General features: G+C 67.2%; 47 protein-coding genes. 27 read left to right on the top strand and 20 right to left on the bottom strand.

Features of this window, described 5'->3' with window-relative positions:
- The 3 genes from AB7O82_RS09840 to AB7O82_RS09830 all read left to right on the top strand — a co-directional run.
- A partial coding sequence (locus AB7O82_RS09840; RefSeq protein ID WP_428619278.1) for an enoyl-CoA hydratase/isomerase family protein occupies positions 1 to 551 on the top strand: 551 nt, incomplete at its 5' end.
- Between the two features lie 6 nt (positions 552 to 557).
- The gene (locus AB7O82_RS09835) at positions 558 to 1,394 is read left to right on the top strand and encodes a TauD/TfdA dioxygenase family protein (RefSeq protein ID WP_428556381.1); all 837 of its coding nucleotides are present in this window, start codon (positions 558 to 560) and stop codon (positions 1,392 to 1,394) included.
- The gene (locus AB7O82_RS09830) at positions 1,395 to 2,042 is read left to right on the top strand and encodes a 2-hydroxychromene-2-carboxylate isomerase (protein WP_428619276.1); all 648 of its coding nucleotides are present in this window, start codon (positions 1,395 to 1,397) and stop codon (positions 2,040 to 2,042) included.
- A gap of 157 nt (positions 2,043 to 2,199) precedes the next feature.
- On the opposite strand, the gene AB7O82_RS09825 is transcribed toward AB7O82_RS09830, so the two are convergent.
- Positions 2,200 to 2,544: a hypothetical protein gene (locus AB7O82_RS09825; RefSeq protein ID WP_428555849.1), complete on the bottom strand. Its 345-nt coding sequence runs from the start codon at positions 2,542 to 2,544 to the stop codon at positions 2,200 to 2,202.
- A 367-nt stretch (positions 2,545 to 2,911) separates the two neighbouring features.
- Between AB7O82_RS09825 and AB7O82_RS09820 the strand changes: the two genes are divergently transcribed.
- Entirely contained in the window at positions 2,912 to 3,505 is a 594-nt protein-coding gene (locus tag AB7O82_RS09820) for a hypothetical protein (protein ID WP_428555848.1), read from the top strand.
- Between the two features lie 170 nt (positions 3,506 to 3,675).
- On the opposite strand, the gene metG is transcribed toward AB7O82_RS09820, so the two are convergent.
- The 3 genes from metG to AB7O82_RS09805 form a co-directional block, all read right to left on the bottom strand.
- Positions 3,676 to 5,394 (bottom strand): methionine--tRNA ligase, encoded by a 1,719-nt coding sequence (metG, locus tag AB7O82_RS09815; protein WP_428555845.1) that lies wholly within the window; start codon positions 5,392 to 5,394, stop codon positions 3,676 to 3,678.
- Between the two features lie 429 nt (positions 5,395 to 5,823).
- Entirely contained in the window at positions 5,824 to 8,367 is a 2,544-nt protein-coding gene (locus tag AB7O82_RS09810) for a N,N-dimethylformamidase beta subunit family domain-containing protein (protein WP_428619273.1), read from the bottom strand.
- Positions 8,368 to 8,490: 123 nt separating this feature from the next.
- On the bottom strand, positions 8,491 to 9,150 hold the full coding sequence (locus tag AB7O82_RS09805) for a pyridoxamine 5'-phosphate oxidase family protein (RefSeq protein ID WP_428555532.1): 660 nt from the start codon (positions 9,148 to 9,150) through the stop codon (positions 8,491 to 8,493).
- Between the two features lie 189 nt (positions 9,151 to 9,339).
- On the opposite strand from AB7O82_RS09805, the gene AB7O82_RS09800 reads away from it, so the two are divergent.
- Complete coding sequence (locus tag AB7O82_RS09800; protein WP_428619271.1) at positions 9,340 to 10,428, top strand: serine hydrolase domain-containing protein; 1,089 nt, start codon at positions 9,340 to 9,342, stop codon at positions 10,426 to 10,428.
- 192 nt (positions 10,429 to 10,620) lie between these two features.
- On the opposite strand, the gene AB7O82_RS09795 is transcribed toward AB7O82_RS09800, so the two are convergent.
- The 6 genes from AB7O82_RS09795 to AB7O82_RS09770 form a co-directional block, all read right to left on the bottom strand.
- Positions 10,621 to 13,053 (bottom strand): penicillin acylase family protein, encoded by a 2,433-nt coding sequence (locus AB7O82_RS09795; RefSeq protein ID WP_428543375.1) that lies wholly within the window; start codon positions 13,051 to 13,053, stop codon positions 10,621 to 10,623.
- Between the two features lie 11 nt (positions 13,054 to 13,064).
- Positions 13,065 to 14,237, bottom strand: coding sequence for a CaiB/BaiF CoA transferase family protein (locus tag AB7O82_RS09790; RefSeq protein ID WP_428543373.1), 1,173 nt, complete (start codon positions 14,235 to 14,237; stop codon positions 13,065 to 13,067).
- A gap of 100 nt (positions 14,238 to 14,337) precedes the next feature.
- Positions 14,338 to 15,348 carry a dienelactone hydrolase family protein gene (locus AB7O82_RS09785; RefSeq protein WP_428543371.1) on the bottom strand — a complete coding sequence of 337 codons (1,011 nt, stop codon included), beginning with the start codon at positions 15,346 to 15,348 and terminating at the stop codon, positions 14,338 to 14,340.
- 12 nt (positions 15,349 to 15,360) lie between these two features.
- The gene (locus tag AB7O82_RS09780; RefSeq protein WP_428543369.1) at positions 15,361 to 16,224 is read right to left on the bottom strand and encodes a DMT family transporter; all 864 of its coding nucleotides are present in this window, start codon (positions 16,222 to 16,224) and stop codon (positions 15,361 to 15,363) included.
- Between the two features lie 61 nt (positions 16,225 to 16,285).
- Entirely contained in the window at positions 16,286 to 16,861 is a 576-nt protein-coding gene (locus AB7O82_RS09775; RefSeq protein ID WP_428543367.1) for a type II toxin-antitoxin system VapC family toxin, read from the bottom strand.
- 1 nt (position 16,862) lies between these two features.
- Positions 16,863 to 17,237 (bottom strand): hypothetical protein, encoded by a 375-nt coding sequence (locus AB7O82_RS09770; protein WP_428543365.1) that lies wholly within the window; start codon positions 17,235 to 17,237, stop codon positions 16,863 to 16,865.
- A 213-nt stretch (positions 17,238 to 17,450) separates the two neighbouring features.
- Here AB7O82_RS09770 and AB7O82_RS09765 point away from each other — a divergent pair, with 213 nt between their 5' ends.
- The gene (locus tag AB7O82_RS09765; protein WP_428543363.1) at positions 17,451 to 18,428 is read left to right on the top strand and encodes a YheT family hydrolase; all 978 of its coding nucleotides are present in this window, start codon (positions 17,451 to 17,453) and stop codon (positions 18,426 to 18,428) included.
- The gene (locus AB7O82_RS09760) at positions 18,421 to 18,561 is read left to right on the top strand and encodes a hypothetical protein (RefSeq protein ID WP_428543361.1); all 141 of its coding nucleotides are present in this window, start codon (positions 18,421 to 18,423) and stop codon (positions 18,559 to 18,561) included. Before AB7O82_RS09765 ends, AB7O82_RS09760 begins: the two co-directional genes overlap by 8 nt.
- Here AB7O82_RS09760 and AB7O82_RS09755 read toward each other — a convergent pair.
- Positions 18,558 to 19,481, bottom strand: a complete 924-nt coding sequence (locus tag AB7O82_RS09755; protein WP_428543359.1) for a LysR family transcriptional regulator — start codon at positions 19,479 to 19,481, stop codon at positions 18,558 to 18,560. The genes AB7O82_RS09760 and AB7O82_RS09755 overlap by 4 nt on opposite strands.
- A 94-nt stretch (positions 19,482 to 19,575) precedes the next feature.
- On the opposite strand from AB7O82_RS09755, the gene AB7O82_RS09750 reads away from it, so the two are divergent.
- Entirely contained in the window at positions 19,576 to 20,403 is an 828-nt protein-coding gene (locus AB7O82_RS09750; RefSeq protein WP_428543357.1) for an isocitrate lyase/PEP mutase family protein, read from the top strand.
- A gap of 215 nt (positions 20,404 to 20,618) precedes the next feature.
- On the opposite strand, the gene AB7O82_RS09745 is transcribed toward AB7O82_RS09750, so the two are convergent.
- Positions 20,619 to 21,107, bottom strand: coding sequence for an NUDIX hydrolase (locus tag AB7O82_RS09745; RefSeq protein WP_428543355.1), 489 nt, complete (start codon positions 21,105 to 21,107; stop codon positions 20,619 to 20,621).
- Between the two features lie 36 nt (positions 21,108 to 21,143).
- On the bottom strand, positions 21,144 to 22,157 hold the full coding sequence (hemB, locus tag AB7O82_RS09740; protein WP_428543353.1) for a porphobilinogen synthase: 1,014 nt from the start codon (positions 22,155 to 22,157) through the stop codon (positions 21,144 to 21,146).
- Positions 22,158 to 22,241: 84 nt separating this feature from the next.
- Here hemB and AB7O82_RS09735 point away from each other — a divergent pair, with 84 nt between their 5' ends.
- From AB7O82_RS09735 to AB7O82_RS09690, 10 genes are all read left to right on the top strand, one after another.
- Positions 22,242 to 23,381, top strand: a complete 1,140-nt coding sequence (locus AB7O82_RS09735) for an acyl-CoA dehydrogenase family protein (RefSeq protein ID WP_428543351.1) — start codon at positions 22,242 to 22,244, stop codon at positions 23,379 to 23,381.
- Between the two features lie 178 nt (positions 23,382 to 23,559).
- Positions 23,560 to 24,627, top strand: coding sequence for an enoyl-CoA hydratase/isomerase family protein (locus AB7O82_RS09730; RefSeq protein WP_428543349.1), 1,068 nt, complete (start codon positions 23,560 to 23,562; stop codon positions 24,625 to 24,627).
- Positions 24,628 to 24,849: 222 nt separating this feature from the next.
- Positions 24,850 to 25,731 carry a 3-hydroxyisobutyrate dehydrogenase gene (mmsB, locus tag AB7O82_RS09725; RefSeq protein ID WP_428543347.1) on the top strand — a complete coding sequence of 294 codons (882 nt, stop codon included), beginning with the start codon at positions 24,850 to 24,852 and terminating at the stop codon, positions 25,729 to 25,731.
- A gap of 7 nt (positions 25,732 to 25,738) precedes the next feature.
- Complete coding sequence (locus AB7O82_RS09720; RefSeq protein ID WP_428543345.1) at positions 25,739 to 26,425, top strand: glutathione S-transferase N-terminal domain-containing protein; 687 nt, start codon at positions 25,739 to 25,741, stop codon at positions 26,423 to 26,425.
- Positions 26,422 to 27,030, top strand: coding sequence for an HAD-IA family hydrolase (locus AB7O82_RS09715; RefSeq protein WP_428543343.1), 609 nt, complete (start codon positions 26,422 to 26,424; stop codon positions 27,028 to 27,030). The genes AB7O82_RS09720 and AB7O82_RS09715 overlap by 4 nt, the downstream gene beginning before the upstream one ends.
- A gap of 177 nt (positions 27,031 to 27,207) precedes the next feature.
- The gene (locus AB7O82_RS09710) at positions 27,208 to 27,684 is read left to right on the top strand and encodes a MaoC family dehydratase (protein ID WP_428543379.1); all 477 of its coding nucleotides are present in this window, start codon (positions 27,208 to 27,210) and stop codon (positions 27,682 to 27,684) included.
- 103 nt (positions 27,685 to 27,787) lie between these two features.
- Positions 27,788 to 28,072: a putative quinol monooxygenase gene (locus AB7O82_RS09705; protein WP_428543341.1), complete on the top strand. Its 285-nt coding sequence runs from the start codon at positions 27,788 to 27,790 to the stop codon at positions 28,070 to 28,072.
- 22 nt (positions 28,073 to 28,094) lie between these two features.
- Positions 28,095 to 29,162 carry a magnesium/cobalt transporter CorA gene (gene corA, locus AB7O82_RS09700; RefSeq protein ID WP_428543339.1) on the top strand — a complete coding sequence of 356 codons (1,068 nt, stop codon included), beginning with the start codon at positions 28,095 to 28,097 and terminating at the stop codon, positions 29,160 to 29,162.
- Positions 29,163 to 29,174: 12 nt separating this feature from the next.
- Positions 29,175 to 30,173: a glutathione S-transferase family protein gene (locus AB7O82_RS09695; RefSeq protein ID WP_428543337.1), complete on the top strand. Its 999-nt coding sequence runs from the start codon at positions 29,175 to 29,177 to the stop codon at positions 30,171 to 30,173.
- The gene (locus AB7O82_RS09690; RefSeq protein ID WP_428543335.1) at positions 30,174 to 31,217 is read left to right on the top strand and encodes a methyltransferase domain-containing protein; all 1,044 of its coding nucleotides are present in this window, start codon (positions 30,174 to 30,176) and stop codon (positions 31,215 to 31,217) included.
- Positions 31,218 to 31,456: 239 nt separating this feature from the next.
- Here AB7O82_RS09690 and AB7O82_RS09685 read toward each other — a convergent pair whose 3' ends face one another.
- The 6 genes from AB7O82_RS09685 to AB7O82_RS09660 all read right to left on the bottom strand — a co-directional run bounded on the left by AB7O82_RS09685 (position 31,457) and on the right by AB7O82_RS09660 (position 36,857).
- On the bottom strand, positions 31,457 to 31,786 hold the full coding sequence (locus AB7O82_RS09685) for a c-type cytochrome (RefSeq protein ID WP_428543333.1): 330 nt from the start codon (positions 31,784 to 31,786) through the stop codon (positions 31,457 to 31,459).
- 51 nt (positions 31,787 to 31,837) lie between these two features.
- The gene (locus AB7O82_RS09680; RefSeq protein WP_428543377.1) at positions 31,838 to 32,536 is read right to left on the bottom strand and encodes a sulfite exporter TauE/SafE family protein; all 699 of its coding nucleotides are present in this window, start codon (positions 32,534 to 32,536) and stop codon (positions 31,838 to 31,840) included.
- Positions 32,537 to 32,588: 52 nt separating this feature from the next.
- The gene (locus tag AB7O82_RS09675) at positions 32,589 to 33,824 is read right to left on the bottom strand and encodes an acyl-CoA dehydrogenase (protein ID WP_428543331.1); all 1,236 of its coding nucleotides are present in this window, start codon (positions 33,822 to 33,824) and stop codon (positions 32,589 to 32,591) included.
- Positions 33,825 to 34,068: 244 nt separating this feature from the next.
- Positions 34,069 to 34,863 carry an ABC transporter ATP-binding protein gene (locus AB7O82_RS09670; RefSeq protein ID WP_428543329.1) on the bottom strand — a complete coding sequence of 265 codons (795 nt, stop codon included), beginning with the start codon at positions 34,861 to 34,863 and terminating at the stop codon, positions 34,069 to 34,071.
- Positions 34,864 to 34,875: 12 nt separating this feature from the next.
- Positions 34,876 to 35,862, bottom strand: a complete 987-nt coding sequence (locus AB7O82_RS09665) for an ABC transporter substrate-binding protein (protein ID WP_428543327.1) — start codon at positions 35,860 to 35,862, stop codon at positions 34,876 to 34,878.
- Positions 35,863 to 36,104: 242 nt separating this feature from the next.
- Positions 36,105 to 36,857 (bottom strand): ABC transporter permease, encoded by a 753-nt coding sequence (locus AB7O82_RS09660; RefSeq protein ID WP_428619269.1) that lies wholly within the window; start codon positions 36,855 to 36,857, stop codon positions 36,105 to 36,107.
- A 243-nt stretch (positions 36,858 to 37,100) separates the two neighbouring features.
- On the opposite strand from AB7O82_RS09660, the gene AB7O82_RS09655 reads away from it, so the two are divergent.
- From AB7O82_RS09655 to AB7O82_RS09640, 4 genes are all read left to right on the top strand, one after another.
- Entirely contained in the window at positions 37,101 to 37,919 is an 819-nt protein-coding gene (locus AB7O82_RS09655) for a sugar phosphate isomerase/epimerase family protein (protein WP_428543323.1), read from the top strand.
- A complete protein-coding gene (locus tag AB7O82_RS09650) occupies positions 37,916 to 39,328 on the top strand; it encodes a mandelate racemase (RefSeq protein ID WP_428543321.1) in 1,413 nt (470 codons plus the stop codon). Before AB7O82_RS09655 ends, AB7O82_RS09650 begins: the two co-directional genes overlap by 4 nt.
- 202 nt (positions 39,329 to 39,530) lie before the next feature.
- Complete coding sequence (locus tag AB7O82_RS09645; RefSeq protein WP_428543319.1) at positions 39,531 to 40,565, top strand: NAD-dependent epimerase/dehydratase family protein; 1,035 nt, start codon at positions 39,531 to 39,533, stop codon at positions 40,563 to 40,565.
- Positions 40,552 to 41,418 (top strand): GNAT family N-acetyltransferase, encoded by an 867-nt coding sequence (locus AB7O82_RS09640; RefSeq protein WP_428543317.1) that lies wholly within the window; start codon positions 40,552 to 40,554, stop codon positions 41,416 to 41,418. Before AB7O82_RS09645 ends, AB7O82_RS09640 begins: the two co-directional genes overlap by 14 nt.
- A gap of 269 nt (positions 41,419 to 41,687) precedes the next feature.
- Here AB7O82_RS09640 and AB7O82_RS09635 read toward each other — a convergent pair whose 3' ends face one another.
- A complete protein-coding gene (locus tag AB7O82_RS09635) occupies positions 41,688 to 41,888 on the bottom strand; it encodes a hypothetical protein (protein ID WP_428619266.1) in 201 nt (66 codons plus the stop codon).
- A gap of 201 nt (positions 41,889 to 42,089) precedes the next feature.
- On the opposite strand from AB7O82_RS09635, the gene AB7O82_RS09630 reads away from it, so the two are divergent.
- Genes AB7O82_RS09630 through AB7O82_RS09610 form a run of 5 tightly spaced genes read left to right on the top strand, consistent with a single transcriptional unit; the run spans position 42,090 to position 46,080 of the window.
- Entirely contained in the window at positions 42,090 to 43,163 is a 1,074-nt protein-coding gene (locus tag AB7O82_RS09630) for a dihydrodipicolinate synthase family protein (protein WP_428543313.1), read from the top strand.
- 1 nt (position 43,164) lies between these two features.
- On the top strand, positions 43,165 to 44,601 hold the full coding sequence (locus AB7O82_RS09625) for an amidase (protein ID WP_428543311.1): 1,437 nt from the start codon (positions 43,165 to 43,167) through the stop codon (positions 44,599 to 44,601).
- Positions 44,598 to 45,038: a hypothetical protein gene (locus AB7O82_RS09620; RefSeq protein ID WP_428543309.1), complete on the top strand. Its 441-nt coding sequence runs from the start codon at positions 44,598 to 44,600 to the stop codon at positions 45,036 to 45,038. The genes AB7O82_RS09625 and AB7O82_RS09620 overlap by 4 nt, the downstream gene beginning before the upstream one ends.
- A 14-nt stretch (positions 45,039 to 45,052) precedes the next feature.
- The gene (locus AB7O82_RS09615; RefSeq protein ID WP_428543307.1) at positions 45,053 to 45,889 is read left to right on the top strand and encodes an amidohydrolase family protein; all 837 of its coding nucleotides are present in this window, start codon (positions 45,053 to 45,055) and stop codon (positions 45,887 to 45,889) included.
- Positions 45,889 to 46,080 carry a hypothetical protein gene (locus AB7O82_RS09610; protein ID WP_428543305.1) on the top strand — a complete coding sequence of 64 codons (192 nt, stop codon included), beginning with the start codon at positions 45,889 to 45,891 and terminating at the stop codon, positions 46,078 to 46,080. Before AB7O82_RS09615 ends, AB7O82_RS09610 begins: the two co-directional genes overlap by 1 nt.
- The last annotated feature ends 100 nt before the right edge of the window (positions 46,081 to 46,180 follow it).

Raw genomic sequence — 46,180 nt, 5'->3', positions numbered from 1 at the left:
CGCTGGTCCCGGCCTACCGCCAGTTCGGCGACGCGCTGCTCGCGCTCAACACCCTGCCGCAGGCCACGGTCGCGATCGTCGAAGGCTCGGCGGTGGGCGGCGGCTTCGGCATGGCCTGCTGCTCGGATGTCGTGATCCTGCATGCCAGCGCGCGCTTCGGCGTACCCGAGCCGAAGGTGGGGTTCATTCCGTCGCAGATCATTCCCTTTCTGGTGCGCCGGTTGGGCGAGGGCGTGTTGCGAGATCTCGCCGTTACCGGCCGGGTGATCGACGCGGCCGAGGCCCATCGGCTGGGCGTCGGCCGCCATCTCTGCACGACGGCCGCCGAGATCGACAGCACGCTCGACGCCGTGATCGAGGACATCCTGCGGCTCGAGCCGCGGGCGCTGGCGACCGTCAAGGACCTGGTGCTGGCCTGCGCCACCCACGACGATCGCACCGTGCTCGACGACGCAGCCGAACGGCTGGTCGGGCTGCTGCGCCGGCCGCATGCCTCGCTCGGCATCAAGGCCTTCATGGCCAAGACGTCGCCGCCCTGGGTGAAAGGATAGAGGGACATGAGGAACTATCGCCATATCGAGGTGCGGCCGATCGCCGGCGCGCTGGGCGCGGAGATCCATGGCGTCGACATCGCCCGCGAGCTCGACGACGAGGTCGTGGGCGAGATCCGCCTGGCCTTCCTCGACCACCTGGTGATCTTCCTGCGCGACCAGAAGGTGACGCCGCAGCAGCAGCTGGGCTTCGCCCGCCGCTTCGGCGAGCCCGTCGAGTACCCGCAGCTCAAGGGCCTGCCCGAGGCGCCGATGATCACGCCGGTGGTCAAGCTCGAGCACGAGCGCAACAATTTCGGCGGCATCTGGCATTCCGACACGACCTACCTGCCGATCCCGCCGATGGGCAGCATGCTGCTGGCGCGCGAGGTGCCGCCCTACGGCGGCGACACCATGTTCGCCAACCAGTATCTCGCCTACGAGGCGCTGTCGGACGGCCTCAAGCAGACGCTGGACGGGCTGATCGGGGTGAGCTCGTCGGTCAAGGCCGACGTGACCAGGACCCGCGAGGACCGCCTGAAGGCGGCCGGCGTCGAGCACAAGGTGATGAGCGCCGAGCATCCGATCGTGCGCACCCATCCCGAGACCGGGCGCAAGGCGCTCTACACGTCCGATGCGCATACCGCGCACATCAAGGGCTGGACCGAGAAGGAGAGCCTGCCGCTGCTCGAGTTCCTGTGGGAGCACCAGACACGGCCGGAGTTCACCTGCCGCTTCCGCTGGGAGGTCGGCTCGCTCGCCTTCTGGGACAACCGCTGCGCCATGCACAACCCGATCAACGACTATCACGGCCATCGCCGGGTGATGCACCGCATCACGATCGCCGGCGACAAGCCGCGCTAGATGTCGGCGGCCGACATGGACGCCGCCCCGACGATCGATTTCTACCTCGGCATCGGCAGCCGATACTCCTACCTCGCGGCCACCCAGATCGCGCGCATCGAGCGCGACCGCGGCTGCCGCTTCGTCTGGAAGCCGATCGCCAGCGGTGCGCTGTTGGACCGGCGCGGCAGCAACCCGTTCCGGCAGGAGCCGGTGTCCGGCCAGTACGACGGGGCGTGGCGCGAGTACGATGCGAAATGCTGGGCGGCTCACTACGGCGTGCCCTTCGAGGAGCCCAAGCCGTTCCGCGTCGACCCGACAGTGCCGGCGCTCGCCAGCTTGGCGGCCGACGCCCAGGGCGCCCTGGTCGCCTGCTGTCGGCAGCTGATGATGATGATCTTCGTCGAACGCAGGGAGATCGACGATGCTGCCATCGCCGAGCTGCCGGCCCTCCTGGGCATCGACGCGCGGGCCTTCACCGATGCCCTCGAGGCGCCGCAGACCCACATCGCTCACGAGGCGCTGCTCGAGGAAGCGCGCGCCCGCGGCGTGTTCGGCGTGCCGACGTTCGTGGTCGACGATCGCCTGTTCTGGGGCAACGATCGGCTCGTGCTGCTCGAGGCCGCGCTCGCCGGGACTCCCATGCCGTCCGGTGCGCGGCAGGCCTGACCGCCTGTCCGGCTGCGTGCCCGGATCGGTCTCGCGGCGGTGAAGGGCGAAGCGAACCCCATGGGTGAGACACGAGGCGGCGCTGGCCAATTTCCTTGTTGTTTGGGAAAAGCCCGTCGCCTGTGGCGGGAGCGGAAGACCTGAAAGACGAGACATATCAGGCATCTGGACCGCTCGCCTGAGGGTGCGCCGATGCCATAACAGGGAATTGGATCAGGGAATTGCTCGCACCGGAGCAGGGAATTTGAGTCACCGGATCAGGGAATATGGAGCAGCCGATCAGGGAACCCGGCACCTCGGTCGGATGTCCGAACCCACCATGGCCGGCGGCGAGCGTCACGCGCCGGCCGCCGGAACAGAACGACCCCGCATTCCTGCGTTCGGTGCGTTCGGAGTCTTTCGAATCAAGGAGTTGGCCGAACGCAAGTGACCGCTCGGCAATGCCTTTTGCGTTCGGGGCGGCCATTTTGCGTTCGGGGTCATCCGACGCCCGCTCCGCCACGGTGTTGCCTCCCGCTTTCCTGGAGCGGCCGCAGAGAGTCGGTGTCGAATCTTGCGTCAGTTGTGTCCGTGCGTCAGCAGCCCTTGGGATCAAGGACTTGGCACTAACGCACCGGAAAGGCGCTGCGTCAGCGGTGGGTCGGCTTGCGTCGGTCATGGCGATCACGATGATTTCCTTCGACTCGCGCGGACTTGGCCACCCGCTACCATGAGACCGCACGAGCGGGCAGAGGGGGCGGCCGGGTTGGCTCTCTCCTGCAGCCACCATCGTCTGTGCAATCGCACCTGCTGATCGCCCCTCTATCACGACATTGCCTGAACGGGCAGGCGGCCCCGCCGAACTGGCTCGCTCCTGCAGCCAAACCCGTGTGCAATCAATTGGGCTGAAAGGACTGGGCCAAGATTCGCCGATCGACGGCGCGGCAGCCATCGCGGCCCTGCATGTTGCCCAGGACCTGCTCAGCGATGCTGCCAAGCCGCTCGACAAGGTGCTCGTCGCTTCGCTGGTGCAGAAGTGGCTGATGGACCGACTGATCACAAACAAGGTGAATGTGACATCAGGTTCACAGGCCGAGCAATTCGTCCTGCTGGCCGACGGCAGCTACAATCCGCAGCCCGGTTCCACGAGCCGCCTGAGCCTGAGCGACGGCGCCTACACTCTCAAATACAAGGACGCCACAACACTTTACTTCGACGCTGCCGGAAACATCGCGACCTGGGTCGCTCCGTCTCGCGTCACTGCCTCCTTCACTGGGCCGCACCTATGCGACCCGGCGCCACTTTCGTCGCCAACCGCTACGACACACCGGACGGCGGCCCCGAACACCCGTCTGTTACCAACACGAACAGAACTTGCTGCTTCAATTCCGGAAAATCTGGCGTCTGGCCCTCAAAGCGAACTGGAATTCAATGCAACGATGGTCTTGCGAGAGTGGCGAGCAGGGCGATTGAAGAATCCATGAACAATGTCGTGCACAAGGGTGTTGGTGGGCGAGTAGCCGAAGGAGCCGCAGGGCACCTTTATGTTGAAGTACAAGGACGCCACGACACTAACGGCAACCCGCGACCTGGATTGTGTCGTAGGGCGTCAGCCACTTTCACATGCGGACCGACATTTGCGGCTGCAGGGACGTCATGGCGCGGAAACAGGGACGGGCGAGCGCGGCGCGGCGAGGCTCGATGCGGTGATCTTGGGGAACAGCGGCGGCGGCACGAAGAGCGCGCGGCCCGAGGGCAGGGCGGAGATTGCCGTTGTCCCGTCGCTGATCCAGGTCGGCGGATCGGCGTCCTCGCCGAGACAGCGCAGCACGAGGCTGGCGGCCCGGGGAATGAACGGCCAGGCGACGGTCGCCGACAGCCGCACGAGATTGAGCGCTGTCCGCGTGATGACGGCAGCGCGATCGCGATCGTGCCTGATGACGGACCATGGCGCGGCCTCGGCGACGTAGGCGTTGGCGATTTTCCAGAGCGAGCGGACGGAGGAAGCAGCCTTGCGCAGCTCCAGCCCGTCGTGATGGCGGCGGAGTGCAGTCAGGTCCGAATCCAGCCGCTTGACGAGCGCCTGTTCGGCGGCCCCGTCTCGTCCGCCCGCGGGGACGGTGCCGTCGAACGCCGAGGCGGCGAAGGCAAGGCAGCGGTTGACCAGGTTGCCGAAGGTGTCGGCGAGGTCCTTGTTCACGCTCCCGACGAAGCGGTCGATCGTGAAGTCGCTGTCGGACCCTTCCGGCGCATTCGCCGCCAGCCACCAGCGCCAGGTGTCGGCGGGCAGCAGGTCGAGGGCGGTATCGGTGAAGATGCCGCGCTGCTGGCTCGTCGAGAACTTGCCGCCCTCGAAGGTCAGCCAGTTGAAGCCCTTGATGACGTCGGGAAGCTTCAGCGGCAGCCCCGATCCCAGCAGCGTCGCCGGGAAGCTCACGGTGTGGAAGGGGACGTTGTCCTTGGCGAGGAACTGCAGGTAGCGGACGTCGTCGCCGCCCTGCCACCAGGCGCGCCAGTCGCGTCCCGGGGCGGCTTCCGCCCATTCGACCGCCGCCGCGATGTAGCCGATTGGGGCATCGAACCAGACATAAAAGACCTTGTCGGCGAAACCCGCCTTCGGCACCGGCACACCCCACGACAGGTCGCGGGTAATACAGCGATCGCGCAGGCCCTCGTCGAGCCACTTGCCGGCAATCGAGCGGACCAGCAGCGGCCAGTCGGTTCGCCCGTCCAGCCAGGCCCGCAGCGTCGGCGCAAAGGCGGACAGCTTCAGGAACAGATGCCGGCTTTCGCGAAACTCGATGTCGGTGGCGCCCGAGATCGCCGAGCGCGGTGCGACCAGGGTCTCCGGATCGAGCAGCCGCGTGCAGGCCTCGCATTGGTCGCCGCGGGCATTGGCGTCGCCGCAATGCGGGCAGGCGCCGACGACGTAGCGATCCGGCAGGAAGCGGCCATCGGTGGCCGAGTAGGCCTGCCGGATGGTGCGCGGCTCGATGTGCCCGGCGTCATCGAGGCGGCGGAAGATCTCCTGCGTGAGCTTGCGATTGGCCGCCTGCGAGGTGCGCGAGAAGTGGTCGAACGACAGGTCGAAGCGGCGATAGATGTCGGCCTGGATGGCGTGCTGGCGCGCGCAATAGTCCGCAACCGGCAGGCCGGCGGCCTGCGCCGCCAGCTCGGCCGGCGTGCCGTGCTCGTCGGTGCCGCACAGGAACAGCACCTCGTGCCCCGTCTGCCTTCGGTAGCGGGCGTGAATGTCGGCCGGCAGGAGCGAGCCCGCGAGATTGCCGAGATGTTTTACGCCGTTGACGTAGGGCAGGGCGCTGGTGATCAGGAACTTGGCCATGGAACTCTCCTTCGTGTCGCAGCCGGACATGAAAAAGCCCTTCGCAGGGAAGGGCCGGAGAGCTCGATCGACCGGGCGTCAGCGCCCGCGCGTCATCCTTCCGTCCCGTTCCGAGGAAGGGCCGAACGCATTCGCGAAGAGACGGTGCGGATGGCGATGGACATGAGGGTTATATCGTATGCTGCAGCCTGCGCGTCAATGGGGACACCTCCGCAGCATACTGTCTCCGGAACCGGGGCAGGGCATTCGCATATGACAAATATTCCGTCATCTCGAGCGGTCCCGCCCGATTAGGCGCTGTTTACAGTGCCATTGGCGGTGCAGTCGAGGGACCTTTCTTGTTGGTCCTTCCATAAGAAAGGTCCCTTTCCACTGCGCCTCGCTACGCTCGGCTCCGGTCGGGATCACGGAATTCTTGTCATATGCGAGCGTGCTGCCAGGGCGCTTGCCCTGAGGTAGTCAAAGCGGTTTCGGATCGATGAAACGGCGCACCACGTTCTCGGTGATGCGCGAGACGTTGTTGTCGTAGCCGTGGTGCGCCAGCGCACCCGCCCAGGCGATCGAGCTTGTGGAGAACACGGCACCGCCCTGTGGCGTCTCGTAGAAGACCATGTCACAGCGCACAAGGGGGCAGGTCTCGCCGTTGATCGCCGAGTGGGTGTGCGTCAGCTCCTCCTTCATCCAGTGATAGGAAGCCGTGAAATCCGTGGCCACGGCGACGACCAGGGCATGCGGCGGCGTGCCGAGCCGAGCGTCGGCCCGGTCGATTTCCCAGCCGGCTGCGCCGCCGCCGACGAGGCCGAAATCGCCGATGCGCTCCGAAGCACCGATACCTTCGAACGCGAAGGCGACGCGGGGATCGAAGCTCGCAGGCATTCGCTCGAAGTAGGTGGAGAGGTCGAAGCCCTGTGCGGTCATGCCGGTGCCCGCCACCGACTGCGGGGCGCGACCCATCCGCCGCCACATGCCGCCCAGCTCGCCGGTAAAGCTGTGATAGTACTCGCCGCCCTCCGCGGCCCAGCTGCGAATGCCATCTTCCGCCCGCCGCATCTCGATCACCCCCGGCAGGTCGGGGTGGTAGGAGGTGCGCCAATAGAACCCGTTGCCACCGAGATAGATGAAGCGCCCGCCGCCGCTCTGGAAGGCGGCGAAGGCATCGAGCATGCGTTTCGAAGGATATTCGGGATGGGTGCCGGTCATGACGCAGCGGTAGCATCGCAACAGGGCCTCGCCCTCGGCCTCGAGGTCGTCCTCGGTAATGACGTCGAACGCTATGTCCTTCTCTTCCAACCAGTCGATGATGTGCGTGTCTGCCGGCAACTGCCAGAGCCGCTCCCTCGGGCGCATGTTCAGCACGGGACGCAGCCGCGAGACATAGCAGACACCGCTTCCGTCGCTGTGGTGGTCGTACAACGAGCAGCCATACTCGGGATGCTCGTGCAGGTAGAGCGAGGTCGCATCGACGGTCGTGAAGACGCCACGAACGTTCTCGCCTTCGCGCCACTCGAGACCAAGGTGGGTATTGCCATAGGCCCAGTAGCTGGCCGTTGGCAGCAGCAGCGCCAGTGACGCTCGTGAAGTGCCTTTTGGTGGGCGCACGACGAAGGGAACGTAGTCCTCGTCGGCACCGCAAGTCAGGTGAGCGCCGTACAGCCCGCTCGGCAGGTCCGGCGGCACCTCGAACGTGAAATCCGTTTCCCACGCGCAGTCATAGAGGTCGTCGTCGTGAAAATGAATGGCGCCGTAGTGTTCCGGCTTGTGCTTCCAGTTGTATTCGCTGCCGTCCCAGTTGTGGCCTTTCATGGCGCGGGTCGGCAGGTTCACCGTGTGGCCATGGAGGGCGCGAGATGAAACATCCGTGATGCGCGTCGTCGGTATCTCGCGGCTGAAATCCCAGGCAGCGACCAGGTGCTCGCCCATGTCTGGACGCTTCGCCTGATGGATCAGCGCGTCACGCTCGGCCAGCGACAGGGCCCGACCGGCTACCGCGGGGCAGTCGACCTTTCCGTTGTAGAGCCCCGTGACGGCGCCGCTTCCGTCAAAGCCGGCAGCGATACGGAAACCGCCGAGAGCGCCAGGCTGTGCTTCGATGAGAGCGGCCGCCGCGGCGGTCGTATCGCCTGGGGCCGGGTAGCGCAGCAGCGGCCGTTGTCCGACCCAGGCCTCTCCGGTATCGGCGTCGAAGCTGGCGGCAACGAGATACCAATGGCGTTCCAACAGCGGTCGTCCGGAGCCGAGTGCCGGGCCGCCGACATTCAGCGAAAGCATGCCGCTCTCGTCGATCTCCAGCGCATAGTCGCGTCCCCCAAGCACTACTTGGCGGCGGCGCAGCGTCGGGGTCGTTGGCCAAATACAGGCGAGTAGAGTGAAACTCCGCAGGGCAAAGGCATCGCCGCGGTCGATCTCGACATATGAACCGCAAGTGATGGTCTGGTGCCGGCCGGCGTAGTCACCGTTGACCGGCGTGTCGATCGGCGTCGCTTTCACGCCGACCCCGGTCTCGTCACCGCAGCGCAGCCACTCGATAGCGGCGTGATAGGATGTCTGCGCGCTGACCTTGAAAGCGATCCTGCCGCCGGCTTCGACGCTGAAGCGATCGGCATAGGCCACGATGGAACGGCGGCTCGCATTCGTGCGCAGACGGCCTTCAGTCGGAAGAGGCTCGTCGTCCTCCAGGCAAAGAACCTGGCCGGTATGACGTTCCCAGCGCCGGCGGAAAATTGCCCACTGCGCCTCGGCCGGCGTGGCGTATCCTGGCCCCTCGAAGATTTCGATTGGATGTCCCTTGGGACCGGTGCTTCGGGCCAGTTGCCAGATCCCGCCGCGTTGCTGCTGAACTGCGATGATGCGATCCTCGACCGGGTCCCACCGGAGAATCTTCAAAAGCTTCTGCAATTCGCTCGAATGTGGGCCGAAGGGCCTGGCCCGAAACTGCCGCGCGAGATCGAGGCGGGACGCGTCTACCTTGTGCATGAACGCCGGTCTCCTGACGTTTGCCGGCAAAGCGTTCGATCGCCAGCGCGATTGGGCAATATGCCATCGCTTCGGCGGTTCTGCATCGACGAAGCCAATCGCCCGAAAGCCGATGCGCGTCCAGACGCGGGAATGCGTGCCTGGCGCGCCCGCTCAGTAGATCGTTTCCTTGAGCCGCTGCGGGTAATCCCGGTCATAGGATTCGCCGTCGAAGCCCTTCTGCAGCGACTTCATGATCGTGCCGCTGCTGGGCAGGCTGCTGCTTTCGTCGACATGGAGACTGGGATCCCACAGTCGGGAACGAACGAGCGCCTTGGGGCACTGCGTGTAGACGCTCTCCGCGGTGACGACGATGACGCTGCGGGGCACCTTGCCTTCCATGGTGAACGATTCGCAGAGGTCGCGGTCGATGCTGATCACGGCGCGGCCATTGATGCGCAGCGTTCTGCCCACGCCAGGAATCAGGAACAGCAGCGCGATGCGCGGATCGCGGACAATGTTGCGCAGCGAGTCGATGCGGTTGTTGCCGCGTCGATCCGGCAGCATGACGGTCCGGCTGTCGACCACGCGGACGAAGCCGGCGGGATCGCCGCGCGGGGTGCAATCCAGCCCTTCCGGACCCGCAGTGGCGAGGATGACGAAAGGCGAGATCTCGATGAAGCGGCGATAATGCTCGGAGATGTGGTCGATCTCCTTGATCACGGCCGGGCCTGCCGGCAGGCCATAGATCGCCTCGAGTTGAGCCTCAGAAGTGACGAGGTCCGGCACAGTTCCCTCTCTCGAGCTGTTGGTGATGCTCATTCCAGGAACCATGGTAGCTCTCATTTGGCGCGGAAGCCAAGCACTCGGGCCTGGGGCTCGGGCGCGATCGGTCGCCCGGATTCGGCAACCATGAATGTCGCGGTTCAAACGAGCGCCACAATGTCCAGCTAGATGAAACCGGAGGCATGCATGAGGTCTCTTGCGGCAGCACTTGTTCTGGCAGCACTCATGGTTTTGGCGATGACCTCGTCCGCCGCGGCGGAAGAGGCATGGCGGCGACTTGTCCGCAAAGAGATCCATGATCTGGTGCCGGCCAACCGCGCCGGCGGAGTCGCGGTGGCGATCCTGGTCGACGGCCGGACCCTCTTCTTCTGCGACGGCTTCGCCGATCTCGCCCGGGACCGGCCGGTCACGCCCGATTCGCTGTTCAATCTCGCCTCGCTGCGCAAGGTGTTCGAGGCGATCGTGCTGGCCGAGGCGGTCGAAGCGCGACGCATGGCGTTCGACGATCCTGTTGCCAAATACATTCCCGAGCTCGGGCGCGGCCGCGACATCCGCCGCGTCACGGTTGGCCAACTGGCGATCCATACATCGGGGCTGCTGCTGCCGCCGGACCAACCGCCCTGGCCGACCGAGCATTACTCGCTGGCAAGCTTCTTCGGCGCACTGAACGAGTGGCAGGCCGACAAGGGGCACGAGCCTGGCAGGCAGCACATGTACACGCATGCCGGTTACGTTCTGCTGCAGCTTGCCCTCGAACGCGGCCTCGGTGCGCCGATCGGGGAGCTGGTGGCGCGACGCATCCTGGACCCGCTCGGCATGAAGTCGAGCCTGATCCCGATGCGCGGCAGCGACGGCCGTGGCGAGCTGCCGGCGGCGCTCAAGGAGCGCGCGGTGCAGGGTTATGCGGCCGATGGCCAGGCCATCGGCGTGCCCGGCGACCAGCAGACCTACTACGATTTTCCGGGCACCGGGCAGATGTTCTCGTCCGCCCGCGATCTCGCCGCCTTCCTATCGGCCAACATGGGTCTCTCCGCCAGCAGGGGCGAGCCTTCACCGCCGCCCGCGCTGGCCAAGGCGATGCGTGCGGCGCGGAAGCCGGCGATCGCCATCGCGAGGCATCACGCCCAGGCGCTCGCGTGGGAGGTCAACGACACCGGCTCACCGTCCATCATCGAGAAGAACGGCGGGCTCAACAACTCGTCGACCTACATGGGGCTCGTTCCGTCGCGGAAGCTCGGCGTGATCGTTCTTACCAATCGCGGCGACCAGAACGTCGCCGAGATCGGCCAGCGCATCCTGCGCGCCCTGGCCAACCGCAGGTCGTAAACGGGGGGCACATCAGTCTGCTGGGAGCGCGCCACTCATACGCGCGAACTTTGCCAAAAGAACGCGTCATGTGCTGGGAGCGCGCCACTCCGATGGCGCTCTTCCAGGTGATTACACATCCCATGAGCGCCATCGGAGTGGCGCGCTCCCAGCAAAGAGGCGATCCCGATGAGCGAAGTCAAGTTGCCGGGATCACGGCTTCGCCGGAACCGGCGACAGGTTGATGCGGCCGACGGCGGTGTGGCCGACCTCGGCGCGGGTGCCGAAGATTTCGATGTAGGACAGGCTCTGCCACCGCGTGACGAGGTTGCGCGCCCAGGGCGAGAGCATGTTGCCGGATTGGCCGAGCGGCATTGCGAATCGGCTGTTGTCGAGATCGCTGAAATCGTAGACGCCGCGATAGCCGGCGCCGTGCACCGAGTCGAACGGCCTGGCGCCGCGGAAGGAGGGCTGGGCACGGTTCAGGGTCTGCGGCCCACCGTCCGACGGAAAGCGCGCCGAGGCGATGTCGCGCAACAGCGGCACGCCGTCGAACAGGGGGTGACGATGGACGGCGACGTGCTCCTCGCCCCACTGCCAGGTAGTCATGTCCGGCCCCTGTCGCCGCGCGATCCAGTCGAGCGCGCGATCGAGGGCCAGCGCAATGGCGTCCTCGCACGTCTCGGTCTGGCGCGTGCCGCCGTCGTCGCACCAGCCGGGCTTGTCGCGCAGGATGCGTATCATCAGGGAAACATCGGGCGCCGCCAGGGCCGGGAAGAGCTCGCCCAGCTCGTCCGCCAGCAGCCCGCGCTGCAGCTCCCACAGCCACGCCGTGAAGACCAGGGGCTCGGGGCGGCTGGCGTGCATGAAATGGTTCCAGCGGCCCAGCATGTCGTGGGCGCGCGCGGCGCGCGGGTTGCGCGGCGCGCCCTTGAGCAGCATCGGCAGGATCTCGGCCGCCTCGAGCGTGAGGTTGTCGGCCTGCATGACGATCATGCCGTAGACCGGATGGCGCTCGACCTCGCGCAGCAGCTGATGGGCGCGGCGCTGCCGGTAAGGCTCCGCCCAGTCGCGGGTGATGAAATGCCGATAGTCGTCGGGCACCAGCCGCGCGTTGGCGTTGACGATGATGCCGCCCGACGGGTTGTAGACCCGCGGCAGCTCGTCGAACGGCACGAAGCCCGCCCAGTCGTACTCCGAGGTCCAGCCGGGAACCGGCATCGAGCCGTCGCCCTTGCGGCGGATCGGCACGCGCGCCGGCGCGACCAGGCCGATGTTCCCGGCCGTGTCGGCGTAGACGATGTTCTGCATGGGCGAGACGATTCGACGGGTCGCCGCCAGGAACTCCTCCCAATTGTGCGCCAGGCCGATGCGGCCAAAACCCTCGGCCGAGGTGTCGGCGCCATCGAGCGCCGTCGCCTGCAGGGCGAGCACGTGGCCCTGCGGCGAGACCTGGCTGTCGCGGCGGATGAAGTCGTCGATGACCGGGCCGTGCCGCGTCTCGCGAATGCGCAGGGTCACCGGCTCGCCCCAGGCCACCTTGATGGTCTCCTCGCGGACGGCGAAGGGGCGGGGACCGTCAGGCGTGATGTAGCGGTTGGGATCGGTCGGATCGATGCGCTCGACGAAGATGTCCTGGCTGTCGAGGTTGGTCGTCGTGAAGCCCCAGCCGATCGTGCCGTTGTGGCCCAGCACGATGGCCGGCGAGCCGGGCGAGGTGGCGCCGCGGATGTCGAAGCCCGGGCCGAGCAGGCGCGCCAGGTACCAGGTGCCGGGAAACGTCAGGCCGAGATGCGGGTCGTTGGCGAGCAGCGGCTTGCCCGACACCGAATGCGCGCCCGACAGCACCCACTCGTTCGACGCCATGCGCTTAGCGGTGGCGATGTTGTCGGTCTCGCGGTAGAGGCGATCGAGGTCGAGCGACTTAACTGCCTGGCTCACCATCGACAGCGTGGCGTCGCGATTGTCGCCCGGCGCCTCGATCAGGAATTTCACGCCGTCCTCGCCGATCCGCCGCGCCAGGCGCAGGCGCAGGAGCTCGGCCCGCCAGTTGCCGTCGAGCCCGAGCGCCATCAGCTTGGCCCACACCAGCGAATCGGCCGGCTGCCACGGCTCGGGCCGATAGCTGCCGCCCGACAGCAGCTTGAGGAGGGTCAGCTCCAGCCCGAACTGCTGGTCGTCGTCGGCCAGCCAGGCATTCACGCCGGCGGCATAGCCCTCGACGATGCCGCGCATGGCGGGGGACAGCGCATTCAGGCTCTCCGACGCCTTGCGGTAGATGCCGAGGCCGCGCATCGTGCTGTCGGTCTCGATCAACGCGGAGCCGACGAGCTCGGCCGGCACGATCTCCGAGAGGCGGCCCTGTCCGAGTCGCCGCATCAGCTCCATCTGCCAGAAGCGATCCTGGGCATGGGCATAGCCCAGGCCGAAGGCGGCGTCCTCGATCGAGCCGGCGATGATGTGGGGCACGGCGTTCTTGTCGCGCAGGATCTCGACTGGCGCCTTGAGCCCGCGCACCTCGAATTGTCCGTCGTACGACGGCAATGCGCCGCGTACCTGGAAGAAGGCGCCGACCAGGAAGATCAGGATCGCCAACACGCTGCCGGCCAGGCCCTTCGCCAGGCCGATGCCCAGGCGGGCGAGCATCGAGGAGCTCCCTAGCCGCCGATGAAGGCGAGGATCGCCGAGCGGTCGTGATCGAGGTCCGGCGCCGGACGCCGGGTCTTGGGATCCTCGAAAGCCGACATCTTCAGCGGATTGCCGGCGAGCTTCAGCGTGCCGCCGCTGCCGTCGGGTACCTCGACCAGCATGTTGCGCGCGGCCACCTGCGGATGCTCGATCGCCTGCTTGATGTTGTTGATCGGCCCGCACGGCACGCCGGCCTTGGAGACCACGGCGATCCAGTGCGCCGTCGTGTCGTGCTTCAGAATCGATTCGATCTCGCGCTCGAGCGTGCCGTGATGCTTCTGGCGCAGCGCGTTGGTCTTGTAGTTGGGGTCGGCCGCCATGTCGGGGCGGCCGAGCGCCTCGCAGGTCTTGATGAAGAGACCGTCGTTGCCGGCGGCGATGATGATGGCGCCATCCGAAGTGCGGAACGCCTGGAAGGGGGTGATCGTCGGATGCCGCGCGCCGAGCGGGCCGGGAATCTCGCCCTCGACCGTGTAGCGCATGATGGCGTTCTCGAGCAGCGCGAGCTGGCAGTCGAACATGCTGATATCGACCTTGGTTGATTCGCCAGTCTTGAGGCGGTGGACGAGGGCGGCATTGACCGCGACGGCGGTGTAGAGGCCGGCGCCGATGTCGCCGATCGACATGCCGACGCGCGACGGCGGCTGGCCCTCGTTGCCGGTGATGCTCATCATTCCGCCCATGCCCTGCATGACCATGTCGTAGGCCGGGTCCCTGGAATTGGGCCCGGTGTGCCCGAAGCCCGACGCCGAGGCGTAGATCAGCCTGGGATATTTCTTGTGGAGGCTTTCCCAGCCGTAGCCCAGCTTCTCCATCGTGCCGGGCCGGAAGTTCTCGACCACCACGTCGGCCTTCTCCAGGAGCTTCTCGAAGATCGCGCGGTCGGCGTCGGCCTTGAGGTCGAGGGCGATGCTTTCCTTGCCGCGGTTGACCGAGGCGAAGTAGGTCGACTTGCCGTTGACGAAGGGCCCGTACGCGCGGGCATCGTCGCCGCCCTTGGGCGGCTCGACCTTGATCACCCGGGCGCCCATCTCGGCCATCAGCAGGGTGCAATAGGGGCCGGCCAGGATGCGGGACAGATCGACGACGGTGATGCCGGAAAGCGGTCCGGCGTGGTGCAGGGCAGGGGCGGACTGGGTCATGCCGCGTTCTTAGCCAGCGCGTGGCCGTGAATCCAGTCGCAGCTGCATACGCGACTGGTGTGGATTTTCACGCAAGAAAGTGGTTCCGTGGAAATCCAGGCTAGGGCTCTCGAAGCGCGAACGTGCGGCGCAGGAAATCGCCGACGTCGCGCGCGGCGAGGGCCAGCGCGCGCGGATCACCGCCCATCGTCGCGCCGCGCTCCATGCAGCCGCGAAGGTAGGCCGCGATGGCCGCTGGATCGCGCAGCGCGCCGCCGCTGTCCAGGCGCTGCATGGTGCCGCTCTCGACCTCGACCTGGGCCTTGCAGCCACGGGCGCTCTGCAGCTCCGGGACGAAGCGCGGCGGCGGGGGAATATCGAAATCGTGATAGGCACCTTCATACACCGTCACGTCGACGGGAGTGCCCTTGTCGCGAAACCAGGCGGCGTAAGTATGGCAGGCCGCCGCCGGGGTGTAGTCGTCGGCGCCGCCCAGCAGCATGAGGATGGGCGAGCCGGTGACGCTGGCGGCGTGATAGGGGATGCTGCACGAGGGGTAGAGGGCGACATGGGCGGCAAATCGCAGGGCACCGTCGATCATGCCGCGCCGCAGCGGCTCGAGCGTGCTGTACAGCGCCACCTGGCCGCCCCGCGAGAAGCCCATGACGCCGATGCGCGCGGGATCGATCTGCGGATGGGTCGCGAGCAGGCGCAATGCCGCCAGCGCATCGGCCAGGTTGGCCATCGTCGACAAACGGGTTTGGTCGCGCGCCGTCGATTGCAGGTTGCGCGGGCCGAAGCTGTCGACGACGAAGGTGGCGAGGCCCAGTGCGCCGAGACGCGCGGCCCAGGCCGCCTCGCGTCCCGGCAGGATGCCGCCGCTGCCGTGGGCGATGACCATCGCCGGTACTCGACCAGCCGCCCCCTGGGGCAGAGACAGTGTTCCGCGCACGGTCGTTCCCGGCACCGGATATGTCTGCCGCACGAGCGCACTGGGTCCTGACGGCGTTGCCGAAGCGAACTCGATGAGTCCCAAGCGGCCGTCGGCCAGCGAGGTGACGGGCTCGGCACGTGCCGGCGGCTGCGCCAGCAGGCAGATGGCTGTGGCCACCATGGCCAGGGCAGGCTTCATGTCAGCTTCGTCCTAGCCAACCGGTCGCCGCGAATCCAGCCAGACGTTCGCGGCGGCCGCACCGATCACGATGATGCCGCCCAGCAGGGTCAGGTCGTCCGGCTTTTCGCCATCGAACAGCCACACCCAGACCGGCCCCAGCACCAGCTCGAGCAGGCCCAGCAGGGCGGCCCGTCCTGCCGGGATTCGCTTCAGGCTCGCCATGTAGAGCAGGAGGCCACCGACGAGCTGGCCGGGGCTGAGCAGCAGGAGCCACGGCAACTGCGCCCAGGTTACGTTGCCCGGCTGGGCGAACGGCAACGCAACCAGGCCCGAGATCACGCCGGCGAGCCAGATCGCCGGCGCCATGCCGATGTCGCGGCGGTGGCGGACGACGACGTAGTTGCCGCTCATGCACAAGACGACGATGAAGGCCACGGCCATGCCGGCGAGCGAGCCCGCCTGCAGGGAACCGGCGACGCTCAGCGCCAGTCCCAGGGTTGCCATGGCCATCGTGACGATCGTGTGACCGTGCACCGGCTCGCCGAGGACGGCGCGCGCCAGCAGGGCCGTGATGAAGGGCGTGGCGCCGAACATCAGCAGCACATTGGCGACCGGCGCCAGGCCGAGGGCGAGAATGAAGGAGACGAAGGCGCCGGCCAGCAGGACTGCGCTCATCACAAGCGCCAGCCCGGCATTGCGCACGTCGATCAGGATGCCGCGCCGCTGCCAGACGAGAAGGGGAAGCATCGTCGTCACCAGGAACGCCGAGCGCCAGAACGACACGTCCCACGCCGGCAGATCGATCCGCCGCACGATGACGCCCGCCGTGCTGAAGATGGTCGCGGCGATCACGGCGAAGGCGACGCCGACGAGAGAGCTGGTTGCCGGAGTCATGCAGGTCCTTCATTGCGGCGTGCTGGCCCGGCAATGCAACGGGGACGCTCCCGAGGAATTCTTATGGAGAGGACTTCCGACGGTAGAACAGTGCTCGTCCAGTCGGGATGAGCTGGAGGAGAATATCGTAGTCGCGGACATTCGCAGTCAGCACGACCAAGCCAAGCTTCTGCCCTTGCAGGAACAATGCGCAGTCCTGCAGCGCCCGCAGCTTGCCGTCCTTGCCGTATCCTTGGATGCGGCACAGGATTCCCGACAGCAACGTCGCTCGTCCCTGAATCTCCAGATCCGGTGCGAACAGGCGATGCGGCGGCATGGCCGCGATCTGCTTGCGGATCTCGGCGATGACACCGGCCGTCCGTCGATCCGAAGGGTCGAGGACGCCGACCGTATGCATCAACTCTTGAAGGGCGACGGCCGAATGGTTGACTTGCCGCTGCGCAATCAGATCATCCAGGAGATCGGGAGACCGATCCTGCATCTGGTCGATGTATACGCAGGTGTCCAGCAACAGGCCCTGGCCGACGATTTGGCCGGCCTGGACGAACGGAAGCTCCTCGTCGCTCCGCCGCGCCAGCGTTTTCTGCCGGTCGAACCGTGCCCAGCGTCGCGCCGCGTCGAAGTCGAACTCTGCCACCTCAAAAGCCCAGCTTCAGCTCCGGATCGACCGTGCCTCGCGACATTCGGAACGCGTCTGCAAAGTTGTCCTCCAGCGCAACCGTCGCCAGCGCGAACTCGATCAGGTCGGTGTCGGTCTGGATGCCCGTCTGCCGTTTGGCTTGCTTGACCAAGGCCGAGCTCACCCGCCCTCCGATCCGGCCGCTCTTGTCCGTCAGCAGTCCCGACTGTTCTGCCGCTCGCATGACCGCTTCAAATCGAGCCTTGCCGACAACAATACTGTCGCCCGCCGAATCTCTTCGGGCCGTCAGGGTTCGACCCGCGACCCTATCGGCTCGGCCCTTCGCCTGTCTTGCACCGGGTGACTCCGACCTGCCTGCCAACGCCTTTGCCATGGCAATCGCTCATGTTAGACAAGAATGGAATTTGTTGAACGTAGACACTGCTTGGCAGATTTTCAATGTTTCAAGCTGCCGAAGCTCCACGGATCGTCCAAACTCTCGTGGATTGGCACAATTTGAGATCGAGGGCTTGTGTCGTCGCAGCCGCCTTGTGAGCGCAGGCCCGGCAAGGGACCTTGGCTGCGGCTTGGACATGTTGACAGCGACATGACTCTCGACCTGCCGCCCTTTCGCCCGCGCTTTCCCTGGTGGGGAGCCGATCTGCAGACCATCGCCAACCGGCTGCGCCGCGTGCCGACCTCGCTGTCGCCCCACACCAGCGAGAGGCTCCATTTTCCCTTGCCGGACGGCACCGGCGATACGCTTCTGGCCAGCCTCGACCGGCCGGCCAGGTCCGAAGCGGGAAAGCCGCTGGTCATCCTGATCCATGGTCTGACCGGCGCCGAGGACAGCGTCTATCTCTTCACCCTGGCGCGCCTGTTACTCGATCGCGGCCATCGCGTGTTGCGGCTCAATCTGCGCGGCGCGGGGCCGTCGCGGGCACTGTGCGGCCAGCACTACTATGCCGGCCGCAGCCAGGATTTCCGGACGCTGCTCTCGGTGCTGCCCGATGACCTCGCGCGCGACGGGCTGATGGCCGTCGGCTACTCCCTGGGCGGCGCCATGCTGCTGAAGTACCTCGGCGAGGAGGGGAGCGGCACGCCCTTGCGCGCCGCCGCCAGCGTTTGCGCGCCAATCGATCTCGCCGATACCTGCCGCAACATGCTTCGACCGCGCAATCGCATCTATCACCGCCACATCCTCGACACGATGAAGGTCGAGGCGACCGGCGAGGGCGCGGTGGTCTCGGCGGCCGAGAGAAGCGCGATCTTCGGCGCGCGCACGGTTTGGGACTACGACCACGTCTTCATTGCCCCGCGCTACGGCTTCGCCAGTGCCGAGGACTACTACGACCGGTGCCGTCCGACGCGCTTCATGGCCGGCATCAGGATCCCCACGCTCGTCCTCGCCGCGCTCGACGATCCGTGGATTCCCGGCGCGCTCTATCGCGCGTATGATTGGGCCTGCAATCCGTCGCTCCTGCCGCTGCTGCCCAACCACGGCGGTCACGTCGGCTTCCACGGCAGGGACAGCCGGCAGCCCTGGAGCGACCTGGCCGTGGCGAGGTTCTTCGAGCATGGTTGAACTTCCATCCCTTATGCAGGTTCTCGGCGTCGCCGCCTCGCTGGTTGCGCTGATCCTGGCCTGGCGCGCCTACCGCAGCGCCTCCGAGGAGCACGAGCGGCGCAAGAGGGAGAAGGACGACCGGCGCCGCTAGGCGCGACGCCGGTTCACCCTGGTTCGCGGCGCGCGCTCGATCAGCAGCTGGAGCAGCGCCCGGGCCGCCGGGCTGAGGTAACCCTTTCGGCGGTGCAGGACGGTGATCGGGATCGCGGTGCGCATGCTGGGGATGTCGAGCGCCACCAGCACCCCCTGGCGCAGCTCGTCGCGCACGCTGGTTTCCGGCACCAGCGCCACGCCGAAGCCTGCCTGGGCCAGCCGCTTCTGGGCGGTCAGGCTGTCGATCAAGGTCAGATCGGCGCTGTCCAGCCCGGCCCGGGCGAGTTGCCGCGCCAGCACATGGCCCGAGGAATCACGATCGCCGGCCGATGGCGGAAAGCCGACCCAGCGCTCGCCCGCCAGCGCCCGGGGATCGCGCACGCGGCGGCCGGCCAGAGGATGGCCCGCGGCGGCGATCACGAGCATGGCTTCGCTGCCCACGTTCTGCTCCACCAGGTCGGGTCGGTTGCCGGTGAAATAGCGCAGCCCGAGGGTGGCATCGCCGCGGCGCACGAGATCGCTGACCTCCGCGCTCGACGCGGTGCGCAGCTCGAGACGAACGTCTTTCTGTCGTCGTGCAAAACGGCGCAGCACATCGACGATCCGGGTGTCGGCCAGGGTGCCCACCAGCGCGAGCGAGACCGCGCCGCGGGTCGCGCCAGCGAGATCGCGTACCGCATCGCGCCCATCCTCGAGCGCGGCCATGGCGGCTTCGGCGTAGGGCAGGAAGGCGCGCCCGGCCTCCGTCAGCCGCGCCCGGCCGCGTATGCGCTCGAACAGCGGAGCGCCCAGCTCCTGCTCGAGCAGGCCGAGGCGCCGGCTGATGGCGGGCTGGGAGCGGTGCAGCCGCTGGCCTGCGCGCGAAAAGCCACCGGTCTCCGCGATGGCGAGGAATGTTCGAAGCTCGTCGACTTCCATGATCCGGAAAGCTGATAGTGAGCAACGATATTATGCATTTTACAAAAGCCGGCCAGGGCGGTGAATTGGCGGGAACCCGAACAGGAGACGCGAGATGCCCGATCAAGCCGACAAAGCCGCGACGTTCCGCGCCCTGCACGAGAGGCCCGGCGCCTTCGTCATCCCCAATCCCTGGGATGCCGGCAGCGCGCGCCTGCTGGCGGGGCTCGGCTTCGAGGCGCTGGCCACCACGAGCCTCGGCCTGGCCAACATGCTGGGCCGGCCGGACAGCACGGTGACGCGCGCCGAGGTGGTCGCGAACTGCCGCGAGATTGCCGCGGCGACCGACCTGCCGGTCAATGTCGACTTGGAGAATGGCTTCGCCCACGAGCCGAAGGCGGCGGCAGAGGCCATCCGGCTTGCCAGCGAGGCGGGAGCCGTCGGCGGCTCGATCGAGGATTTCACCGGAGACGCCAGGGATCCGATCTACGATTTCGATCTCGCTGTGGCGCGCGTCGAGGCGGCAGTGGCGGTCGCCCGCAGCCTGCCGGTACCGTTCATGCTGACGGCGCGGGCCGAGAACCTGATCCGCGGCCGCGTCGACATGGCCGACACGATCCGCCGTCTCCAGGCCTATGTGGAGGCGGGCGCCGACGTCGTCTATGCGCCGGGTTTGCGCACTCTCGACGAGGTGCGCCATGTGGCCGGCGCGGTCAGTCGCCCGGTGAACGTCGTCACGGGCTGGCTCGACCCGGACATCACCGTGGCGCAACTGGCCGCGGCGGGAGCCAAGCGGATCAGCGTCGGCGGCGCACTGTCGCGGCTGGCGCTCGCCACCTTCGTGGGTGCCGGACGGGCCATGAAGGAACAGGGCTCGTTCGCCTGGATGCGCGACATGATCGGCATCAAGGAACTGCAGCGGCTGTTGGCAGTTGGCGCGTGAGGCAAGTATTCCTGTGACGTGCAAATGGCGCGGCCATGTCTGATCCGTCCGGCATGAATCTGGCGACGAGCGGCGCCTGCCATGCTGATATAGTCGCGGCGTGAACCTCTAGGACGGAATGACTATCGCTGGAGCATAGCCGCAGCCATTGCAGGGGCGGGGAGCTTTACCGAAGTTGATATTCCCTTCGACTGACGCCATGAGTCATGGCGCAATCACTTCAGAACAATCGGTTCCGACGGCGGCCCTTCGTGCAGTAGCGACCGGAGGCGGCTGCCGAGATCGATCGGCTCGAACCGCTCCGTTGATGCGGTGATGTCCTCGACGCGCCACCAGCGGTGGCCACGGGTCCAGCTGCGCTCGCGCTCGTCGAGGCCGGAGGTGTCGACCTCGGTACGGTCGGTGCGGGCCAGAAAGAAGCGCTCCCTGTGCAGCACGTCCTTGCCGCGCCAGCTCATGCGGCGTTCGCGCGCCCACACCCAACGCGGCGTGCCGATCACCGGCAGCCTGGTTTCCTCGTGCGCTTCGCGCACTGCGGCGTCGGCGAATTCCTCGCCGGGGTCGACGAAGCCGCCGATCATCACCCAGAACGGGTCGAAGTACGGGTTGGCCGGATCGTAGACGCCGGGGTCGTGGACGTTGAACAGGAAGAGGCGATCCTGCGGGTCGAGCAGGATCAGCCGCGCCGACGGTCTTTCGATCATCTTGATGGGCGTTCGATTATCGCCAAGGGCGCACGATCATTTGCGGGCGGCGAGAAGCCGGGCCGCGTCGACGGCGCCGTAGGTCAGGATGCCGTCGCAGCCGGCGCGCTTGAAGCTGGTCAGCGTCTCGATCAGCACCTTGTTCCAGTCGAGCCAGCCGCGGTCGGCGGCTCCGCGCAGCATCGCGTACTCGCCGCTCACCTGGTAGGCATAGGTCGGCACGCCGAAGGCGTCCTTCACGCGGCGCACGATGTCGAGATAGGGCAGGCCCGGCTTCACCATCACCATGTCGGCGCCTTCCTCGATGTCGAAGCCGACCTCGCGCAGGGCCTCGTCGGAGTTGGCCGGATCCATCTGGTAGGTTTTCTTGTCGCCTTTCAGCGCACCCGAGCTGCCGATGGCGTCGCGGAAGGGATTGTAGAAGGCCGACGCGTACTTGGCGGCATAGGACATGATCTGGGCGTGGATGAAACCCTTGTCGTCGAGCGCCTTGCGGATGGCGCCGATGCGGCCGTCCATCATGTCCGACGGCGCCTGGACGTCGGCGCCGGCCTCGGTCTGCACGATCGCCTGCTTCACCAGGGCGTCGAGCGATTCGTCATTCTGAACGTAGCCGTCGCGCACGATGCCGTCATGGCCGTCGCTGTTGAACGGGTCGAGCGCCACGTCGCAGACGACGCCGATGCCCGAGACCTCCTTCTTGACGGCGCGGATGGCGCGGCACACCAGGTTGTCCGGGTTGTAGGCCTCGCGGGCGTCCGGCGTCTTCGCCTGGGGATCGGTCTCGGGAAAGATCGCCAGCGCCGGGATGCCGAGGTCGCGGGCCTGCTTGGCCGCCTCGACGAAGAGATCGATCGAGAGCCGATCGACACCCGGCATGGACGAAACGGGCGTCCGGGATTTCTGCCCCTCCTGGACGAAAACCGGCCAGATCAGGTCGTCGACCGACAGCCTGGTTTCGGCGACGAGGCGGCGTGACCAGTCCTCGCGGCGATTGCGGCGCAGGCGGGTGCCGGGATAGCGACCCAGGGTGGTGAAACGGCTCGGCATGGCAGGACTTTATGGCGCGAAGCTCGAACAGCGGCAATGCGACTTGTTTGACTGCCCGAGGCCCCCCGATATGATCCGCGGCCCATGAATTTCGAGCTCTCCGAGGATCAACGCGCGTTCCGTGATACGGCGCGGCAATTTGCGACCGAGCGCATGTTGCCCGACGCCGCCAGGTGGGACGCCGAGAAGATCTTTCCCGAAGAGGCCCTGCGCGAGGCCGCGGCGCTTGGCTTCGGTGGCATCTATGTCCGCGACGACGTCGGCGGCAGCGGCCTGTCGCGCCTCGATGCGGCGCTGATCATGGAGGAGCTGGCGGCAGCGTGCCCGAGCACGGCGGCCTACATCTCGATCCACAACATGGCTGCCTGGATGATCGACGGTTTCGGCGACGACGATCAGCGCCGGCGCTTCCTGCCGAAGCTCTGCTCGATGGAGCACTTCGCCAGCTACTGCCTGACCGAGCCCGGCGCCGGCTCGGATGCCGCCGGCCTTGCTACGCGCGCCGAGCTGGCGGGCGACCACTATGTCGTGAACGGCACCAAGGCGTTCATCTCGGGCGGCGGGCGCAGCGACGTCTACGTGGTCATGCTGCGCACCGGCGGCAAAGGGGCGGGCGGCATCTCGACCCTGGTGGTCGAGAACGGCACCCCGGGCCTCTCCTTCGGCAAGCAGGAGCAGAAGCTCGGCTGGAACAGCCAGCCGACCGCGGCCGTGATCTTCGAGAACTGCAAGGTACCGGTCGCCAACCGGCTGGGCCCGGAAGGGCACGGCTTCAAGATCGCCATGGCCGGCCTGGATGGCGGCCGCATCAACATCGGCGCCTGCTCGCTGGGCGGCGCGCGCGCCTGCCTCGAGACGGCCTCGCGCTACGTCGTCGAGCGCAAGCAGTTCGGCAAGCCGATCGCCGATTTCCAGGCGACCCAGTTCAAGCTCGCCGACATGGCGACCGAGCTCGACGCGGCGCGCCTGCTGATCTGGCGGGCGGCGAGCCTGCTCGATGCCAAGTCGCCGGAGGCGACGCAGGCGGCCGCGATGGGCAAGCGTTTCGCCACCGACGTCGGCTTCCGCGTCGTCAACGAGGCGCTGCAACTGCATGGCGGATACGGCTACTTGAAGGACTTCCCCATCGAGCGCTATCTGCGCGACCTGCGCGTGCACCAGATCCTCGAGGGTACCAACGAGATCATGCGCGTGATCATTTCGCGCCGGCTGCTGATGGGCTGAAGGTTGTCATTGCGAGGTTGACGGTAGTCGTTGCGAGGTCGCGGGCCTCTTGGACCGCGGGCGTCCCGCCCGCTCATGCTCATGAACATGAGCCGGCGGGACGCCCGCGGTCCGGAAGACCAAGGTCCGGAAGAAGCCAGTGGCTTCGAGATGGCGGGCGAAGAGTGACGGAGAGTGAATGACCGAGTCGGAGATTCTGTTCGAGGTGAAGGAGGGGCTGGGCCTGATCACGCTCAACCGGCCCAAGGCCCTGAATGCGCTGACGCATGGTATGATCCTGGAACTGGAGAAGGTCCTGCCGGGCTGGGAGGCGGACCCGTCGATCAAGGCCGTGGTGCTGCGCGGCGCCGGCGATCGGGCGTTCTGCGCCGGCGGCGACGTGATCGGGCTCTATCGCGAGATGCGCGACAACCCGTCGGGCACGCTGCGCCGCGACTTCTTTCGTGACGAGTACATCGTCAACCGCCGCATTTATCGCTTCGCCAAGCCATGGATCTCCCTGATCGACGGCATCGACATGGGTGGCGGCGTCGGCCTGTCGGTGCACGGCTCGCATTCGGTGGCGAGCGAAAAGTTCCTGTTCGCCATGCCGGAAACCACCATCGGCCTGTTTCCCGATGTCGGCGGCGGCTATTTCCTGACGCGCCTGCCCGGGGCGCTGGGGACCTTCCTTGCGCTCACCAGCTACCGGCTGAAGGCAGCCGACGCGGTGTGGGCGGGTATCGTCGACGCGCACGTCCCGAGCGCCAGGATGGGCGAGCTGCTGGCCGCCCTGGGCGCGGCCGACTTGTCCGGTCCGGATGCCAACCGCAAGGTCGACAAGGTGATCGCGGGCTTTGCAGCCAATGCCGGCGTGCCGAGCCTGCCGGCGCTGATGCCCGAGATCGATCGCTGCTTCTCTGCCGAATCGGTCGGCGAGATCGAGGCCAAGCTGAAGAGGCAGCCGGGCGAGTGGGCGCAGAAGCAGCTCGCGGCGCTCCTGAAGCTGTCGCCGCTGTCCATGGCCATCACCCTCGAGCAGCTCAAGCGCTGCGCCAACCGCTCGTTCGAGGACACGATGACCATCGAGTATCGCATGGCCCAGTCCTGCATGCGGCCCGACCATGACTTCTTCGAAGGCGTGCGCGCCCTCCTGGTCGACAAGGACCAGAAACCGAAATGGACCCCTCCCACCATCGACGCCGTGACGCCGGCGATGGTGGAGGCGCATTTCCAGCCGGTCGCGAATGATTTGATGTTCGAGTGAGTCATTTCTCCTCCCCAGCTTCGCTGGGGAGGTGTCTCGGTAATCCGAGACGGAGGGGTCATGATGCGGACCGCGGGCGTCTCGCCTGCTCATCAGAAGAGCGGGCGGGACGCCCGCGGTCCGGAAGAGCGATGACCCCTCCGTCGCCGTGTGACGGCGACACCTCCCCAGCGGAGCTGGGGACGAGCTAAGATTGAGATGACCTGAAACGGGGAGGATCCCATGGCGAAGATTGCATTCATCGGGCTCGGCAACATGGGTGGTCCGATGGCCGCCAATCTGGTCAAGGCACAGCATCAGGTGACGGCCTTCGACCTGTCGGCCGCGGCCGTCGAGGCGGCGGTCGGCCACGGCGCCCGGAAGGCGGCGTCGGCGGCGGAGGCGGTCAAGGAGGCCGAGGTGGTGGTCACCATGCTGCCGGCCGGCAAGCATGTACGCGAGGTCTACGAGAAGGACGTGCTGCCCAACGCCGCCAAGGGCGCCCTGCTGATCGACTGCTCGACGATCGATGTCGACAGCGCGCGTCATGTCGGAGCGCTGGCGGAGAAGGCGGGCTTCGAGATGATCGATGCGCCAGTCTCGGGCGGCGTCGGCGGCGCGACGGCGGGCACGCTCACCTTCATGGTCGGCGGCAGCGATCAGGCTTTTGCCAAGGCCAGGCCGATCCTGGAGAAGATGGGCCGCAACATCGTCCACGCCGGCGCCAGCGGCAACGGCCAGGCGGCCAAGATCTGCAACAACATGATCCTCGGCGTCTCGATGATCGCCGTCAGCGAAGGCTTCATGCTGGCCAAGCGACTGGGCCTCGATGCCCAGAAGCTGTTCGACGTGGCCTCGACGTCGTCCGGCCAATGCTGGTCGCTCACCAACTACTGCCCGGTGCCGGGACCGGTCCCGACCTCGCCGGCCAATCGCGATTACCAGGCGGGCTTCACCGCGGCCATGATGCTGAAGGACCTGATGCTGGCGCAGCAGGCGGCGAATGCGGTGGGCGCCAGCACGCCGATGGGGGCCGAGGCGGCGCAGCTCTTCAACCTGTTCGTCAACAGCGGCAATGCGGCCAAGGATTTCTCCGGCATCATCCGCATGCTCGACGGGAAGTGAGGCAGCCATGATCACGCTGTATGACCTGGCGGTGGAGGGCGATCGCCGGCCCAGCCCGTACTGCTGGCGGACCAAGTACGTCCTGAAGCACAAGGGGCTCGCCTGGCGCGACGAGCCGGTGGGCTTCACAGAGAAGGAGAAGATCGCCTTCGCCCAGTCGCAGACCGTCCCGGTGATCCATGACGGCGCCACGGTGGTGAAGGACAGCTGGGCGATCGCCCGGCACCTCGACGAGGCCTATCCGAACAATCCGCTGTTCGCGAACGAAGCCGCCCTGTCCCATGCCCGCTTCGTGGCCGGGTGGGCGGATTCGGTCGTCCAGCCGGCGCTGTTTCCGATCATCGTCGGCGACCTCTACGAGCGCGTGCGGCCGGCCGACCAGGCCTACTTCAGGGAGACGCGGGGCAAGCGGATCGGGACGACGGATTTCGCCGGCTTCCAGAAGGCGGCACGCGATAAAGGCGTCGTCGCGTTCCGCACCGTCCTCGAGCCGGCGCGGCGCGTTCTGAAGGAGCAAGCCTTCCTCGCCGGCGCGAAGCCGGCCTATCCGGACTACGCCTTGGCCGGGTCGCTCCTGTGGGCGCACATCGCAAGCCCGCTGGTTCTGCTGGAGCCGGACGATCCGGTATATGCTTGGCGTGAGCGGATGCTGGATCTGTTCGACGGACTGGGCCGCAAGGCCAAGGCCGCGTGAGGTATGACGCCGTCGTCTTCGACCTGCTGACGGCGCTGCTCGATTCGTGGACGTTGTGGAACAGCGTCGCCGGTTCGGCCGAGGATGGCTTGCGATGGCGACGGCGGTACCTCGAGATCACCTACGGCTGCGGCGCCTACCGGCCGTATGAAACCCTGGTGCGCGAGGCGGCGCGCGACGTCGGCCTGCCGGAGGCGCTGGGCGAGCAACTCGAACGTCGCTGGCCGGGACTCGCTCCGTGGCCCGAGGCAAGGGGCGTCGTGAGCCGGATCGGCGTCCCGCTCGCGGTCGCCACCAACTGCTCGATCCGGCTCGGTCGACAGGCGGCGGCGCAGGTCGGCGTTCCGTTCGCAGTGGTAGCGACGGCGGAAAGCGTCGGCTTCTACAAGCCGCGGCCCGAGCCTTATCGTGCCGTGCTGGCGGCGCTTGGAACACCACCTGAGCGCACGCTCTTCGTCGCCGGATCGGCGTCGGATGTGCCGGGGGCCAGGGCTGTCGGCATGCCGGTCTACTGGCACAATCGCATCGGCCTGCCCCCGCGCGACGAGACGCCGCCCGACTATCTCGAGCCGACGCTCGACGCACTGGAGCGAATCCTGACGTGATGGCACCGCCCGAGGTTCCATCACGGCGGGATTTCGCGCACCTGCATGGTTGTTGGGCCGGGCTCCTTCGGTTCGGCTGATTCCGCGCCACGGGCATCTGGTCCAGGCGACTTGTTTCCTTCGTCGCAGGGACGGGGCTATGGTGCCGGGCCAGCCGAAGGAGATCGCGTGGCCGACGTGACCGAATTCAAGCCCGCCGACCACCGCTTCGGACCGACGCACTGGTTCGAGGACATCAAGGTCGGCGACAGGTACTACATCAATTCGCGCACCCAGACGGAGGCGCTGTTCGCGGCGTTCCAGCTCGCCAGCGGCGACAATCATCCGATCCACTACGATCGCGAATATTGCCGGGCGCGGGGGCATCGCGACCTGCTGGCGCACGGGCTGCAGGTCGCCGTCCAGGGGGCCGCGGGCGGCGGCATTTTCCCGCACGTCATCGGCGACGCCCTGATCGGCTTTCTCGAGCAGTCTTCGCGCTTTCTCAAGCCCGTATATTGCGGCGACACGCTCTATCCCATGCTGGAAGTGAGCGAGGTCCGGCCGGGGCGGACGACCGGCGTCGTCGTCATGAAGCTCACCATTCACAATCAGAAGGGCGAGCTGGTCAGCGATGGCGAGCACAAGTACTTGCTCAAGCGGCGGCCGGCGTGACAGAGGTGCCAGTCGACGAGATCAGAGTCGACGAAACCATCATCGACGCGGCCCATGATGAACGGTAGGCCGTAACCCGCACACGGGACGAAGTGAGGACGACATGCTGGGAGTGATCGCCAAGCTCACCATCAAGCCTGGGACCAATGCCGAGTTCGAGGCGACGATGAAGGCCCTGCAGGCCAGGGTGCACGCCGACGAGCCGGGCAACAAGCTCTATGCCCTGCACAAGACCGCCGACGCCAACGTCTACGTCATGCTGGAGCGCTACGACGACCAGGCCGCCCTCGACGCCCATCGCGCGGCGCCGCATTACAAGGAGCTGGGGCGCAAGCTCGGCGACTATCTCGCTGGCCGGCCCGACGTCCAGGTGATGACCGAAGTCTGAGGGGGCCAGGGTGCTCGGGACAATGGACGGAATCTTCCATCGGCATACCAAGCCCGGCACGTCTCCCGGCACGCTGGCCGGCCGTGCGCCCGTTCCCGACGAGGCGCTCGACTTCACCCTGGTGGAGTACACGGGCGACGACGTGCAGGTGCTGCACGGCGTCGAGGTAGACGAGTGCCGCTTTCATCTCGGCACGCCGGGGCGGACCTGGATCGATGTCGCCGGGCGGCCGAGCTCCGACATGCTGCGCGACCTCGGCATGGCCTTCAACCTGCATCCGCTGGCCCTCGAGGACGTCTTCCACGCCCATCAGAGGAGCAAGCTCGACCTCTACGAGGGGCAGGGCTTCATCGTGCTGAACGATCCGGTCTACGAGGACGGCGAGCTCCATCCGCGCCAGGTCAGCATCTTCTTCGGCGAGAACTACGTGATCTCCTTCCACGATCACAAGATGGACATCTTCAAGCCGGTGCGCGATCGCGTGCAGACCGCGGGATCGCGGCTGCGCATGTTCGGCACCGACTATCTCGTCTATGCGCTGATCGACCTCGTGGTCGACCGCAAGTTCCCGCTGATCGAGGCGATGTCGAGCCATCTCGAGGAGCTCGAGGACGAGGCGCTGGAGCATCCGACCCCCGACACGCTCAACCGCATCCACCAGGCGCGGCGGGCGCTGGTGGCATTCCATCGCATCCAGTGGGCCGAGCGCGAGACCGTGCTGGCGGTGATGCGGCCGGACGTGCCGTTCATCATGCCCGAGACGCGGACCTACATGCGCGACTGCTTCGACCACGCCCTGGCCGTGCTCGAGCTGGTCGAGAGCTACCGCGAAATGACCAACGGGCTGATGGAAGTCTACCTCATGCATGCCTCCAATCGCATGAGCGAGGTGATGAAGACGATGGCCATCATCACCGTGTTCTTCATGCCGCTGAGCTTCCTGGCCGGCATCTACGGCATGAACTTCGACCGCGACCATGGAAACATGCCGGAGCTCGGCTGGCGCTACGGCTACGTCTTCTTCTGGGGAATGGTCGTCGTGATCGTCATCTCCCTGTTCATCTGGCTGAAGCGCAAGCGCTGGATCTGAAGGAACAGTCTCATGCCGTCTGACTTCCGGATCTTCGGATCCGAGCTGTCGCCCTACTCGGTGAAGGTGCGCTCCTGGTTCCGCTACAAGGGTCTGCCGCACGAGTGGATTGCGCGCTCGCCAGCGGTCCAGGCGGAGTTCCAGAAATACGCCAAGCTGCCGCTCGTGCCCCTGGTGGTGACGCCGGATGGCGCCGGCATGCAGGATTCGACGCCGATCATCGAGCAGCTCGAGGCGCGCCATCCCGAGCCGTCGATCGTGCCGGGGGATCCGATGCTCGCCTTCCTGTCGGCCCTGCTCGAGGAGTATGGCGACGAGTGGGGCAACAAGTGGATGTTTCACTATCGCTGGTTCTATCAGCCCGACGCCTGGGCGACGGCGGAGCGCATCGCCCTGCAGATGATGGGCGCCATGGGCCCGCTCGCGGTGGCCGAGGCGCGCACCGCCGTCGCCGAGCGCATGACCGGGCGGCTGGGCTTCGTCGGCTCCAGCGACAAGACCCGAGCGACGATCGAGGCGTCGTTCCGGCAGGTGCTGGGCTTGCTCGAGACTCATCTGGCGATGCGGCCGTACCTTCTCGGCGGCCGGCCGGCGATGGCCGATTTCGGCTTGTGGGGTCAGCTCTACGAGGCCGCCACCGATCCGACGCCGGGCGCCGTCATGCGGGACTCGTCACCGAACGTGATGGCCTGGGTACGGCGCATGGTGTCGCCGGGCGCGGAAGGCCCGTTCGAGGCCTGGGACGGGCTGGCGTCGACCCTGCTGCCGCTGCTCGAGAAGGAGGTTGGCGGCCTGTTCCTGCCGTGGTCGGCGGCGAACGAGGCGGCGATCGCGCGGGACGACAAGACCTTCGACATGACGCTGGGCGGCGCGGCATGGTCGCAGACGCCGCAGAAGTACCATGCGCGGTCGCTGGCCGAGATACGTCGCAAGTACAAGGCGGCCAGCGCGGCGCCGGGCCTGGCGGAGATCCTCGACCGGACGGGCTGCCTGAAGTACCTGGCTGGATGAATGGCGTCCGGTAGCCTGTGGCGGCGCTGGTTCGGCGATCGTTCGCCCGCGCCGGCGCAATCCCCGCCGTCTGCCGCGACCTCGGTCGTCGCGGCGCCCGTCGTCGAGATGTGCTCCGCCAGGCCGCCGGAAGCACAGGAGCCCCCGGTGGCCGAGGTTCCGCCGGCCAACGCCGAGCCCAAGGTGCGGGATGTCGCGACGATCGACGAGCTCGACGCGGCGCTGAAGGAGGTGGATGCGGCCCACGCGATTTCCGACGACGCGGTGCGGGCCGCCCTGCAATCGTTCAGGTACGTCGTCGACTTCGCGAACCTGCCGTCCGATCCGTTCTCGAAAGAATACGCAGACTATCAGCTCGGCCTCTATGAACTGATCGCCGGCCGTCCCTACACGATCGAGAACGAGCGCAGCAGCTTTCTCGGCGCCGATCCGAGCGCGCTGCCATTTCCCTACTACACGCAGAGCTGGAAGACGGTCTCCACCCATTTGATGCTGACCGGGCTGATCATCAGGACCCTCGAGTTGCCGTCGAAATCTTCTGTCCTGGAATTCGGATCGGGCTGGGGGAACACGACCCTCGCACTGGCCCAGATGGGCTATCAGGTCACAGCCATCGACATCGAGCAGCGCTTCCTCGACATAGTCGAGCATCGCTGCAGGGGCCTGGCCAATCCGCCGCGCCTGCTGTGCCGCGATTTTGCCGCCGTCGCAGAGCTGGAGGACAAGTTCGATGCGATCGTGTTCGACGCCTCGTTCCATCATTGCAGCGACCATCGTGCGCTGCTGGCGTCGCTCGCGGGCAGGCTGAAGCCGGATGGCAAGGTACTGTTCGCGGCCGAGCCGATCGACGAAACCCTGCCGATGCCCTGGGGCTTGCGCCTGGACGGCGGAAGCGTGTGGTCGACCCGTTGCTTCGGCTGGCTCGAGCTGGGATTTACCGAGACCTATTTCCGCGAGGCCGCCAGCCGGGCGGGATTCTCTATCGAGAAGGTCCACCACCCGGTCGACGAGTTCGGCACGATGTTCGTCGCAAGAGTGAGGTGAGTCTATTCGCCTCCCCAGCTTCGCTGGGGAGGTGCGCCGTCTTCGGCGACGAAGGGGGCATGCGTCATGCGGACCGCGGGCGTCCCGCCCGGTCTTGTAAGCATGAGCGGGCGGGAAGCCCGCGGTCCGGAAGAGCATGACCCCTCCGCCTGGCGGCGCCTATCCCAAGCGGCTTCGCTTCGGCGGAGCCAGGTCCGCGAAGACGCGGACACCCCAGCGAAGCTGGGGAGGAGAGCATGCTACCTCGCCGCGTCGTGATGCGGCCGCGGCTGGGCGATGACGTAGGCCGAGACGTCCCAGGCCTGCTGCAGGCTCAGCACCGGATGCTGTGGGTCGACGCCGCGCGGCATGTTGCGGCGGACGAACCCGACGATCCGGAAATAGCGATCCATGCCGGCAGCATCGTTGTACGAATCGCGACCCCAGAGAGGCGGGAAGTCGTAGCCGCGCGCATCGCCGACCACGCCATTGCGTTTGCCGAGACAGTCGGGGCCGTGACAGACCGCGCATACGGTCGCGTAAGACCGCAGACCGGGGGGCGGTATGCAGGGCGATGCCGGCCGCGCCAATGATTGCGCCGACCGTCAGGAAGACGAGCGCGAACAGCGATCGAGCCGAATTCATCGCAGTGCCGAAATGATCAGCGTCACCCCCGACAGGGCGAGCAGTATTAGCACGAGGCGGCGGAAGCCGGCATCGTTCACGCGTCGGTAAAGCAGCAGGCCGAGGCGCGTGCCGGCGAGGCTGACGGGCACCGAGAGGACCGCCCAGATCAGGTAGGTACGGTCGAGGAAGCCGGCCACCCCCGCCGACACGAGCGCGGTGAACAGGATCGCCATGTTGTAGGGCTGCAGGACGCCGCGCTGCTCGTCCTTGCCCCAGCCGCGCAGCTGCACCCAGATGATCGGTGCCGGACCGCTGAGGCTCGCCATGCCGCCCATCACGCCGCCGGCAAGGCCCACCGCGGCGTCGGCGAAGCGCCCGCCGCCGCGCACGCGCGGCGGATAGCGCACGAACGCCATCCAGGCGCTGTAGAGGATCAGGAACAGCCCGACGCCGAGCTTCAGCGGCTGGACGTGGATGTGCTCGAGTAGCAGCGTGCCCAACGGAACGCCCGCCAATCCCGCCACCAGGAACGGCCACAGGCGCGGCCAGCGCACGCCGCGCCAGATCGACGGCAGGGCCTGGGCGTGGCCGCATACCGAGCACAGGGCGACCAGCGGCGCCGCCGTCGTGGGCGCCATGGCCTGCAGCCAGAAGCCCAGCGAGATCAGCGCATAGCCGGTACCGGTGAGGCCGTTGACGAAGCCGCCGACCAGGGCGCCGGTGACGACGATCGCGATGTCGCCGGCGGGTGGCAGGTCGGGGTTCCTAGGCGCCGGCGGAGAAGGCCTGGATCCCCGTCATGGCGCGGCCGAGGATCAGCGCGTGCACGTCGTGCGTGCCCTCGTAGGTATTGACGGCCTCGAGGTTCATGACGTGGCGGATCACGTGATACTCGTCGGACACGCCGTTGCCGCCGTGCATGTCGCGGGCGATCCGGGCGATGTCGAGCGCCTTGCCGCAATTGTTGCGCTTGATCAGGGAGATCATCTCGGGCTGGGCATGGCCCTGGTCCTTGAGCCGGCCGACCCTGAGACAGGCCTGCAGGCCGAGCGCGATCTCGGTCTGCATGTCGGCGAGCTTCTTCTGGATCAGCTGGTTGGCGGCGAGCGGCCGGCCGAACTGCTTGCGATCGAGCGTGTAATTGCGCGCCTGCTTCCAGCAGAACTCGGCGGCGCCCATCGCGCCCCAGGCGATGCCGTAGCGCGCGTTGTTGAGGCAGCCGAACGGCCCGCCGAGGCCCGCCACATTGGGCATCAGGTTCTCGGTCGGGACGAACACCTCGTCGAGCATGATGGCGCCCGTCACCGAGGCTCGCAGGCTGAACTTGCCTTCGATCTTCGGCGTCTCGAGGCCCTTCCAGCCGCGCTCGAGGATGAATCCGCGGATGGCGCCGCCGTCGAGCTTGGCCCACACCACCAGCACGTCGGCGATCGGCGAGTTGGTGATCCACATCTTCGAGCCCGAGAGCTTGAAGCCGCCGGGCACGGTGACCGCGCGTGTCTTCATGCCGCCCGGGTCGGAGCCGTGGTCGGGCTCGGTGAGGCCGAAGCAGCCGACCCACTCGCCGGTGGCGAGCCTGGGCAGGTACTTCATGCGCTGCTCTTCCGTGCCGTAGGCGTAGATCGGATGCATCACCAGCGAGGACTGCACGCTCATCGCCGAGCGGTAGCCCGAATCGACCCGTTCGACCTCGCGCGCCACCAGCCCGTAGACCGTGTAGTTGGCGCCGGCGCAGCCGTATTTCTCGGGCAGGGTCGAGCCCAGCAGGCCGAGCGCGCCCATCTCGTTCATGATCTCGCGATGGAACTTCTCGTGCCGGTTGGCCTCGAGCACGCGCGTCATCAGCTTTTCCTGGCAGTAGTCGCGCGCGGCATCGCGGATCGCGATCTCGTCCTCGGTGAGCTGGTCGTCGAGGAAGAACGGGTCCTCCCAGTCGAACGGCTTGGCGTCGGCGCTGACGCCCTTGGCGGCGCTTCTGATCGGGGTGGCGGCAACGGACATGGGTTCTCCTGGCTGTCTTCCGGCGGGTCTTAACAGGGACGGGGGCGGGCGCAAAGCGCCTCGGATTCCTCCCCGGCGTCGCCGACGGAGTCATGGGTCTTCCGGACCGCGGGCGTCCCGCCCGCTCATAGTCATGAACGGCGCATATGAATGCGCCGGGCGGGCGAGACGCCCGCGGTCCAAAGAACATGACCCCTCCGCCCCGTATGACGGGGCACCTCCCCAGCAAAACTGGGGAGGAAAGTCAGAGCACCGCGTGCGCCCGGCCGGTCAGGGTTCGGGAAATCAGGAGGCTGAGGCGGCCGAAGGCTTCGGAGGCGCGCAGCTCGGCGGTGCGCGGGCGGGGCAGGTCGACCGTCACGTTGGCGGCGATCCGGCCGGGACGCGGCGTCATGACCACGACGCGGTCGGACAGGAAGACCGCCTCGGCGATCGAATGGGTGACGAACAGGACGGTCTTGCGGGCTTCGCGGGCGAGATCGCGCTCGCCCCAGATGCGCAGCAGCTCGAGCCCCATGTCGTCGCGGGTCATGGCATCGAGGGCGCCGAACGGCTCGTCCATCAGGAGCAGCGGTGGATCGAGCAGGAGGGCGCGGCAAAGCGCGGCGCGCTGCTGCATGCCGCCCGACAGCTCGCGCGGCAGCTTGTCGGCGAAACCCTCGAGGCCGGCCATGGCGAGCAGGTCGTGGGCCCGGCCGCGCAGGCCGCGAACATCCTTGCCGGCGAGCTCGGCGGGTAGCAGCACGTTCTGCAGGATCGTCCGCCAGCGCAGCATGTTGGGCGCCTGGAACACCATGCCGACGTCGGGGATCGGGTCGCGCACCGCACGGCCGGCGACCATCACCGTGCCGAGAGTGGCCGGCCGCAGCCCGGCGACGATGCGCAGCAAGGTCGACTTGCCGCAGCCGCTCGGGCCGACCAGTGAGACGAACTCGCCGCCGCCGACGGTCAGCGAGATGCCGGCGAGGGCCTCGACCGGGCCGCTCGCCGTCGCATAGGTCATGTCGACCCGGTCGAGGCCGATCAGGGGTTTTTCCACGCGGACCGGAATCTACTTCGGCATGTCGACCTTGGTGAAGAAGTCGGTCGAGTACACGTCGGCGCACGCGACCTTCTTCGGCAGGCCCATGTAGGTGTTCACCAGCTCGACCGAGTCGCACATCTTCTTCTGGTCGATCCAGCCGATGCCGTTTTTTGCATAGCGGTCGGTCTTCATCAGGCCGAGGCCGATCATCATGTTGGGCGTCATCACCTCGACATCGACCTCGGGCACGCGCCTCTTGAAGATTTCCATGGCGGCCTTGGGATCGGCCATGACGTCGCGCCAGCCCATGTAGGAGGCTTCGAGGAACGCCTTGAGGACGGCCGGGCGTTCCTTCATCGTCTTGGCGCTCGCGATGATCGACATCGAGTACATGTCGAAGCCGAAATCGGCCCACGGCATCATCACGACATTGCCCTTGCCGGCGGCCTTCTCGTAGAGCGGCAGGCCGGTCGAGTAGTCGCCGACGCCGTCCATGCGCTTCTCGGCCACGGCGGCGATCTTGGCCGCCGGCTCGATGTTCACCCACGCGACCTTGGAGGCGTCGATGCCGTTCACTTTGGCGAAGGCCGGGAACATCTGGCGCTGGCTGTCGCCCGGAGGGGCGCCTAGTGTCTTGCCCTCGAGGTCCTTGGGCTTGGTGAGCGGGTTGGACTTGAGGCTGAAGATGTTGAGCGGCGTCTTGTCGAACACCATGCCGACGGTCTTGACAGTGGTGCCGCGGCCGACCGAGGCGATCACCACGGCGGCGTCGGCGAGACCCGCATCGGCGCGCCCGGTATCGACCTTGGCGATCGAATCGCCCGAGCCCTTGGAGTTCTCCAGGATGACGTCGAGGCCCTTGGCCTTGTAGTAGCCCTTGTCGAGCGCCACCCAGTAGGCGGCGTGATCGCCGACGGCGAACCAGTTGAGGGCGAAGGTGAATTTTTCCTGCGCCGATGCGCCGGCGGTGGCGGCCAGCAAGGCTGCCAGTGACAGTGAGGCGATGCGTATCATTGTGCGCTCCCGTTGCAGCTCCCCGTTTCAACCAAGGCAATCACACTTGCCAAAAAAAACTTCATCATCCCGACCGGAGCCGAGCGCAGCGCCTGCCCTGAGCGCAGCCGAAGGAGGCGTAGCGGAGGGACCTTGCTTGCTGGAGCATCAACAAGAAAGGTCCCTCGACTGCGCCACCTTTCGGGCGGCTCCGCTCGGGATGACGGAGAAAATGGCATTTGCGATGGCCCTGCCGTTCCAACCTACTCGGTCCCTTCGGCCCACGGCGCCCACACGCGGGCCGCCAGGACGACGGCGCCGTACAGCAGCAGCCCCACGACGGAAATCCAGATCAGCGCCGCGAACGCCACCGAGGTGTTCATGCTGCTCTGGGTCGTGACGATGACATAGCCGAGGCCACTCTGCGAGGCGACGAACTCGCCGACGATGGCGCCGACCACGGCCGCCGTCGCCGTGATCTTGAGCGCGCTCAGGATGTAGGGCAGTGCATTGGGCAGCCGGATCTTGAGGAAGATCTTCCATTTCGGCGCGCTGAACACGCGTCCCAGATCGAGCATATCGGGCTCGACCTGGGTCAGACCGACCGCGGTGTTGATGACCACCGGGAAGAAGCCGATCAGGGCACCCATCAGCATGTTGGGAAAGATGCCGTAGCCCATCCAGATCAGGAACAGGGGCGCCACCGCGACCTTGGGCAGGGTGTTGACGAAAACCAGGAACGGCACCAGCGCATTGGCCATCAAAGGCGACCAGGCGATGGCGACGCCGAGCACGATGCCGGCCACGGCCGCCAGGACGAAGGCGCCGATGATCTCCAGCGTCGTGACCCACAGATGCTGCGTCCAGTTGGTGTCGCCGAACCACAGTGCGTTCCAGACAGCGAGCGGCGAGGGCAGCAGGTATTCGCGAATGCCGCCGAAGCTCACCGCGATCTGCCAGCTCGCCAGCAAGATCGCGAACAGCCCGATCGTCGGCCAGTATTGGCGGCTTGCCATCGTGAGTTTCGTCATGCGCGTGGCGTCGCCCGGCGTGCGCGGGAGCACCACGACGCTGCGAAAGTGTCTGTCGTGAAGCCGTCCGTGATTCCACCCCCGCAATCGGGGGAGGCACCCAAACACCGTGCCCCAAAGCTCGCTCTGATGGGAGAGTCGGCGCTGTTCAGTGCTTTCATGTCGCTGATATCATGCCCCAGCAGGGGCCGCGACAGAAGGCGGATTTGCCCGTCAACGTGAGGATCGGTGAAGCTTTCTCTTTGCAACGAGGTGATTCGCGATCTCCCGTTCGATCGTCAATGCGCCCTGGCCGCCGGGCTCGGCTATCACGGGCTCGAGCTGGCGCCCTTCACTCTCGGCGACGACGCCTGGCGCATGCCGGCGGCCAGGCGTGCCGATATCCGGCGCAGCTGCCGAGATGCCGGTCTCGAGGTGAGCGGCCTGCACTGGCTGCTGGCGGCGCCGGCCGGCCTCTCGATCACCACGGCAGACCGCGCCGTCTGGCGGCAGAGCGTCGACGTGCTCGCGGCCTCGGTCGAGCTCTGTGCCGAGCTCGGCGGAACGTACCTCGTCCATGGCTCGCCGGCGCAGCGCCGAGCGTCGAGCGCGGACGACCGGTCGCGCGCCGAGGAAGCCTGGCTGCTGGCGGCCGAGCAGGCGGCAGCGGCGCGCGTCGCCTACTGCATCGAGCCGCTCGCGGCGCCGGACTGCAACTTCGTCAACACTTTGGCCGAGGCGGCGGAGATCGTGCGGCGACTCGGCAATCCGGCGCTGCGCACCATGATCGATACGCTGGCGGCCGGGCTGATGGAGCCCGAGCCGGTGGCGGACGCCATCCGCCGCTGGATGCCGACCGGCCTTCTCGCGCATGTCCAGTTCAACGACCGCAACAGGCGCGGCCCGGGCCAGGGCGAGGACCGCTTCGCGCCGGTCGTGCGGGCGCTGCGGGAAACCGGTTATGGCGGCTGGATCGCGATGGAACCATTCGTCTATGAGCCCGATGGACCGTCGTGCGCCGCGCGCATGATCGGCTACGTCGCCGGCCTGATGGAGGCGCAGGCATGAAGGTGAAGCTGGAGGAGGTCGAGCGCTACGAGCGGCATGTGAACATGCGGCTCGCCTTCCGCTTCGGCGTCATCACCGTCACCGACGCCACCCAGGCGGTGATCAAGGTACGCATCGCGCTGCAGGACGGCCGCACCAGCGAGGGCGTGGCTGCCGAGGCGCTGGCGGCGAAGTGGTTCGAGAAGAGCCCGGAATTCTCCGACGCCCAGAACCTCGAGCAGCTGCGTCAGGCGCTCGGCCTCGCCATCGAGCTCTATCGGGCGCACGGCTTCGACACGCCGTTCGATCTGTTCGTCGAAACCTATGCCGAGCAGCAGCGGCGCGGGGCGGAGCTTGGTCTCAATCCGCTGGCGGCGGCCTACGGTCCCGCCTTGCTCGACCGAGCCATTCTCGACGCCGTGGGGCGAGCCATCGGCCAGTCCTTCGCCACCATGATCAGGGCCAACGTGCCGGGCATCCGCACGACCTCGCTGACGCCGGATATCGAGGACACGGCGCTTGCGGGATTTCTGGCCGGGCTGGTGCCGCAGGCCGGCATCGACGTGCGCCACACGGTAGGCCTGGTCGATCCCCTTACGGCCGCGGATCGTCCGACGTCGGAGCGCGTCAACGACGGCCTGCCGGAGACCCTGGAGGAGGTCGTCTCGTACTATCGCGGGCGCTACTACAAGCTGAAGGTGGGTGGCGATATCGAGGCCGACCTCGCGCGGCTGGGCCGCATCGCTGCGGTGCTAGACGCCGGCGCTGGCGACTATCGCACCACCCTGGACGGCAACGAGCAGTACGACGACGTCGAGGGCATCGTCGAGCTGTGGCGCCGGATCGAGGAGACGCCGGCGCTGGCCCGGCTCGCCAAATCGACCCTGTTCATCGAGCAGCCGATCAAGCGGGCGGTGGCGCTGTCGCGCTCGGTGGAGCCGCTGGCGCGGCACCGCGCGGTGATCATCGACGAGTCGGACGGCGAGCTGTCGTCGTTTCCGCGGGCCCTGAAGCTCGGTTACGCCGGCGTTTCGAGCAAGAGCTGCAAGGGCTTCTACAAGTCGATCCTCAACGCCGCGCGTGTCGCGCGGCTCGGGTCGGGGCATTTCATGTCGGCCGAGGACCTGACGACGTGGCCCGGCGTCAGTGTGCAGCAGGATTTGGCCCTGGTGTCGCTGCTCGGCATGACCCATGTCGAGCGCAACGCGCACCATTTCATCGATGGCATGAGCTTCGCGCCCGAGGCCGAGCAGCGCGCCTTCGTCGCCGCTCATCCCGATCTCTACGGCAAGCAGCCGGGCAAGCCGGCGCGTCTCAAGGCGATCGGGGGCCGCCTGGCGCTTGGCTCGCTCGATGTGCCGGGGTTCGCCGTCGGCGCCGAGATGGACTTCACTTCGATGAAACCGATGGCCGGGGAGGTCACGTCATAGGCACAAAATTGGCGAAGGCCCAACAAAGTCCTCATCCTGAGGAGGCCGCGCGTAGCGGCCGTCTCGAAAGATGGGCCACACAGGAGATCGTAGGAATAGCGGTGTCGCAGCACCCGCTCTGTTGCCGACCCTTCGAGACGTGGCCTGCGGCCGCTCCTCAGGGCGAGGTTCCTTTGTAAATGCGCCCGTGGGAGGCTGCTCGATGACCGACAAGAAACTGCCGCCCCGCTTCGAGACGGTCGAAGCCATGGAAGATTTCATGACGACTCCGTCGCAGGCGCTGATCGACGATCTCGCGAAGGTGCCGGGCGACATCCTGGTGCTGGGTGTCGGCGGCAAAATGGGGCCGACCCTGGCGCGCCTTGCCAAGCGTGCCGCGCCCGGCAAACGGGTCATTGGCGTGGCGCGCTTCAGCGAACCCGGCGTGCGCGAGAACCTCGTCGCGGCCGGCGTCGAGCCGATCGCCGCCGACTTGCTGGACCGCGGCGCGCTCGAACGCCTGCCCAAGGCCGACAACGTTATCTTCATGGCCGGCCGCAAATTTGGCGCCACCGGCAACGTCCCGCTGACCTGGGCGATGAACGTGCAGGTCCCGGCGATGGTCGCCGAGGTCTTCAAGGCCTCGCGCATCGTCGCCTTCTCGACCGGCAACGTCTATCCATGGGTGCCAGTCGAGACCGGCGGCGCCAGCGAGGACGTGGCGCCGGTGCCGCCGCCCGGCGACTACGCCTACTCTTGCGTCGGCCGCGAGCGCATGTTCGAGTATTTTTCCGCGCAGCACGGCACGCCGGGCCGGTTGTTCCGGCTGAACTACGCCATCGATATGCGCTACGGCGTGCTGCACGATATCGGCCGCAAGGTCCGCGACGGCGAGACGATCGACCTCACCATGGGGCATGTGAACGTGATCTGGCAGGGCGACGCGAACACGGTTGCCTTGCGCGCCCTGACGCGCGTCACGACTCCGACATCGCCGTTGAATGTCACTGGTCCCGAGACGCTCGAGGTGCGCCGGCTCGCCGGCGAGTTCGGCAGGCTCCTGGGCCGCAAGCCGGTGCTCGCTGGCAAGGAGGCGCCGGCCGGCTGGCTGAACGACGCGCGGCGCATGGTGCAGGAATTCGGCCCGCCCGGGGTGCCGGTCGCCACCATGATCGAATGGACCGCCGACTGGCTGGCGCGCGGCATGACGAGCCTCAACAAGCCGACGCGCTACGAGGTGCGCGATGGCAAGTACTGAGCCGCCGGCAATCAGGCCGATCGGCGTCGATGATTGCGAAGGTGTCTGGCCGCTGTCGATCGAGGCGGGCTGGAACCAGAACCTGGCCGACTGGCGCTTCATGCTGGGCGCGGGCAGGGGCTACGGCTGCACTGGCCCCGACGGGCAGTGGCAGGCAAGCTCGCTGATCCTGCCGCTCGGCCGGCGGCTCGCCTGGATCAGCATGGTGCTGGTGACGCGCGAGCGTCGGCGTGGCGGCGTCGGCACGACGCTGCTCAGGCACTGCATCCGCGAGGTTCAGTCGGCCGGCGCGGTCGCGGGTCTCGACGCCACCGAACAGGGGCGACCGATCTACCTGCCGCTCGGCTTTCGCGACCTCTATCCGATCGCGCGCTGGCACTTCGACAGCGTGACCGAGCCGCCTCCGATGCCGGCCGGCGTCTCGATGCGGCCGGTCACGGCCGGCGATCTGTCACGCCTTGCGCTCTACGATCGACCGCACACCGGCATGGAGCGGCCGGCGTTGCTCGCGCACCTCGCCCTGCGCCAGCCGGCGCGCGCCTGGCTGGCCGAGGATGGCGCTGGCAAGCTCGTCGGGTTCGTTCTGGGACGCGAGGGCAGGACCGCGACGTCGCTCGGCCCGGTGGTGGTCGACAGCGAGCCCATCGCACTTGCGCTGATCGCGCAGGCGTCGAAGGCGGCGCCGGGACCGTTCATCATTGACGTGCCGGCGGTGCACGGCGCGGTACGTCAATGGTTGCAGGCGCAGGGCGCCGTCTCGCCGCGCGGCTACATGCGCATGACCTTGGGCGAGGCCAAGGGACTTGACGATCCAGCTCATCTCGTCGCGCTCGCCGGACCGGAGTTGGGTTAGGTCGCTCAGCTCATTGCTGGGCCCGCGCCGCTCCAGTAGCGCTCATGCTCTTCTGGACCGCGGGCGTCCCGCCCGCTCATGAATCACTTCGTCGTCCTGCGCGCGGAAACGGACCTCGTCGCTGCTTGCCGCGTGCGTGCTTTGCAACTTTCAGCAATCAAGTCCGAAACTGTGCTCAGGGTGGCAGCAAGGAGGCATGAGCGGGCGAGACGCCCGCGGTCCAGAAGAGCATGAGCGCCACTGGGGTGGCGCGGTCCCAGCAGAAGAGGTTAACGCTGCGTCCGTGGAGCGCGCGGCTGCTGGGTAACTCCCCTGTCGTCAGGCGGCAAGGTGGCCTTCCTGTCGGTGAGCTTCTGCTCCAGCACCGGGATCGTCGCGCGCGGATTGCTGTCGCACTGGCCCAGAAGGACGACGTCGGCGGCCGGCATACCCTGCTGGGTGGGAAACGTGCCCTGATACGATCTTGCCAACGCGCTGCAATACTTGGAATCGGCAGCCGCGGCCCGGGATGGGCCTTGTTGTGCGACGGCAGAGAGAGGCAATCCGAGCGCAAGCCCCGTCACCAGGCAAACATGCGCGAACTTCATACGCTACTCCCTTTGCAAGCGACCCGGACAGGCAATGCAACGAGAGGCGTGAATCACGCGCCGGAAAAGCGGTAGGATGTAAGCATGATGTCAGATTCTGCTCTTGATTGGCATGACTTGCCGGCATCCGTGATTGCGCAGCTGCGCCACGGCTCGGTGATTCCGGCGCATCCGCTGGCGCTTGGCCCCGACCGCAAGTTCGATCGCGACTCGCAGCGCGCGATCAGCCGCTATTACGTCGACGCCGGATCGGGTGGCCTCGCGGTGGGTGTGCATTCCACGCAATTCGCCATCCGCGAGGTCGGGCTCTATCGGCCGGTGCTGGAGCTCGCCATCGAGACCGCGCGTGATTGGACCGACCGGCCGCTGGTGATGATTGCGGGCGCTGTCGGCAAGACCGCCCAGGCGGTCGATGAAGCCAGGACGGCGCGCGCGCTCGGCTACCACGCCGTGCTGCTGTCGCTCGCCGCGCTCAAGGGAGCGAGCGAGGACGAGCTGATCGAGCACTGCACGGCCGTGGCGCGCGAGATGCCGCTGGTCGGCTTCTACCTGCAGACCGCGGTGGGCGGCATCGCCCTCTCGCGCGCCTTTTGGGCGCGCTTTGCCGCAATCGACAACGTCGTGGCGATCAAGGTGGCGCCGTTCAACCGCTATCGCACGCTCGATGTCGCGGTCGGCGTCGTCCAGGCGCAGGCCGAGGACCGGATCACGCTGTACACCGGCAACGACGATCACATCGTCGCCGACCTCGTGACGCCCCTGGTCGTGCGCACCGGCAACCGCGAGGTGATCATGCGCTTCCAGGGCGGGCTGCTGGGCCATTGGAGCGTGTGGACGCGCGGGGCCGTCGAGATGCTGCAGCGTCTCAAGCTCGCCGTGTCGGCCGGCGCCATCACGCCCGAGGTGCTGGCGCTCGATTCCTTCGTTACCGACTGCAACTCGGTCGTGTTCGACGTCGACCACGATTTTGCCGGCTGCATCCCCGGCTGTCACGAGATCCTGCGTCGCCAGGGGCTGATGACGTCGATCGAATGCCTCGACCCGCACGAGACGCTGAGCCCCGGGCAGAGTGCAGGCATCGATCGTCTCTATGCGACCTATCCAGAGCTCAACGACGACGCCTTCGTCACCGCCAACCTCGAGCGCTGGCGGAGCTGAGGTGGACGATCTTTTTGCCAACCACGATGCACTGGGCGTCGCGCAGCTGATCAAGGCGCGCAAGCTCGGCGCGCGCGAGCTGCTGGACGGCACGCTTGCGAAGTTGCGTACCCTCAATGCATCGCTGAACGCGATCACCGATCTCTACGACGGCGAGCTGCTCGAGAAGTCGGTGGCGGCCGCCGGCGATGGCCCGTTCCGCGGCGTACCCTTCGTTGTCAAGCAGCTCATGGCCGACTGCGCCGGCACGCCGACAACGCTGGGCTCGCGCTTTTTCGCCCGTGCGCCGGTTGCCGCGGCTGACAGCGCCGCCATTGCCGCGATGCGCCGCGCCGGCCTGGTGATCGTCGGGCGAACCAACACCAGCGAGTTCGGCTTGGCGCCGACCACCGAGCCGACCTTCCGCGGCGCCACGATCAACCCGTGGCGCAAGGATCTCTCGCCCGGGGGCTCATCGGGCGGTTCGGCAGCCATCGTGGCGGCGCGCGGCCTGCCGATGGCGCATGCGACAGACGGCGGCGGCTCTATCCGCATTCCGGCGGCGCTATGCGGCCTGTTCGGCCTGAAGCCGTCGCGCGGCCGCGTGAGCCTGGCGCCGATGGGTGAGACCCTGGCCGGCGCCGGCGCCCAGCATTGCGTGTCGATCTCCGTGCGCGACAGTGCCGCGCTGCTCGATGTCATATCCGGCGGCGAGCCGGGTGACCCCTACCGCGCGCCGCCGGCCGGTTCCTTCCTCGCGGCGACCGCGCGTCCGCCGGGCCGGCTGCGCGTGGCCTTCCAGTTGAAGCCGGCCGGCGGCGATGTGCTCGATCGATCGCTGGTGGCCGCGGTCGAGCAGACGGCGAAGCTCCTGGACGAGCTCGGTCACCACGTCGCGGAAGCGACGCCGGACTACGATGCGGTCGCGAGCGGCGCGGCGCTGGGCACCATCATGGCGGCCAACACCTGGACCAACATCCAGATCCGAGCCAACGGCCGTGTGCCCGGACCAGACGATCTCGAACCGGTGACGCGCGCGACGGCGGAGCAGGGCCGGACCATCCTGGCCCACGACTACATCCGCGCGGTGCAGGTCTTCCATCGCACGGGCCGGCAGCTCGGCGCCTTCTTCGAGCGCCACGACGTGCTGCTGTCGCCGACCGTCGCGCGACCGTCGCTGCCGCTCGGCGTCGTGCGCATGGACGGCAGCGTCGAGAGTTTTCAAGAGGAGGTGGCGCCGATGGTCGCCTTCACGTCGGTGTGCAACGCGGCGGGCGTGCCGGCCATGTCGGTGCCGCTCGCCTGGACCGACGACGACGTGCCGATCGGCGGCTTGCCGATCGGCCTGCAGTTCGTCGGCCGGTTCGGTGCGGAAGAGACGCTGTATTCGCTTGCCGCCGAGCTCGAGCGCGCCAGGCCCTGGCGCAATCAGCGTCCAGCAAGGGGAGGTCTCGCATGAACGACGCGTTGCGCACGGTCATCGTCGGTTTCGTGGCGGGCGCGCTGGGCGTGCTCGTCTTCCATCAGCTCGGGTTCTGGCTGTCGAACGAGCTCGGTTACACGCGCGCCGTGCTCTACAACATGCGCGGCGTGCCTCCGTGGGGCGTGCCGACCATCGTGTCCTCCGCATTCTGGGGAGGATTGTGGGGCGCCGTCGCGGCGTTCCTCGTTCCACGCCTGCCCGGTGCCCTGGGCGGCGTCCTGGGCTGGATCCTGTTTGCTGCGATCGTCGTCAGCCTGGTCAACTGGTTCGTCGTCCTGCCGATCAAGGGCCTGCCGATGGGCGGCGGATTTCGCCTGCCCGGCGTCGTCGTCGTGCCGATCGTCTATGGATTCTGGGGCTTCGGCATGTGGGTGTTCGCAAGGCTGCTGCGATCGACCCTGAATTGGCGGTAGCGAGGGGGAGAGCCATGAAGATCGTCGACGCCCAGGTGCATATCTGGGCCGCCAACACGCCTGAGCGCCCGTGGCCCGCGCGGGCCGAGCCGCATCGCGCGCCGCTCGGCAAGGAAGAATTGCTGGCCGAGATGGACAAGGCCGGTGTCGAAGGCGTCGTCCTCGTGCCGCCGTCGTGGGAGGGCGATCGAAACGACGTCGCCCTCGATGCCGTGGCGAGCCATCCCGACCGCTTCCGCATCATGGGCCGCTTCGATCCGGACGCGCCGGGCGCGCGCGAGCGGATCGCCGGCTGGAAGCAGCAGAAGGGCATGCTGGGTGTGCGTCTCACCTTCCACACCGAGGTCCTGCGCCAGCCATTGCTCGACGGCCGCTTCGACTGGCTGTGGGGCGAGATGGAGAAGGTCGGCATCCCGGCAATGGTGCTGTTCCATCACGAATACATGCACCTTGCCGACGGGATCGCCGAGCGCCATCCGGGCCTGCGGCTGGTGCTCGACCATCTCGGCCTGAAGAGCGGCAAGGACGTGCGCGAGGCCACCAACTTCGCGACGCTCGACAAGGTCCTGGCGCTCGCCAGGCGACCCAACGTGGCCGCCAAGGTCTCGGCCATGCCTTGCTATGTCGACGACAAGACTTATCCCTTCCGGTCGGCGCACCCGCACATCCGCCGCGTTTTCGACACATTCGGTCCACAGCGCACCTTCTGGGGAACCGATTTCTCGCGCCTGCCTTGTAGCTACCGTCAGGGAGTCACCATGTTCACCGAGGAACTGCCGTGGCTCAAAGGCCAGGACCTCGACTGGGTGATGGGCCGCGGCCTCTGCGAGTGGATCGGATGGAGGATGTAGTGCTTGGAACCAAGCGGACGATTCCCTTCTGGCGGGCCAGGCGCCCGCTGCTGTCGCTCGAGCGTGCGCTGTCGCCACTGCGCCAATTGCGCGGCAAGGACATGATCTCGGCGCCGGTGCTCGCCACGGTGAGAGCGCGCAGCCGACTGCGGCAGGAGGCGAAACGGAAGGGCCGGTTCAGCGAAGGGTGAATTCTGCCCCTCCTGGGCAAAAGGCTGCATCGCTGGGAGCGCGCCACTCCGATGGCGCTCATCTTGTCGATCACAGATCCCATGAGCGCCATCGGAGTGG

Origin of the sequence: Reyranella sp. (assembly GCF_050185545.1) — a bacterium.
In the GTDB taxonomy this organism is placed as follows: Bacteria; Pseudomonadota; Alphaproteobacteria; order Reyranellales; family Reyranellaceae; genus Reyranella.
The sequence above is the reverse complement of the archived record's forward strand: the minus strand, read 5'-3'. Positions and strand labels throughout refer to the sequence as shown.

Excerpts from the sequence above, each read along its gene's own strand:
- AB7O82_RS09765 (WP_428543363.1), top strand. The coding sequence starts at position 17,451 with ATGACTCTCGACCTGCCGCCCTTTCGCCCGCGCTTTCCCTGGTGGGGA.
- AB7O82_RS09735 (WP_428543351.1), top strand. The coding sequence starts at position 22,242 with ATGAATTTCGAGCTCTCCGAGGATCAACGCGCGTTCCGTGATACGGCG.
- mmsB (WP_428543347.1), top strand. The coding sequence starts at position 24,850 with ATGGCGAAGATTGCATTCATCGGGCTCGGCAACATGGGTGGTCCGATG.
- AB7O82_RS09630 (WP_428543313.1), top strand. The coding sequence starts at position 42,090 with ATGATGTCAGATTCTGCTCTTGATTGGCATGACTTGCCGGCATCCGTG.
- metG (WP_428555845.1), bottom strand. The coding sequence starts at position 5,394 with ATGTCCGGCTGCGACACGAAGGAGAGTTCCATGGCCAAGTTCCTGATC.
- AB7O82_RS09665 (WP_428543327.1), bottom strand. The coding sequence starts at position 35,862 with ATGATACGCATCGCCTCACTGTCACTGGCAGCCTTGCTGGCCGCCACC.
- AB7O82_RS09790 (WP_428543373.1), bottom strand. The coding sequence starts at position 14,237 with ATGACCCAGTCCGCCCCTGCCCTGCACCACGCCGGACCGCTTTCCGGC.
- AB7O82_RS09650 (WP_428543321.1), top strand. The coding sequence starts at position 37,916 with ATGAAGGTGAAGCTGGAGGAGGTCGAGCGCTACGAGCGGCATGTGAAC.
- AB7O82_RS09830 (WP_428619276.1), top strand. The coding sequence starts at position 1,395 with ATGTCGGCGGCCGACATGGACGCCGCCCCGACGATCGATTTCTACCTC.
- AB7O82_RS09835 (WP_428556381.1), top strand. The coding sequence starts at position 558 with ATGAGGAACTATCGCCATATCGAGGTGCGGCCGATCGCCGGCGCGCTG.
- AB7O82_RS09705 (WP_428543341.1), top strand. The coding sequence starts at position 27,788 with ATGCTGGGAGTGATCGCCAAGCTCACCATCAAGCCTGGGACCAATGCC.
- AB7O82_RS09795 (WP_428543375.1), bottom strand. The coding sequence starts at position 13,053 with ATGCTCGCCCGCCTGGGCATCGGCCTGGCGAAGGGCCTGGCCGGCAGC.
- AB7O82_RS09760 (WP_428543361.1), top strand. The coding sequence starts at position 18,421 with ATGGTTGAACTTCCATCCCTTATGCAGGTTCTCGGCGTCGCCGCCTCG.
- AB7O82_RS09695 (WP_428543337.1), top strand. The coding sequence starts at position 29,175 with ATGCCGTCTGACTTCCGGATCTTCGGATCCGAGCTGTCGCCCTACTCG.
- AB7O82_RS09745 (WP_428543355.1), bottom strand. The coding sequence starts at position 21,107 with ATGATCGAAAGACCGTCGGCGCGGCTGATCCTGCTCGACCCGCAGGAT.
- hemB (WP_428543353.1), bottom strand. The coding sequence starts at position 22,157 with ATGCCGAGCCGTTTCACCACCCTGGGTCGCTATCCCGGCACCCGCCTG.
- AB7O82_RS09785 (WP_428543371.1), bottom strand. The coding sequence starts at position 15,348 with ATGAAGCCTGCCCTGGCCATGGTGGCCACAGCCATCTGCCTGCTGGCG.
- AB7O82_RS09675 (WP_428543331.1), bottom strand. The coding sequence starts at position 33,824 with ATGTCCGTTGCCGCCACCCCGATCAGAAGCGCCGCCAAGGGCGTCAGC.
- AB7O82_RS09750 (WP_428543357.1), top strand. The coding sequence starts at position 19,576 with ATGCCCGATCAAGCCGACAAAGCCGCGACGTTCCGCGCCCTGCACGAG.
- AB7O82_RS09620 (WP_428543309.1), top strand. The coding sequence starts at position 44,598 with ATGAACGACGCGTTGCGCACGGTCATCGTCGGTTTCGTGGCGGGCGCG.
- AB7O82_RS09780 (WP_428543369.1), bottom strand. The coding sequence starts at position 16,224 with ATGACTCCGGCAACCAGCTCTCTCGTCGGCGTCGCCTTCGCCGTGATC.
- AB7O82_RS09615 (WP_428543307.1), top strand. The coding sequence starts at position 45,053 with ATGAAGATCGTCGACGCCCAGGTGCATATCTGGGCCGCCAACACGCCT.
- AB7O82_RS09755 (WP_428543359.1), bottom strand. The coding sequence starts at position 19,481 with ATGGAAGTCGACGAGCTTCGAACATTCCTCGCCATCGCGGAGACCGGT.
- AB7O82_RS09770 (WP_428543365.1), bottom strand. The coding sequence starts at position 17,237 with ATGGCAAAGGCGTTGGCAGGCAGGTCGGAGTCACCCGGTGCAAGACAG.
- AB7O82_RS09720 (WP_428543345.1), top strand. The coding sequence starts at position 25,739 with ATGATCACGCTGTATGACCTGGCGGTGGAGGGCGATCGCCGGCCCAGC.
- AB7O82_RS09690 (WP_428543335.1), top strand. The coding sequence starts at position 30,174 with ATGGCGTCCGGTAGCCTGTGGCGGCGCTGGTTCGGCGATCGTTCGCCC.
- AB7O82_RS09730 (WP_428543349.1), top strand. The coding sequence starts at position 23,560 with ATGACCGAGTCGGAGATTCTGTTCGAGGTGAAGGAGGGGCTGGGCCTG.
- AB7O82_RS09640 (WP_428543317.1), top strand. The coding sequence starts at position 40,552 with ATGGCAAGTACTGAGCCGCCGGCAATCAGGCCGATCGGCGTCGATGAT.
- AB7O82_RS09800 (WP_428619271.1), top strand. The coding sequence starts at position 9,340 with ATGACCTCGTCCGCCGCGGCGGAAGAGGCATGGCGGCGACTTGTCCGC.
- AB7O82_RS09645 (WP_428543319.1), top strand. The coding sequence starts at position 39,531 with ATGACCGACAAGAAACTGCCGCCCCGCTTCGAGACGGTCGAAGCCATG.
- corA (WP_428543339.1), top strand. The coding sequence starts at position 28,095 with ATGGACGGAATCTTCCATCGGCATACCAAGCCCGGCACGTCTCCCGGC.
- AB7O82_RS09660 (WP_428619269.1), bottom strand. The coding sequence starts at position 36,857 with ATGGCAAGCCGCCAATACTGGCCGACGATCGGGCTGTTCGCGATCTTG.
- AB7O82_RS09805 (WP_428555532.1), bottom strand. The coding sequence starts at position 9,150 with ATGGTTCCTGGAATGAGCATCACCAACAGCTCGAGAGAGGGAACTGTG.